The organism is Acetobacter okinawensis, assembly GCF_002153655.1.
Lineage (GTDB): Bacteria > Pseudomonadota > Alphaproteobacteria > Acetobacterales > Acetobacteraceae > Acetobacter > Acetobacter okinawensis_A.
This window is the reverse complement of the sequence record NZ_JOPJ01000003.1, coordinates 1-57045: the sequence shown is the minus strand read 5'-3', so window position 1 is coordinate 57045 and position 57045 is coordinate 1. Positions and strand designations below refer to the sequence as shown.

Sequence of the window (57045 nt, the reverse complement as noted above, 5' to 3'; positions counted from 1 at the left end):
CCGATCTGGGACATTGCCGTGCAGACCGAGGGCAAGGCCCGCCTGCGCATGGCCGCCTATGCCAATCTGGTCACGGACCCCGATGTCAAGGACGCCATCTCGCGCAATGCGTGGGAAGAAAACCGGCACAAGGAAGTGCTGTCCAAGATGGTGGCGGCCTACAACATTCCCATGGCCCCCGAGCCCCCGTATGTTGAGCCAAAAGACGTTGAGTGGGCGTATCTGGTCACCGGGTTTTCGGAATGTGTGGACAGTTTTTTTGCTTTTGGCATGTTCGAACTGGCCAAGCGTTCGGGCTACTTCCCCGAAGCGCTGACAGACACGTTCGAGCCGATCATGCAGGAAGAATGCCGCCACATCCTGCTGTTTGCCAACTGGCTGGCATGGTACCGCGCGGTCATGCCGTGGTGGCGCCGCCCGTTCTTTGAGGCCAAGGTATGGGCTGTCTGGGGCTTTTTGGCCTACGAACGCATGAGCCTTGCCCGCACGGTGGATGACAGCGGGCAGGTCCACACGCAGGATAACAACTTTACCGTGACCGGCACCAAGGAAGTGACCAACATCCAGATCACCCTGCCCGAGTTCATGGACCTGTGCCTGGAAGAGGACGACCGGCGTTTTGCCGGGTATGACCCCCGTCTGCTCCGTCCGACCACAACCCCCGCCATTGCCCGCGTTATCCGCGATGTGGGGCGTGCGTGGGAGTTTGCTTCTGGCATTTTCAAAGCCAATGCCAAAAAGGCTGCCTGAGTTTTTTGGCAGTTGTGCATGCGCTGGCAGCCTGCCCCGATCTGGGGCAGGCTGTTTTTGTTTGGAGCGGTATGTGCGGCTTCATGCAGGCCGGGGTGTAAAACACGGCGCATGCTCCTTACCTAATACGCATGCTGTGCGGCCCAGACCGGCTTGGGACGCACGGTTTTGGTACAGATGATCAGGAACAGGGTAGTGTCATGACCGAGTATTCTCCCCCACGGGTATGGGTCTGGAACAAGGGTAATGGGGGTGCGTTTGCCAGCACCAACCGTCCGGTGGCTGGCCCCACGCATGAGCAGGCGCTGCCAGTCGGCAAACATCCGCTGCAACTTTATTCTCTGGCGACCCCGAACGGCGTCAAGGTTACGACCATGCTGGAGGAACTGCTGGCGCTGGGCCACAAGGGGGCGGAATACGATGCGTGGCTGATCCGTATTGGGGAGGGGGATCAGTTTGGCAGCGGGTTTGTGCAGATCAACCCGAATTCAAAAATTCCGGCTATGGTGGACCAGAGCGGGGAACACCCGGTCCGGGTGTTTGAATCCGGCTCCATTCTGCTCTATCTGGCCGAAAAATTTGGGGCGTTCCTGCCTGCCGATCATCAGGGCCGTACCGAGTGCCTGAACTGGCTGTTCTGGCAAATGGGTAGCGCACCCTATGTGGGTGGCGGGTTTGGGCATTTTTACGCCTATGCCCCCCACAAGATAGAATATGCGATCGACCGTTTTGCCATGGAGACCAAGCGGCAGCTTGATGTGCTCAACCGCAGGCTGGCCCAGAGCGCATATATTGCGGGCGATGACTATACCATTGCCGATATGGCCATTTTGCCGTGGTATGGCTGGCTGGTGGAAGGCTGGCTGTATAATGCGGCAGAGTTTTTGAGCGTGCAGGACTACCCGCATGTGCAACGCTGGGCAACCGAACTGCTTGCCCGCCCCGCCGTGCAGCGCGGGCGCATGGTCAACCGCACTTTTGGCGACCCCGCCAGCCAGTTGCATGAGCGCCACGATGCCAGCGATTTTGCAACCAGAACAGAAGACCGCCTGAACGCCACAAAGCCCTGAAGAATGGCCACACGGCAGGCCCGCTCCAGTAAGGGCTCTGCCTGCCGCGCAGGGTTTGCTGTTTACCCTCTGTTTATGGTGCGGGTGTCTGCCCGCGCCATAATGTGGGGCTGGTCAGGATTTTTTTACAAATTCGGACTTCAGGTTCATTGCACCAATGCCGCTGATCTTGCAGGCAATGTTGTGTCCGTCCGAGCCATCAACCAGTTTGATGTTCTTGACCTTGGTGCCACTTTTGACCACCAGCGATGACCCTTTGACCTTAAGGTCCTTGGTTACGGTAATGGTGTCACCATCAGCCAGCACATTGCCGTTGGCATCGTGGATAACGCCGGTGTCCCCCGCATCCGTCTCCGCGCTGGTGGAGAGTTCGTTCCATTCATGCGCACATTCGGGGCAGACCCACAGCCCACCGTCCTGATAAATATGCTCACACCCGCATTGCGGACAGTTGTGTTGGTCGCTCATGTGCATCCCCCCGTGTTACAATCGGGGGCAACCTAATACATGCGCCGGCCAATAGAAATAGCGGCAGCGCAGTGCATTAGTTCAGCGTGGCTTATGCGGTGGAGGCGTTTGTGGCCTGTGCCACCGGTTTGCGATGGGCGCGTACACACAGCAGCACGCTGAACACGACACAGCCAAAAGCCACGGCCTGTGTGCCTGTAGGCATGCGCTGCTCCCATATAAACCCGTAGCAGAGCGAGAATAGGGTTTCGAACAGGATCATCTGCCCGACCAGTGTCAGCGGGAGGAGCTGGTTCATCCTGTTCCACAACGCATTGCCCGCAATGGAGGCCAGCAGGGCCACCCCGGCGCTGACCAGTGCAAAATTGCTCCATTGCGCCAGCCCGTGGGTTGTGGGGTCCAGCAGCAGGGCAAGGGGGAGCAGGGCCAGATTCTGCGCACCTGTTGCAAGCCCGGTCAGCAGGTTCCAGTCATGGGCGGAAAAATGGCGCTGGCGCACAAGGGCGCGGCTGTTGCCCACGGCATACAGCGTCCATGACCCAAGGGCGGCTACGGCACAGAGCAGCCCAAAAAAAGGCGCGCGTGCGACGGAGTGCGTGTGCATGGCCTGCCAGCCAATACAGATTGCCCCCGCCACACAAAGTGTGATGGAAGGCAGCAGCTGGCGCAGGGGCAGCGCGTCCTTGTCGCGGCTGCCAACCAGCGTGACCAGCACGGGCAAAAACCCGATGACAAGAGTAGTGGTGGTTATGCCCCCGTTTTTGACCGCGCTGGAGAGCAGAACATAGTAAGCCGTATTCCCCGCAAAGGAGAGCCAGTTAAGGGTCCACCACGTGCGGAGTGGCACGGTGTGGCTTAAAACCCGCCAGCGTGGGGCAACCATGGCGGCAGCAAACAGGCCATACAGGACGTAGCGGCCACAGGCCATTTCCAGCGGTGTAAAACTGCGGATGAGCTCGGGCGCCAAAAAGACCAGCCCCCACAGAGCACCGGCCCCCATGCCACAGGCAATACCTTTACCAAGGTTATGGTGCTCGGCCGGATGGTGCATGGTTTATGCCGCCTTAATCGGAATGATGGGGCCCGCTGTTCTACCGGGTGGGCAAAACCCGAAGGCGGAACTGCGGGGGGAGTGTATGTGTATGCCTCTTAGCCACAAGTGCAGGTCCAGCGCAATTTGGTATGTCGGTGGGTGCTTGGTGCACAGGTGGTTGTGATGCCACGCACCTATAAAAGCCGTTTTGGATCAGGCGTTCCCAAAACGTCTGTAACGGAACGGAGGGGGTGTTTGCGGGCGGCTGGCAATGGCCTGCGTGACCTGCTGGTGGTCGGGGGATTTATGGCACACCGGGTCGGCAGCGCTGGCGTTGCCTGCAAGGGCCAGCGCCTGACAGCGGCAGCCCCCCCAGTCCTCCTCCTTGAAGGCGCAGGACTGGCAGGGTTCGGGCATCCACTGTGTGCCACGGAAGAGGGTAAAAATGGGAGCTTCCTCCCATATGGCGGCCAGTCCTGCATCGCGCACATTGGGGAAGGTGATGTTGGGTATGGTTTCCGCCGCATGGCAGGGCAGAACTTTGCCGGTGGGGGTGACGTTTAAAAAACGCTGGCCCCACCCGCCCATGCAGGGTTTGGGTCGGTCCTCATAATAATCGGGGGTTACAAAATCTATGCTCATGCGCCCCGCAAGCCTTGTGCGTGCAGCGTTAACGGCCTCGGTCGTGGCGTCAATCTGGGCGCGGTCGGGCAGGAGTGCATCGCGGTTGAGCAGGCCCCAGCCATAATACTGGGTATGCGCAATTTCCACCCGCCTTGCCCCCAGTTGCTCGGCCAGTTCCAGCATGGCGGGTACCCGCTCTGCATTCTGGCGGTGGATAACAAAGTTGAGTGTCAGCGGCAGGCCTTCGTCCGTAATCAGACGGGCGGCTTCCAGCTTTTTGGCATGGGCGCCAGCCATGTTGGCAATACGGTCTGCTGTTGTGGCCTGCGCGTCTTGGAAGGAGAGCTGGATATGGTCCAGACCCGCATCAGCCAGTGCGCGCAGGCTATCGGGGCGGATAAGCACGCCTGACGTAATGAGGTTGGAATACAGGCCCGCCTTGGCCGCATGGCGTACAAGCTCGGGCAGGTCGGGGCGGGCCATTGGCTCCCCGCCGGAAAAATGCACCTGTAGCACGCCCATCTGCGCGGCCTCGTCCAGCACGCGCTGCCATTCCGCCGTACCCAGTTCCTGCGTTCTGGGGTCGAGCATAAGCGGGTTGGAGCAGTAGGGGCATTGCAGGGGGCAGCGGTGGGTTAGCTCCGCCAGCAGGCTCATGGGGGGTGGTGGGGCGGTCATGCGTGCAGCAGAACCTGCTTTTCGGCCAGTTCGGCCACCATGGCCAGCACGTCCTGCGCAATAACGGGGCGGGGCGCGTCAAACTTCTGTGCCAGCAGGTCTATGACTGCGCCAAGCGTGCGTGTGCCATCCACCAGTTGCAGAATTTCTGCTGCTACCGGGTCGGCATGGAAGGCGCGTTCGGGGGCCTGAATAAACCACATCTCGCGCACGCGGTCGTATTGCAGGCGCGTGCCACGCGCAAAGCGTGGCACGGTGGTCTCGGTTATGCTGTGGGCCGGAGCCCCGGTCATGCCTGCGTGTCCGGGCGGAATGCGCCGGGGGGAATGCGAGCAGGCACCACATAGGCGTAATCCAGCGCATCCAGCATGGACCACAGCACGTTACATTTGAACTTCAGCGCGTCGAGCACGGCTTTCTGCTGTTCCGCCGTGCGGGCGTGTTCGCGCACATAGGCTAGTGCAAAGGCGGAATCCTGCGGGGCCTGCGTCAGCCGGGGTTTGAAGTAGGCAAGTGTTTCCTCGGTCACAAAGTCATAGTTGCCGAGCATGCCCGCCACACGTTCGCTGATGATGGTGGGGGAGAAAAGCTCCGTCAGGGAGGAGGCTATGGCCTCCAGAATGGAGCGTTCGCGTACGAACTGTACATAGGCCTCCACGGCAAAGCGTGTGCCCGGTAGCAACCCGTCGAGTGATTGCACATACGCGCGGTCCAGCCCCAGCCCATCGGTCAGCTTGAGCCAGCGGGCCACGCCCCCCGTGCCGGGCTGTGTGCCGTCATGGTCCTCCAGCCTGCGCCGCCATTCACGCCGCAGTTCCGTGGTGGGCAGGCGGGCCAGCAGGGAGGCATCTTTTGCGGGAATGCTGGCCTGATAATAGTAGCGGTTCAGCGCCCATGCCTGCACCTGCCCCTTGTTGAGCTTGCCGTCATGCAGGGCGCGGTGGAAGGGGTGCAGGTTGTGGTAACGCTCCGCCCCAATGGCGCGCAGGGCGGCTTCCAGCGCATCGGGGGTGAGAATACGGTCTGTCATAGTCTTACCTTCATGCCATCAAAGGCCACGTCCCAGCCTGCGGCTTCGGCCTGTTTGCGCTCGGGGCTGTCTGCGAGCAGAACGGGGTTGGAATTGTTGATGTGGATGAGAATCTTGCGTTTGACATCCATCCCGGCAAAGGCGGCAAAGGTGCCATCGGGCTGGTCAGCCAGAGACATATGGCCCATGCGGTGGCCGGTTTTGCTGCCAAGGCCTGCGCGCACCATTTCATCATCAGTCCACAGGGTGCCGTCAAAGAACACGGCGTCCGCACCGTTTATGCGCGTGCGCAGGGCGTCTGTCATCATGGCGCAACCGGGAATGAACAGGGCGTGGGACGTGCCATCGGTTATGTCCAGCCCGATTGTCTCACCATTATTCATGATCTCGGCCGGGTTTTCGGTTTTTTCGGCATAGAGTGGCACCTTGCCGGGGACCGAAAACGGGGTAATGCAAAAGCCCGGTGGTTCAAGGGCTATCGGGCGGTCCAGCATCATGGGCAGGCGCGGCACAAGAGTGCGGTCGAGCGCGGTAAATATGGGGTTGGCGTCCAGCTGGTCCAGCACGGCTTGGGTTGCATACAGCCCAAACGCCTGCCGCTCACGCAGGGTCAGCAGGCCGGTAATGGCGTCAATTTCGCCACTGGTCAGCACAACTCCGGCAATGGGGGTGGAGCGCAGGCCGGTGCGGGGGTGCAGGTCGGGGGTCTGGTTGATCTGGGTCCGCAGGTCGGGGGAGGCATTGAGCACATACCATGATGTGCCATCCCCGCTGACAGCAATGGAGGCCTGTGTGCGGGCAGGGGCTGCGGGGTCGCCCGCGCGGGCGCGGCGGCAGGCGGGGGCGTTGGAGTTCCATTGCGGAAAACCGCCACCGGCGGCAGCGCCAAGGACAACAATATCAAGCATAAGAGGCTTTCTGAACAAAAAAGCCGTCAGGGGGCAAGCCGGTTAGGCACAACCCACCTGACGGCTGAGGAGGGGGAGCCCTCCCTTATTTTTTTTGACCGCAGACATAGCTGTTGATTTCTGCGCCCAACGGGATTTCCGTCACTTTTGGTGCGTTCCAGGCCATGATGTGCCTCCTTGGCATTGGGTGTGGTGTGCACAAAACGCAGCCACACATCGCAAGAACATGCGGTGCGTCAGAGCGGGGGTCAGTGTGATGAAAAATAACAAACGTGCAAGGGTTTGCGCCTGCATAAGGGGGTTGTGCACGGCTTTCTCACGGGAGTGTGATTGACCGCCCCCTTCAGGGCTGGTGCAGGTGTTTCATTCTGAAACACATTGAACGGTCGGGTGCAGGTCCAGCCGCATGGCGCAGCGGGTGGTGGCGTCAAAGCCATGCGCCACCTCCTGTTCCAGTATATGGCTCAGCCGTGCATCCAGCGCATTGGCGGGTACAACGTAAAACCCGGCGGAGGCATAAAACCGCGCGTTCCACGGCACGGCCCGAAAGGTTGTAAGCGTGACGTGGCGCATACCCCGCTCCTGTGCCGCTTGGCACGCGCTACGCAGCAGGCGGCGGCCCAGCCCGTGGCCCTGTGCAGCCTGTGCGACCGACATTTCCTGTATATGCAGTGTCTGCCCGCAAGGGGTGGCGCTTAAAAAGCCGCGTAACTGGCCCGTTGCCTCTACCCCGACCCAGCAGGTCTGTGTTGCAACGCAGTTCTGGTGGGCGGTTGCGGGCATGGTTGCGCTCCCGACCAGCCATGCCAGCTCCGGTATGTTGGCAAAAGCTCGTGCCGCGTCCTGCTCCAGTGCGGGCAGGTGGGCACACTCCGCCAGAGTGGCAAGGCGGACTGTGCAGGAGCGTGGCCCTGCTGCATGGCGGGCTTGCGTGTGGGGCGTAAACCCCGCGCCGTTGGTCCGCTCAGGCAGGGGAAGGCGCGCCATCGGCAAGGGTGACAATGAGCGGCACATGGTCGGACGGGCGCTCCTTGGCGCGTTCGTCCCTGTCTGGTTGTGCTGTTTGCAGGCGTTCGGCCACGCGGGGGGAGAGGAGCATGTGGTCGATCCGCAACCCGCTGTCACGCGGCCATGCCCCGGCCTGATAATCCCAGAAGGTGTAGGCCGCCCCGCTGGGGTGGAGGGCGCGCAGCGCGTCGGTCAGGCCCAGCCAGCGCAGACGCCGCCATGCGGCCCGGCTTTGTGGGCGCACCAGCGCATCATCCGGGCCAAGAGCGCCGGGGGCGCAGTCCTCGGCTGTGGGGCAGATGTTATAGTCCCCCGCCAGCACAAAGTCCGTATCCTGCCCCAAAAACGCCTGAGCGCGCGTAGTGAGCGCGGACAGAAACTCCAGCTTGGTGGCATATCCCTGCTCCGCACCGGAGTTGCCGTTGGGCAGGTACAGGTTGCCCAGCACCAGCCCTTGGGTCTGCACCTCCACATAGCGTGCGGCGGGGTCGGTAAAGCCGGGCAGGTGCTCGGTGGTGACCGTAAAGTCCCCGCGCACCAGAGTGGCAACCCCGTTATACGACTTCTGCCCGACCACGGCGCAGCCGTAGCCAGCCTGCTCAAACGCGGCGGTGGGGAACAGATGCGCCTCGCACTTGATTTCCTGCATCATCAGCACATCGGGCTGTTCGCGCGCCAGCCAGTCCAGCACCAGGTCCTGCCGCAGGCGAACCGAGTTTACGTTCCATGTTGCGAGCTTCATGCGAGGGAAAAGCTCGTGCCGCAACCGCAGGAGGAGGCCGCATTGGGGTTGGAAACACCAAAATGCGCGCCCATCAGCTTGTCCTCAAACGTCAGCTCCGCACCGGCCAGCAGGTCAAGGCTTGTGGGGTCCACCACCACAAGGGCGCCGTTTTTTTCTATCCGCACGTCATCGGCGGCCAGTCCGTCCGGGGGCGTGAGGATGAACTGATACTGGAATCCGTTGCACCCTCCGGCTTCTACCGCCACGCGCAGGGCCACGGGGGCTTCCTGCGCACTGGTAGCGCTGGCCTGCTTTTTGGCAACCACGCTGGCAATGCGGCTGGCCGCAGAATCGGAGACGGAAAAAATGGGAGCTGGCTGTGTCATGCTCCATAGATAATCCGCCCACGCGCCGGTTTGAAGGGGAAAGACACCTCCAATGGTCAACTTTCCTCCAATAGCCTAGGATCGGGGGGCATGGTCCGTGGGCATTGTGCCGCCCGGACCTGCCAGGAGGTGCATAATGCCGCAGGCCACACAACGCGATGAGCTGATGCCCTATGCCGTACAACCTGCCGAAGGACGGGGCAGGCGGCTGCATGTAGAGCCCGAATCCCTGACCCGCTCCCCCTGGCAGCGTGACCGGGACCGTGTTGTCCATTCCTCGGGCTTCAGGCGCTTGCAGTATAAAACGCAGGTGTTCATCAACCACGAGGGCGATTTTTTTCGCACACGGCTGACCCATTCGCTTGAGGTCGCACAGGTGGCCCGCTCCATGGCCCGCTACCTGCGGCTGGATGAGGACCTGACCGAGGCCGTTGCACTGGCGCATGACCTTGGCCACACCCCCTTTGGCCATGCGGGGGAGGACGCCCTTGCCAAACACATGTTGCCCCATGGCGGGTTTGACCACAACGCACAGGCCCTGCGGCAGGTCATGCTGCTGGAGCGGCGTTACCTTGCGTTTGATGGGCTGAACCTGACGTGGGAGACGCTGGAAGGGCTGGCCAAGCACAATGGCCCCGTGCGCAGGCCCTCTGCCCGTCTGGCGGAGCTGGATGCGCTGTTCCCGCTGGATCTGGGGGGCTATGCCTCGGCCGAGGCGCAGGTGGCCGCCCTGGCGGATGATATTGCCTACCACGGACATGATCTGGACGATGGCGTAAAATCCGGCCTGCTTGCGCTGGATGATCTGGTGGACGTGCCACTGGTGGGGCAGGCACTGGCCGAGGCCCGCGCACTGGCAGCAGACCTGCCGCGCTCCGATACCCGGACCCCCCAGCGCATCCGGCACGAAATGGTGCGCCGCGTCATTCATGCGCTGGTCAGCGATGTGCTGGTCTGCACCCGCGCACGGCTGGCCGATCTGGCGCCACGCAGTGTGGAGGACATCCGCGCAGCCAATGCCCCGGTTGTGGCCTTTGGCGAGGCTATGGAGGAAGCAAACAAGGGGATCCGCAAGTTCCTGTTCGCAAAGCTGTACAGGCACTGGAAGGTCAACCGGATGACCCATAAGGCCCGGCGGGTTACGGGGGAGCTGTTCACCACACTTACGGAGTCGCCCAACCTGCTGCCAGCCGAGTGGCAGCAGCGCGCAGGGGGCAAAGATGAGGGGGCCGTACACCGCACCGTGGCGGATTACGTGGCTTCCATGACCGATCGCTACGCCATGGAAGAACATAGGCGGTTGACGGACCTGTCCGTTGCAGGCTGATAAACGCGTTTGCTGCACCAATTACGGGGTTGAGTTGTCCATGTCCGAGTGTGTTTTCCAACGTTACCGTCATCATGTTCTGGCCATTGTGCGTGAACTGTTGCCCGACGTGGCGGAGGAAACGCTGGCCCGTGTGGAACTGACCCCCACGCGTGACCCGGCGCACGGGGATATGGCTACAAACGCGGCCCTGCTGCTGGCCAAGGCCGCACGCCGCAAACCGGCAGATATTGCAGCCGATCTTGTAGCCGCCCTGCTCAAGGTGGACGGCGTAGCCGCCGTAGCCGCAGCCGGGCCGGGGTTTGTCAACATTACCCTGCACCCCGGCGTGCTGCGCGCCGTGCTGCCTGTGGTGCTGGGTGCGGGCGAGGTCTATGGCCAGTCGCAGGTCGGGCGCGGTGTGCGGGTGAATGTGGAATACGTGTCCGCCAACCCCACAGGCCCCATGCATGTCGGCCATTGCCGTGGCGCCGTGGTGGGTGATGCGCTGGCCAACCTTATGGCCAAGGCCGGGTTTGACGTCACCAAGGAATTCTACATCAACGACGCGGGTAATCAGGTCAAGGCGCTGGCATGGGCGGCTTACTGGCGTTATCTGCAGGTGCTGGGCACCACCATGGCGCAGGATGATTTTTCGGCCCTTGCCCCCGGTGGCCTGCAATATCAGGGTGAATACCTTATTCCCGTAGGGGAGGCACTGGCCGCCGAATTCGGCAACAAGCTGGCCGAGGTGGATGTGGACGGCACCCCCCGCCCGGCCCCCGAGGCAACATGGCTGGAGACCGTGCGTGGCTTTGCCGTGGCGCACATGCTGAGCGCCATAAAGGAAGACCTCGCAGCCCTTGGTGTGCACCATGATGTGTTTTCGTCCGAGGCGGATGTGCTGGCCCGTGGCGTGACCGATGCCGCCATAGACCAGCTTGCCAAGGCGGACCTGCTGTACAACGGCGTGCTGGAGCCCCCCAAAGGCAAACTGCCGGACGACTGGGAGGAGCGCGAGCAGCTCCTGTTCCGCTCCACAGGCTTTGGGGATGACGTGGACCGCCCGCTGCGCAAGTCCGATGGCACGAACACCTACTTTGCCAACGACATTGGCTACCACATGGACAAGGTGGCCCGTGGCGCGCAGGTCATGATTGATGTGTGGGGCGCTGACCACGGCGGCTACGTCAAGCGCATGAAGGCCGCAGTCAAGGCCCTTACGGGGGATACCGTGCCGCTGGAAGTGCTGCTGTGCCAGATCGTGCATATCCTGCGCGACGGCCAGCCGGTCAAAATGTCCAAGCGTGCGGGTACATTTGTCACCCTGCGTGACCTGATTGATGAGGTCGGGCGTGACGCGGTGCGCTTTACCATGCTCACCCGCAAGAGCGATGCCCAGATGGAGTTTGATCTGGACCTTGTTGTGGCCCAGCAGCGCGACAACCCCGTGTTTTACGTGCAGTACGCCCACGCCCGCTGCCGCTCCGTGCTGCGCAGTGCAGCGGAGGAGGGCGCTTACGGCGCCGTGGATGATGCAGCCCTTGCCACCGCCACGCTGGACAGCCTGACTTCGGATGCGGAAATGGCTCTGGTGCGCCGTCTGGCCGAGTGGCCACGTATGGTGGAAGCCGCAGCCCTTGCGCGTGAGCCGCACCGCGTTGCGTTCTATCTGGCCGAACTGGCGGGGGATTTTCATGCCCTGTGGAACCGTGGGCGTGATGATGCGTCCCTGAGATTCTTGCAGTCGGGTGCGGTGGAGGCCACACGTGCGCGTCTGGCTCTTGTCGCGGCTACGGCGGCAGTTATCCGCTCCGGCCTTGCGGTCATGGGTGTGGACCCGGTGGAGGAAATGCGCTGATGAATACTGATGAAGACCGGCAGGGCACCACACAGGGCTCCACCGTAGAAGAGCGGATCAGCCGCGCGCGTGAGCGCATGAGCATGGATTATGATGACAAACCCGCCCCCCGCTCCACGGTGGGGAGCCGGATGGCAGGCGGCAACAGGCTGACAGAGCTGATGACCGGCTTTTTGGGGAGCGAGTCCGGCACGCGGCGGCTGGCCTATGGCGCTGCCGGGCTGGGCGGGCTGCTGGTGCTGGGCATTGGCGGCTGGGCGGTGCTCGGGCACCACCAGAGCGGTATTCCCGTTATGGGGCCGCCCCCGGTTGCCATGCGCACCAAACCGGTTGATCCGGGCGGTATGCAGCTGGATACGCTGGCCCTGCCCGATGCGGATGCAACCCAGCAGGGTCACCCTGTGCCCGCGCCGGAAAAACCAAACCCCGCTGCTTTGGCCGCGCAGTATGGTGGGCAGCCCGCCGCAGCACCCGGTGCTGCGGCCCCCAATGCGGCAAGCCCTGCGGCTCCCGCCCCAGCAGGGGCGGAGGGCAGTGCTGCTCCGGCCGCTGCGGCTAATGCGACCCCAACGCCAGAACCGGCCCCCGTGCCCGATGTCGCTGCCCAGTCTGGTGGGGCGGCACTCAAACCTGTGCCCACCACGCCCCTGCCTGCGCAGGGTACGGCCACGCCAGCCGAGCCAGCCCCCGAACCGTTGAAGGAAGCCCCCCCCCCCACGGATGAGGTCTCCGATGGGGAGGAGGAAGCAGCCCCCCGGCCCGCAGCCAAAAAAGCGGCTCCGGCGGTGCGTGGCGCTACTGGCAAGTATCAGGTCCAGCTTGCGGCCTTGCAGACAGAAGCTGATGCCCAGAAGGAATGGACACGGCTGAAGACCCGCTACCCCACCCTGTTTGGTGATGTGACGCCAGCTTTTGTCCGTACCGAGCAGAACAACGCCACGTTCTACCGCCTGCGCGTGCAGGGTTTTGGCGCGGTTGCGGATGCCAAGGACTTCTGCTCCTCCGTGCGTGAGCGCGGCATGGCCTGCATGGTGGTGCGCCCCTAGCGCACAGCCCGGCAAAACGCGTGATGCAAGCCAAGACAGCAGACCCCGCGGGGCAGGGGGCGCAACCAGCCCCCACACCCGCAGACCAGCCCGCCTCCGCTCAGGCGGAGGCGGCGCACGACCACGTCCCGCGTGTGCCGCTGTTGCGGCTGGAGGGGTTTGAAGGGCCAATGGACCTTCTGCTCGACCTTGCGCGGGCACAAAAGGTCGATCTGGCGCGTATTTCCATCCTGCAACTGGTGGAGCAGTATCTGGCGGTGGTCGAGCGCGCCCGCCGTGTTCGGCTGGAGCTGGCGGCGGACTGGCTGGTTATGGCGGCATGGCTGGCGTGGCTCAAATCCCGCCTGCTGCTCCCCCCTGATGATGAACTGGCCATGGAGGGGGAGGAAGCCGCCGAGCTGTTGCAAGAGCGGCTGATGGAGCTGGCCTGCATGGGCGAGCTTGCCCGCTGGCTGGAGGCACGGCCCCGCCTTGGGCGTGATGTGTTTGCCCGTGGCCTGCCAGAAAATCTGGTGGAGGTGGACCGCTCGGGGCTGGCGCTGGATATGCCCCAACTCCTGCGGGCCTACCTTGCCGCCATTCGCCGCACGGCGCGCAGGCGCATTTACGCCCCCCGCACCATAAGATTCTGGACCGTGCAGGACGCGCTGAGCAGACTGACACGCCTGCTGGGCCAGACCCCACCGGGCTGGAGCACGCTGGACGCCTTCCTCCCCGAAAGCCTGCCCGAACAGATGGAGGGCGAGGATGCCCTGCGCCAGCGCCGCGCCGCCATGGCGGGCACCCTGATCGCAGGGCTGGAGCTGGCCAAAACCGGGCGGCTGGAACTGCGGCAGGACGAAACCTTCGGCCAGATCATGCTCCGCCCGCATGAGCAGACGCAGGATGATGCGCTGTCGCCCGAGGAAGGGGAGGACACCCCCCCACAGGACCGCACGACCCAACAGACCGGAGAAGAGAGGCAGGACGCATGACCGCCACCCCCGCACCCATACCCGTACCGGACGAGGCGGTAAGACTGGCCGAAGCCCTGATTTTTGCCTCGACCGAGCCGGTCAGCCCCCGCCGCCTTGCAGACCTGCTGGAGGACCGGCAGATCATGCCTACGGGGGAGGAGGACCTGGGCGCGTTTGTGGCGGCGGTTCTGGCCGCACTGGTGTGCCGCTACGAGGGGCGCGGCGTGTTCCCCGTTGAGGTGGCCGGGGGCTGGCAGTTCCGCACGGCCCCTGATCTGGCACCTATGCTGACCCGCGTGCTGGAGCGGCCAAGGCGGCTCCCCCGCGCGGTGATGGAAACACTGGCCATTATTGCCTACCACCAGCCCTGTACCCGTGTGGAAATAGAGGAAATTCGCGGCGTAAGCCTTGGCCAGACCGTGCTTGATACCCTGATCGAGGCCGGGCTGATTGCCCCACGTGGGCGCAAGGAGGTGCCGGGCAGGCCGGTCCTGTGGGGGACCACGCCCGATTTTTTACGCCATTTTGGCCTGCGCAGCCTCTCCGACATGCCGCGCCGCGAAGAGCTTATGACCGACCTCCCCCAGAACGGGGCCGAGATGGGGGCGACCCAGTCGGCCATCGCTTTTCAGGCCGGGGCAGAAGAGCCGGATGCGCCGGAGGGGCAAAGCCCCCCCGACCCGCAGGCAGATGGGCCGGATGCACAGGTTGCGGTTCCCGCTCCCGATGGTCCGTGATAGAGATGCACGCCCCGCCTGTGTTGCCCGATTATGGTGCAGGCTGCATGGAGCGGGCGTGAACGGGGCTGTTTATGTTTGATTTTGCATGGTCGGAATTCGCCCTGATCGGCGCTGTGGCTCTTGTTGTTATTGGCCCCAAGGACCTGCCCGTGGCCATTCGCGGGTTGGCCAAAGGCATAAAAAAAGCAAGGGCACTGGCCAGCGAGTTCCAGTCCCACCTAGATGAGGTGGTGCGCGAGGCAGACCTGTCGGACGTGCACGAGCAGGTGCGGGACCTCAAAAACCTGAACGTGCGCGGCCGGATCATGAAGGCGCTGGACAGTGATGGCAGCCTGAACAGGGCCGTAACCGCTCCACCGCTGAACGAACGCTCCATACCCTCCGGCCCCAGAGCGCTGGACGCCATGCCCCGTTCGGCCAGTCCGGCCCCCGCCAGCACCACATCGGCAGCCCCGCCCCAGAACAGCGCGGACTATGCCGCCGGGCATTTGGGTAGCTACGGCTCCGCCCCGGTATGGGAGGAGAGCACATGGGAGCGGCAGGTGGACCATGCCCCCCCCGAACTGCCCCCCCTTATTGTGCGGCGCATCCTGCGTGAGCAGGACCGGCTGCACCCACCGGCTATTGTACCCCCTGTGCGGGTTATGCATGCAGGCCGCAGTGTGGCCCCCGGTGTGCTGCCGCCTGTTCCGCCTGCAACGGGCCTGCCCGCCACCGCGCGTGCAGATGTGCAGGAGCCGGAACAGACACCACCAGCACAGAACGCAACAGGCAGCACGGCAGCGGACCAGCAGGCATGAGCGATAACGGACCCTATCAGACGGAAGACCCCATCCACGACCAGCCCATGCCGCTGCTGGAGCATCTGCTGGAACTACGCCGCCGCCTGCTGTGGTCAGGGGCTGCGTTTATTGTGTGCTTTGGCCTGTGCTACCATTATGCGGGCGATATTTACCTGTTTCTGGCCCGCCCTCTGGGCGAGATCATGCGCCAGCGCGGCGAGCAGCCACACCTGATTTACACCGCACTGTACGAGGCGTTTTTTACGTACATCCGCGTGGCGTTGTTCGGGGCGGCTTTTCTGTCTTTTCCCATTGTGGCCATACAGGCGTGGATGTTTATTGCGCCGGGGCTTTACCGGTCGGAAAAACGGGCCTTTGCGCCGTTTCTGATTGCAACGCCTGTGCTGTTTGTGGCCGGGGCGGCGCTGGCCTATTACTTTATTTTTCCCGTGGCATGGCGGTTTTTTGTCTCGTTCCAGACGCCGGGTGCGGGGGGCGATCAGGTACAGATCGAGCTTCAAGCCAAGGTGTCGGAATATCTGTCTCTGGTCATGAAGATGATCATGGCCTTTGGCATAGCCTTTGAGCTGCCTGTGGTGCTGAGCCTGCTGGCGCGTGTGGGCATTGTGACCTCCGCCATGCTGCGCAAGTTCCGCCGCTACGCCATTGTGGGGGCGTTTGTGCTGGGGGCTATTTTTATGCCGCCCGACCCCATTACCCAGTTCGGTCTGGCGGTACCCCTTGTGCTGCTTTACGAAATTTCCATTCTGTGCGCCCGCGTGATCGAGCCCAAAAGGCCAGCAGCGTCCGAGCCCAATACCAACCCCGAGCAGGAGGTTCCCTGATCCATGCATGACATCCGCGCCCTAAGAGCCGACCCCACCGCGTTTGATGCGGATCTGGCCCGCCGGGGGCTGCCCCCTGTCTCTGCGCAACTGCTCGCATGGGACGAGGAAAAGCGTCAGGCCCAGACCCTGTTGCAGGACAAGCAGACCCGCAGCAAAACCCTTGCGCGTGAGATAGGGACACTCAAACGCTCAGGGGGTGATACCGCGGTGCTGGAAGCCGAGGGCGCCAGCCTGCGCGCGGATATGGAAGGGCTGAAGGAGCAGGTGGATGCGCTGGGCGGGCAGGCCACGGCCCTGCTGGCAACCCTGCCCAACCGGCTGGACCCCACAGTGCCAGATGGTGCGGACGAGAGCGCCAATGTGGTGGTGCATACGTGGGGCACCCAGCCCAGCTTTACCTTTGCCCCCAAACAGCATTTTGAGCTGGGTGAGGCGCTGGGGCAGATGGATTTTGCCACGGCGGCCAAACTGTCCGGCTCGCGGTTTGTGGTGCTGCGCGGCGGTGTGGCCCGGCTGGCGCGTGCTTTGGGGCAGTTCATGCTCGACCTGCATGGCAACGACCATGGCTATGTGGAAACACAGGTGCCTGTTCTGGTGAATGATGATGCCATGTACGGCACGGACAAGCTGCCCAAGTTTGCCGACCAGTCGTTCAGAACCGAGGATGGGCGCTGGCTTGTGCCTACAGCCGAGGTGCCGCTGACTGCCTCTGTGGCGGGGGACATTGTGGACGGCGCAGTTCTGCCCCTGCGTATGACCGCGCTCAGTCAGTGCTTCCGTAGCGAGGCCGGGGCATCCGGGCGGGACGTGCGGGGCATGTTGCGCCAGCACCAGTTTGAAAAAGTGGAAATGGTGAGTGTGACCACCCCCGAAGAGAGCGAGGCCGAGCACGAACGCATGACCCGTTGTGCCGAGGTGGTGCTGGAAAAACTGAACATTCCGTACCGCCGTATGCTGCTGTGTGCGGGGGATACAGGCTTTGGTGCTGCCAAGACGTTTGATCTGGAGGCATGGCTGCCGGGGCAGGATGCATGGCGCGAAATTTCGTCATGCTCCAACACGCGGGACTTTCAGGCCCGCCGCATGAACGCCCGTTACCGGGCGCAGGCCGGGGGAGCACCGGCTTTTGTGCACACCCTCAACGGCTCAGGCCTTGCCGTGGGGCGGACCCTGATCGCGGTGATGGAAAACTACCAGACCGAGGAGGGGACTATTGTCGTCCCCGATGTGCTGCGCCCCTATATGAGTGGTCTTGGCGTTATTGCGTAACGGTGCACGCATGGCTCCCTGCCGTGCCTGCTTTTTATGGCAGGGGGTAAGCGCATGATCCACAAGCCGTTGCTGCTGCTGGGCGTTGCTATTGTGGCGGAGGTTATTGGCACGGCCTGTCTTGCGGCATCGCAGGGGTTTGCACGCTGGCTGCCTGCGGCCATCAGCCTGCTGGCTTATGGGTGTGCCTTTTACTTTTTGTCCATCCCGCTGCGCACCATGCCCGCAGGTGTGGTGTATGCCCTGTGGTCGGGGGTTGGCATTGTGCTGATCTGCCTGATCGGGGCGGTGTTTTTAAAACAGACGCTGGATGCCCCGGCCATTGCGGGCATTGCCCTTATTCTGGCCGGGGTGTTGGTTATCAAGCTGTTCTCAACCACCACCCATTAAAGGGTGGCAGCCCCCGCTCCCTGCCGTGTCAGGGTTTGGGGGTTATGGTGCTGAGCACCAGAGCCGGTGTAAGAATCTGGGGGAGTATGACCGCATCACCGTGTGCGGGTACAAACAGATAGAACGGTACCCCATCGCGCCCGTGGGCGTGCAAAAAAGCGGTTATTGTGGGGTCGCGCCGGGTCCAGTCACCCCGTAGCAGGGTTACGCCGTAGCGGGCCATGGCGGCCTGCGTGGTCTGGGTGTTGAGTGCGACCCGTTCGTTTACCAGACAGGTAATGCACCACGCGGCTGTCATATCCACAAACACGGGTTTGCCCGCCGCGTGCAGGGCGTTCAGGCGCGCAGGCGAGAACGCCTCGACCCCGGCAGGCAGGGGAGCGGTTGTGTCCGCGCGTGCGCCACCTTGCTGTTGCAGAATGGGCAGTAACGCCATGGCTCCCAGCAACCCGAGCAGTGCGACGCCATACAGGGCCGTGCAGCCCCGGCTATGGCCTGCACGGAGCTGGCGCTTTTGGGCAATGCCATAAACCCATGCGGCAAATGCCAGACAGACCATGCCCGCGCACAGCAGCAGCGTGGTTGTGGCCCCCCCTTCCACCGTGGCGACCCAGAGCAGCCACACGCAGGTGCCCAGAAGGGGAAAAGCCAGAAACTGGCGTAAATAATCCATCCATGCCCCCGGGCGTGGCAGGCGGCTGGCCAGTGCGGGGCTAAAGGCAAGCAGCACGTAAGGGGCCGCCAGCCCTATGCCAAGAGCAGCAAAAACCACCAGCCCGCCCAGAGGAGGGCCAGCCAGTGCGCCAGCAATGGCCACCCCCATAAACGGTGCCGTGCAGGGGGAGGCCACAGCTACTGCCAGAAGGCCGGTGAGCACATCATGCGCAAGCCCGTGCCTGCGGGGGGTGGATGCCGCCATGGCAGGGGGCAGAAAAGCAAAAACATCCAGCAGGTTCAGCGCCATGGCAAAAAGCAGCCATGTCATCATGCCCACAAACACGGTGGACTGGAACTGGAACCCCCAGCCCGTGGCGCTGCCACCAAGGCGTAGGCCCATGACCAGTGCACCAAGGGCCGTAAACCCGACAAGTACGCCCGCAGCATAGGCCAGCGCACTGTGCTTTTGGTGCCTGCGCTCACTTTGGCCCATGCGGGCCACGGCCAGCGCCTTCATGGCCAGTATGGGAAAAACGCAGGGCATCAGGTTCAGCACCAGCCCGCCCAGCAGGCCCAGAATAATCAGGTGTAGCAGATCAGCCGTAGCACTGGCGCCAGAGGTTATGGCGCTACCTTGCATGGTGTTTGCGCCCGGATCAGCCGCTTTGTCAGCCCCTATAGTCCCGCCCTGTGTTGCACCGCTCGGAGCGGAGGGTCCGTTTAATGCTGTGTGCGATACTTCGCTCTGTGCCGTGGTGGGGGCGTGGAGCGGGCCGTCTGGTTGTGGCGTGGCCTGTATGCTGAGTGCCCGTTCGCTCCCGCTGGCGCTGCGCAGGACCAGAATACCCGCGAGTGGTCTGGTGCTGGCAAAGCCGGAGGTCGGGGGCAGGCGCAGGGACATGCCTGTTGCATCAAACTCCAGTTTCTGGGGTTCGGCTTCGGCAATCTGCCCGCGCTCGGTGGGCATGAACCATGCCTCCGCTACGGACTGGCTGGTCAGTTCGGGGGCCTGCACATGCAGCACTGCCGGGGGGCTTAAGGTGACCGGGTAGGGGGAGGGCTGGGGGGTATTGCGTGCCGCCTGTACAAACAGGTCTGCCTGTGCGGAGGCTAGAGGTGCGCCGGTAGGCAGTGTCAGGCTGAAGGTCGCGTCCTCGGGGATGCAGGACTGCTCGCACACAAGCCAGCTTGCCTGTGCGCTCAGGGTTGTCAGCCTGTGTGCATCCTCTGGCGTGCCGGGGCGCAGTTGCAGTGTAAGTGGCAGCACAACATCGCCCGTGTAGGCGTAGGACATAAGGGAGGCATCCCTTATGCGCTGTGGCGTGGGCCATGTAATGGTCTGGGCATGTCCTTGCAATGCGCCCGATGCGGTTACGCTTATGGTGGCAGGGTCACCTGCATCTCCGGGGTTGATCCAGTAGGTATGCCAACCGGGCTTGAGTTGCAGGCGCAGGGCCACATGCAGGGGTGTGCCTGCGCTGGCGGTGCTGGTGTCCGTAATCAGGCTGGCTGTGCTGTAGGGGCTGACCACGGGGGCACTTTCCGCCGCCTGTGCAACGTGCGGTTGCATGCCCGCGCAGGCCAGCAGCCCTGCTGTTAACCCGGCCAGCAGCCCGCGTGCGTGCTTGGCCCGCAGCGCGCTGGCGGCAGTCCATCTGGTGGCACGCAGGCCTGTGGGGCCGGAGGGGCAGGGGGTAGAGCGGGCTGGGCGGCGCATCAACGTCAGCTTTCAACACAGGTACGGGCTTGGGGTGGCAGCATACGCAAAGCCCGCGTGTGTGGGAAATGGATCGTGCGGCACAGTCCGTTTTAATGCCCCGAGTCGGCCTGAGCTCCGGGCTGGAGCACAAACAGGCGCGAGCAGTAGGGGCAGACTGTCTGGTGGTCGCCAATTTTAAGCCATACGCGTGGGTGGCCCAACTGGCCCAGACCGCCGTCGCAGGCAATTTTGCGCTGGTCCACCACAATGGTTTCCACATGGCCCAGACGCGGGCGCGGTATGGGGTTTGCCGGTTGAATAAGCATGGTTGGTGGCCTTGTATCAGGGTGGCGCGCCCGGATGTGGCGCAAAGTCTGGGTAGATGATACGCATTCTGACCGTGATTGTGCAGCAGGCATCTTTTCCCATAAGCGTGAGCAGGAGCCGCACCCGCCGGTGGTGTGCGGCAGCAGTGCTGCTTGTTGGCATGCTGCCCCTGCTTGGGGGGTGTGCGGGTTCAACACCCGAGCCCGCACCTGTGCCTCCCGCGCGCTATGCCGCCGCAGCCCGCCTTGTGCCGCCAGACAGGGTGTTCAGCCTGAGCGATGGTGCGGCCATGCCTGCGCGTGTCTGGCCTGCCCACGGGCGGGAGCAGGCTCTGGTGCTGGCCCTGCACGGCTTTAATGACAGCCGGGACGCATGGGAGTATTCCGCCCCCGCTCTGGCGGGGCAGGGGGTGACCCTTGTAGCGCCAGACATACGGGGGTTTGGTGGTGCGCCCATGCGCGGTGGCTGGGCTGGCACGCCCCGACTGCTGGCCGACGTGCGTGAGGAGGTCGCCCTGCTCAGGCAGGAGTACCCCGGTGTTCCCCTCTACCTTATGGGTGAGAGCATGGGGGGCGCTGTGCTTATGCTGCTTATGTCCATGCCTGATGCACCGGATGTTGCGGGGACCATCCTGCTCGCGCCCGCCGTGTGGAACCTTGGGGTGGGGGCGGATATTCCGCTGGATATACTGGCAACACTGTTCCCCCACAGTCTGGTCAGCGGGCGTGAACTGCCCGTGCATGTGGTGGCGAGTGATAACCCCGCAGCGCTTATCCGCCTGTATTATAACCCGCTGACCCTGCGCCAGACACGGCTGGAGGCCCTGCGTGGGCTGGTGCTGCTCATGCGCAAAGCCGCGCGTGCAGCCCCGCACCTGCGTGGCCCGGTTCTGTGCCTTTATGGCGATAGGGACCAGCTTGTACCGCCACAGGCTATGGCACAGGTCTGGCGGACCTTGCCCCCCGGCACCCGGCTGGACCTTGTTACGGGTGGGCACCATCTGTTGCTGCGTGACCTGCGTGGTGCTCTGGCGTTAAGGGATATTGCAAGCTGGATCAGCCAGCCCGGGCAGTTTGTGCCATCGGGGGGCGATGTGGCATCTGCTGTCTGGCTGGCGCAGGGGAGTGGCCAGTCTGGTCCGGGCCGGTACGCCCCGGCATGGTTCCTGCCCGCCCGGCTGGATGGCGTTGTGCCACCCTGAGCGGCACCTGCAAGATAAAGGCTTGGCAATCCCCCCCGCTTTAGGTTAGGAGAAGGGCCAACGGACCCGTAGCTCAGCTGGATAGAGCGTTGCCCTCCGAAGGCAAAGGTCACGCGTTCGAATCGCGTCGGGTCCACCATCCTCCAGTAAAAACTGCTGTTTGTTGCCGTTTATGCGGCGTTGTGCTGCATATCCACGTGCGCACGTGTGCTGCTGCACGTCCTCGCCCAGCTTTTTTTTGCATTCCCGCTCGGGCCGGGTGGATTGCATTTTGTAATGTCCAGCCCCATACCGCCGCCGTGGAGAACGCAAGAATGACAGATCATCAAGATTTTGCCCTGTGGCTGGCGCGGGAAAAAAGAATGCTGGCCGACGCCGGGTACCAGGAGACACAAAGCGCATTCGCAGCACTCAAGGCCCGTCTGGGCGTGGGTCTTGTGCTGTCCGTCATGTTTGCGGCGGTGTCTTTGGTTGGGGCTTTTTCCCAGCGTGAATATTCCCCGATCTGTGCGTTTCTGGCTCTTGGGTTTGGCGTTGCTGGCGGGTTATGCGCTGCGGGTCTGTATTCCTCGACTCTGATCTCCAAAAATTTCGGGCCGGAGCGGGTCGATGGCATTCTGTCCGATGTGCCGCAGCGCGATGAGGAACATGCAAGCCTGTGGCTGGCCTATACCGTATCCTTCATCACGGCGGAAAACGGGCGCACTCTGGCCCGGCATACACGCTGGTTTAGGGCGGCCTGTGTGGCGCTGGCGCTCACACCGCTGCTTGCGTCCGTGCTGGCCGTGGCCTGCGGGGTCTGGATGGCGCTGTAACGTCTGGTGTTTTTTTCCGCCCTGTTTGCGCGGTGCTGACACAGGCTGTTTATTTTTGGCCATTCATGCCAGATTATGCGCGGTATTGAAGATGGCTGTTTACAGGCGATGGATAAAGGGCGCGGCAGTAGTGATGAAGCATAGACTTTTGGTTGTGGCATCCTGTCTTTTGCTCGCCGTTCTTGCGTTGCCTTTGGTGTCCGCCGGAGCGCAGGCTGCGTCCTCGCCGCGTTCGCCCTATTCTGCCAGCGATGGTGAGAGCACGCTGTGCGTGTCCGGCCCGGTATATATTATTGATGTGCATGTGGTCGTGACCATAAACGGTGTGGATCGCACGATCAGCTCGGCCTCCTCGGAAGTATGTTCGGTCAACCCGGCCAATTTTTCCGACGTGGTGGTGCAGGGGCCACCCCCGCAGGCTGGCGCCCCGCTTGAAGTCAGCAAAAAAGTAGGGGTGGAAGGCACAATTCGCCTGAATGGTCGCACCGCCGTGCTGGAGACCAATGTTTATCTGCCCACCAAAGGGGGCAACTCCGCCCAGTGCGCCAACGGCCAGCCCGGAGATGGCAGTGTTCCGTGCAAAAGCACCTCTCTTGGGGTGAACCTTGCAAAAACATGGATTTTCTCACGCAATACATGGCGTGACTTTTACGTAGGCCCCGATGATAACGGAGACCCGGTCAAGGTGCTCGTCCGCCTGTCCGATGGTCCAGTCAACTAGCACTGCCAGCCGAGTGGCCCGTCCCATGGCCCGGACAGCACGGGAGCAGACATGACCGACCACCCCCCTGTTCTGGTCTGGTTCCGTGACGACCTGCGTCTGGCAGACAATCTGGCACTAAGCCGTGCCGTGCAAAGTGGGCAGCCCCTGCTGTGCGTGGTGGTGCGCTCCACTGCGCAGACGTGTGCCAGTGCTCTTGACTGGTGGCGGATGCAGGGTGTGCAGGCACTGGACCATGCGCTACGTGCCCGTGGTGGCCAGTTGCATGTTTTTGCCGCGCAGGAAGAGCGGTTCCTGCCAGAACTGGTCCGCCAGAGCGGGTGCACGCAGGTGTTCTGGAACCGCCGTTACGACCCGGCAGGCAAGACCACGGATACCCAGCTCAAGGCGCAGCTCAGGCAGATGGGGGTTACAGTCCACAGCACGCCAGGCAGCCTGCTGCATGAGCCATGGACAGTGCGGAGCAAGGCCGGGCAGGCTTTTCAGGTTTTTGGGGCGTTCTGGCGTGCGGCCAGCAGCATGGCCCATTACCCGGCCCCCCTGCCTGCGCCCACGGGCATGGTGTTTGCCCCCTGCGCGGCTTTTCCCGACCAGCGGGTGGCGCTGGAGTATGCACTGGGCAGGCTGCCCGCATGGGCCAGAGCCATGCAGCCCCACCATGTTTTTTCGGAACAGGATGCGCATGCGTGCTTGCAGGACTTTATAGCCCACGCCCTGCAAACCTATGCGCAGGAGCGCGATTTTCCGGACCGGGATGCAACGTCCGACCTGTCCCCCTTCCTGCGCACGGGGCAGATAACGCCGGGGCAGATATGGCACGCGGTTAGCGCGCAGGGGGCGATGGAAGGGGCCAGCAAGTTCCTGTCCGAGATCGGGTGGCGGGAGTTTGCGTGGTCGCTGCTATGGGAACACCCGGACCTGAGCACGCGCAACCTCAAGGCCGAGTTTGATACCATGCCATGGCGGGTGGACCCCAAAGGGCTGGCCCGGTGGCAGCAGGGGCGTACGGGCTACCCGCTGGTTGATGCGGGCATGCGCCAGCTTTGGCAGACGGGGCTGATGCATAACCGTGTGCGCATGGTGGTGGCGTCTTTTCTGGTCAAGCACCTGCTGATCGACTGGCGCGAGGGCGAGCGCTGGTTTGCCCATACGCTGGTGGATTATGACCCGGCCAGCAACCCCATGAACTGGCAGTGGAATGCCGGGACGGGGGTCGAATCCGCGCCATTCTTCAGGATCATGAACCCGATCCTGCAATCACAGAAGTTCGACCCGGATGGGGCGTATATCCGCACATGGGTGCCAGAGCTTGCAGGCCTGTCGGGCACGGATATCCATACCCCTTGGCAGGCAAGCCTTTTGCAGCCGACTGGCTACCCCAGCCCCATGGTGGAGCATACGGTGGCCCGCGCGCGCGCACTGGCAGCATGGAAAGCGCAAAAAGACAGCGCCTGAAAAAACAGGCATGGGCACTGTTTTTTTGACCAGATACGCAAAGAAAACGATTTTTTTGACGGGTATCAAGGCCAAAGCCTCTGGTTTGCGTTTGTAATCACGGAACAGAACAAACCATGGAGCAAAAACATGTCTCGCGTTGCAGGAAAAGTGGCCATTGTTACAGGGGCTGCCAATGGTATTGGCAAAGCCACGGCAGTTCTGCTGGCCAAAGAAGGGGCCAAGGTGGTCGTGGCCGATTTGCAGGAAGAGGCCGGGCATAACACGGTCGCCGAGATCAAGGCGGCTGGTGGAGAGGCTGTGTTTGTCAAACTCAATGTGACGCAGGAGGCGGAGTGGCAGAATGCCATAGCCACAGCCGAGCAGACCTTTGGCAAGCTTGACGTTGCGGTCAACAATGCCGGTATTGCCTATAATGGCACGGTGGAAAGCACGAGCCTGGAAGACTGGCAGCGTGTGCAGTCCATTAACCTCAACAGTGTGTTCCTTGGCACCAAATATGCTGTTGAAGCGATGAAGAAGGTGGGCAGCGGCTCCATTATCAACCTGTCCTCCATTGAGGGGCTGGTGGGTGACCCGACATTGGCAGCCTATAACGCCAGCAAGGGCGGGGTACGCCTGTTTACCAAGTCTGCGGCGCTGCACTGTGCCAAATCGGGCTACAAAATTCGGGTTAACTCGGTGCATCCGGGCTACATCTGGACCCCCATGGTGCAGGGTCTGACCAAGGATGCAGCAGAGGCACGGCAAAAGCTGGTGGACCTGCACCCGCTGGGCCATCTGGGGGAACCTGATGATATTGCCTACGGTATTCTGTATCTGGCATCTGATGAATCCAAGTTCATGACGGGAAGTGAACTTGTGATTGATGGTGGTTACACCGCGCAGTAATCGTGCCTTTGCGTCCCTCGGCATAGGTTACGCCGGGGGATACAAAAAAGCCTCCCGCATGGTTGTGCGGGAGGCTTTTTTGCTGTTTGGCTCCGGCGTGGTGCCGGAGCGGCTTTGCCCGTGGGCTTATGGCAGCGGGTGTGCGGCGTTGAGCGTGTTGCGCTCTTCCAGAATCTGGCCCGGCTGCATGGGGGTTGCGCGTGCGGTTTTAACGTCACTCGCTGTAAAGGTGGGGGCCGAGGCATCACCCGACAGGGTGGAGACATAGGTCAGCAGGGCGGCAAGGTCATCATCGGACATGGCGGCCATGGAGGGCATGTACCCCATGTAAGATGCCCCGCCAGCCTTGAGGCTGCCCGCCAGACCGTTGAGCAGCACGTGCATGACGTAGGTTTTGCCCTCGGGGGTGGCGGCAATCAGGTTCACGCGGCCTTTAAGCGGAGGGAACTGCCCGGGTACGCCGCTGCCGGTGCTCTGGTGGCACATGGCGCAGTGTGTCGCAAACAGTTGCGCACCATCGGCTGCGGCGTGTGCATTGCCTGCCAGGCCGGAAAGGCCCACAGTTGCCGCCAATGCAGCCAGAATGGTTTTTTTCATGAACAGCTCCTGCTTAGATCGTTCGGTTGTGCAACAATTATACACGGCTTTGGCATTACCTCAACTCCCCCCGCACACCGTGCTGTCAGATGGCGGAATGAGGATAGAGTTGCCGTCAGGCTGGCTTCCTGTCATTCAGGCGTCATGACAAAAGACAAGGACTTTGAGATCTTTCTGGCCACTGTGCCGGGGCTGGAATCCGTGCTGTGCGCAGAGGTGCGGCTCAAGGGCTTCTGCCAGCCTGTGGCCGTGCCGGGTGGGGTGGTCATTCGCGGGGGCTGGCCAGAGGTCTGGCGCGCCAATTTGTGGGTGCGTGGCACCAGCCGGGTTCTTGCGCGTATTGCGTCCTTCCCCGTAGTGCATCTGTCCCAGCTTGATAAAAGTGCGGGGCGTGTGCCGTGGCAGACCATCCTGCGCCCCGATATTGCCTTCCGGGTGGAGGCAAGCTGCACCGCCTCGCGCGTGTACCACGCTGGTGCTGCCGCCGAGCGTATTGGCAAGGCCATTACCCGGACACTGGGTGCGACACAGGCCGAGGATGCTCCCGTGCTGGTCCGTGCGCGTATTGAGCAGAATATCTGCACGCTCAGCGTGGATACATCGGGCGAACTGCTGCACAGGCGTGGCTACAAGCAGGCGATCAACCGCGCCCCCCTGCGTGAGACAATGGCTGCCCTGTTCCTGCGCCAGTGCGGCTATAACGGGCAGGAGCCTGTGCTCGACCCCATGTGTGGTTCGGGTACATTTGTTATCGAGGCGGCAGAAATAGCAGCCCGCCTTAACCCCGGTCGTGCCCGCCAGTTTGCGTTTGAACTGCTGGCCACGTTTGATGCGCAGGCATGGCAGACCATGCGTGCGGTCAAAAGTGCACGCACCCCCGCCTTCCATTTTTATGGCAGCGACCGTGATGCAGGGGCCATAACCATGAGCCGCGCCAATGCCGAGCGTGCAGGCGTGCAGGATTATGCAACCTTTACACAGGCGACCATCAGCACCCTACGGCCCCCACCGGGGCCTGCGGGGCTGGTTATTGCCAACCCGCCCTATGGCACACGCATAGGGGACAAGCAGAGCCTGCTCCCCCTGTACCGTGCGTTGGGGCAGACCTTGCTGACCCATTTTGCTGGCTGGCGGGTGGGGATTGTCACCACCGAGGCCAGGCTTGCCCACGCAACCGGCCTGCCGTTTTTGCCCCCACAGGCCCCCGTACCCCACGGCGGGCTGCGTGTCAGCCTCTACCAGACGGCGCCACTGCCCGAGGCTTGAGTGGGGGCTGTGCCGCATGCCGCAGGTAGGGCGGCATGACGGACATGCCCCTATCCCCCTTTATTTCACCCGGTCTGCTTTATAAGAGAAGGGCAGACCAGCAGGTATGTTCAGGTGGGGGTGCCAAGGCAATGAGCGTGACATGGGGTGACTTTCAGGCGGTTGTGCAGCTTTCCGCCGGGCTCAATGTGGCCATTCTCAGCTTTGTGGACATCAGCCTGCCCGCCATCAAGGAGCGGCGGCGGGTGTTTGCCAAAGCCCGGCAGGAACTCGATATCCATCGCAAGAACCCGCACAAGCGCACCGATGTGGAAATAAAGGAACATAAGGACGCGGTGGATGATGTGGACCGCAAGCTGTTTGACCTGTGGCGGGAGACATCAGCCTTTGAAAGTGTCGAGGACTCCTTGCTCAAATCCACCGGCGTACTGGGTTTTTTTGGTGCTGTGCTGAGCATTGGCCTGCTGTGGTATTCCGCCATGCATTATGATGCACCGATCCTGTTTACGGGGGAGTTGCTGACCGTCATCTCCTTTGGCTCGCTGCTGGGGGCGTTTTTGATCAACTACTTTACCGCCTCCAAGGCGTCCCAGTATGCCAAGCGGTGCAATGACCTGCGCACCCATATGCGCCTGCATCTGTAGTGCGCCCCTGCCGCAACACCTGCGGCAGGGGCTTTATGGCTGTGCCAGAGAGCTGGGCTAGAACTTCAGCAGCACGCTGGCTTTGACGCCGCTTTCCACAGACTGGTTGCCATACTGCCCCAGATACGACAGCCCGATTTTGATCCGCTCGCTCAGTCTGGCTGTCAGCCCTGCATCAATCACCGCTGAATCAACCGAGAGCGGAACCCCGGCAATATCCATGGACCCGCTGCCACCTGCGGCAAACAGGGTGTGGGCGGTTGGCGTGCTCAGCCCAAAGGCATGCCGGTATGCGAGTGACGCATGTGGGATCAACAGCATTTTTCCCGCATGCAGGGTGGAGGACGCCTTGATACCGAAGGTGGAGAAGGTCACCCCCGTATCCATGCTGCGGCCCTGAAGGGCTGCAGCGCCTCCATGTTCATGGTAGCCATTGGTGTGCAGGTTTACATACGCCACATTGGCAAAAGGTTCTGCCAGACCATAGCGTGTATGGAGCCGGTAGCCCACCTCGCCAAAGCCTTGCGCCGTCCCTGCCAGATAGTTGCTGGAGAGGCGGTCCGCATAGCCGGGAAAAGCAACATTGCGCTGCATGCTCAGCATATTCCACGTATAGGCCGCACCCAGCTTCAGGTTGAATGCTCCCCAGTGCGTGCCTGCGTAACCGCCGATGCTCACATTGTTGCCATGACCCGATGAGCCGCGCCCGCTGTTGATGTCAAACATGGAGCGGCCATAGCTGAGCAATGCGCCAATACGCCACGCACCATCCATGAACGGGGCGTCCACCCCCATAATAAAGCCGGTGGTGGAGTGGTGCATGGATGCGGCATTGCCGTCCCCCCCATTATGGCCAAGGCTGCCATAGGCCTGCCCCCACAGCACGGCCTGCCCGGCAAGGCAGCCTTCATCCTTGCGCCCGGTTTTAAGGGATGCAGTGTGCAAGGTGGCATCAACATGCCCATTGCCGCACTCGGCTGTATCCAGCCGGTCCATGGCGGCTTGCCGGACAAACAGACTGTCCTGAATGAGCGCCGTGCGGGCGGAGGCATGCACTTCGCCCGAGAGGGCGTTCATACCCCGGCGTGCCTCTTCAGGTGTCAGCAACTCGGCTGCCTGCACCATGGCGTTGTCTGCGGGCATGTGGTCGAGTGCTTGTGCCGCCTCGTGCTCATTGCGGCTGTTGGCAACGCTTACAAAGCGCACGGCGTTGCGCGCAAGCAGCACGTCCAGATCATTGCCGTTGTAAAACAGGGAAGGGGAGATAAAGGTGTAAAGACTGGTCAGGTTGGTCTGCAATGCGTAGCTTTTCTGGGTAAAGCCGCTGCCGGTTGTGAGCAGGGTGTAATAATCATTCAGCTTGAACCGGGTGGAGGGCGCGACATTCAGCACTACGTTGCCAGACAGGGCTGCACTGTCCGTAACCGTAACAGTGCCAGACTGGAGCTGCTGGTATTGTACGCCCTGCAAGGTCATGGTCTTGCCCGAGAGCTGGCTCCCCCCACTTAGGGCAAGGGTGGAGTTGCTGTCCGCCTGCAACGTGCCCTGCACGGTCATGTTCCCCTGCACTCCCTGCGGGGCAAGGGTCCCCCCCTGTGTGATAACCGTATTGCCAACCGTGCCTGTGCCACTCAGCACTCCGCCATTCTGCACTGTTGTGGTGCGGGATGAGGCAATGGAGCCATCCACCTCCAGAGTTCCTTGTGTCACTGTGGTGTCACCCGTGTAGGTGTTGGTGCCACTTAGCACCGTGGTGCCAGCGCCGTTCTGCTCAAGCCCCCCTGTGCCTGCAATGTTCTGGGCAAGCGTGAATGTGCCGCTGTGATTGATGGCCAGCCTGCCATTGTTCTGTATGGCCGTGCCTGCGGCAAGCGCGCCGGTGGTGCCGCCATTGCCCAGTTGCAGAACACCGCCAGCAATGGTGGTGCCGCCCGTATAGGTCTGATCTTTTGTAATAATCAGTGTACCCATATCGCTTTTTACAAGCGTGGTTCCGCCGGAGACTGATTTGTCGTTCAGCACAGTATCCAGTATTGCGGTAATGGACGCGCCTGCCGTGGTGCCATCCCCCACGCGTACGGTGGTGGTGCTGTTTGCTGCGTACAGGTTGTCCCCGGTTATGGTGTAGATTTTTCCATCATTATTGGCAAACTGCATGCCGCTTGTAATGACGTTGGACTGCTGGCCATTGAGCGTGTCCTGCACGGTTACGGTTCCGGCATTGCCTGCATAGACAACAAAGTTGTTATTGGCCCATGCTCCGTTTGTGGTGCCTGTCTTGTCGGTCCAGTTCAGCCCCTTCGGGTCCGTGTTCCATGTGCCTGAGCCACCATCAACGGTGGAGTTGCTGCGGTTGCTTGTCTTTCCCCCGTCCCAGAAGGTCAGGCTGTTATAATCTACAATCAGGTTGATCTGGTGGGCTATGGATGTCTGTAGGGAGACAGTGCCACCCGTGGCCACATTGGTTGTGCCAAGGGTCTGGTCTGCAACGCCGGATAACGTGCCTCCATATGTGTACAGGCGGTAAAGCCCGGCATCGAGGTGGCCTTTAGACACGCTTGGTCCGTCCGGGTTGGCGGTAATGTTGAGTGTGCCGCCAAGGGTCAGGTCCCCTCCTACAGCCATAAGGGAGTTATAAGCCCCGCCTGAAGCATTGGTCTGCCCCATATAGAACTGCTGGGATGATCCCTGTGCCAGTGCCAGACTATTGGTAATGCTCAGCGTTCCCACTCGGGTTGAGACATCCCCCGGGGTCAGTGTGCCCCCTTGTGCAATTGTTGTTGCACCACCCAATGTGCCCGTGCCGGACAGATTGCCCGTATTGCCAACCAGCACATGACCGTCTGCGGTGCTCTGGTCGCCATTTACGACCAGTGTGCCCCCATCGACTTCGGTTGTGCCGGTGTAGCTGTTGGCACCATTGAAGACCTGCTGCCCCGCTGCCGCGATTGTAACACCGCCGGAACCGGAGAGTATGCCCGAATAGGTGTTGTCGGTGGATGCCAGAGCCAACTGGCCATTGAGTGTGCCATTGGCCGTGCCGCTCAGGGCGCCAAGGCTTGCACCATTTGCCGTGACAGAAAAACTGCCGCCATTTGCAGCCAGTATGCCGTTTATGGTGTTCCCGTCCAGTGTCAGTGTTCCTGCTGTGTTGGTCACATTACCTGAAATTTTATTGTTTTTTCCTAATGTCATAATCCCGGCATTGGTCGCACTTGCTGCACTGCCGCCGGTCATGGTCAGTGTGCCATTGGCATCGTTGGCAACGGCCCCAAGCACGGTGCTGCTGGAAAGGGTGGCTGTACCACTTTTATTTTCTATACTGCCAACCTGTGATCCATCCTGAATGGTCATAACCCCGGTGTTGCTCAGCGCACCCGAAATGGTGCCTGAATCCATGTTCAGAACAGTTGAGTTGGTGAAATTTCCTGAAACTTTAGCATTTGTATTGATGATGAAGGTGCCGGCATTGTTCACCTGCCTCTGTATTTCTGAAGAATCTGTCAGGTTGAATGTTGCGCCGGAGGTGTTTGTCACATCCTGTTTTATGGTGGATGCGCCACTCATGTTGATGGTGCCGGAGTTGATGACCCCCAGATTCAGCACGGCATTTTTGAATATTTTAATAGTGCCCTGCTTGGTGTTGACTGTCAGTCCGCCAATTGTGCCGTTTACGACAAGACCACCCGTATTGATGATGTTCCCCCTTACCTTGGCCCCGCTGGCAATAAGGCTTGGATGGGAGGCATTGGAGGTGTTGGAGAGTGCGCCTGCCAATGACCCCGTAAGAATAAGCTGCCCATTGCTACTGACGCTGGTGTTGCCAGTATAGGTATTGGCCCCAGAGATGGTTTGTGTTCCACTGACGATGGAAATTGCCCCGTTCCCGGACATGCTGCCAGAATATACAGCATTATTGGCGCGGTTGATCAGTAACGTACTTTTAAGTGTCCCATTGGCCGAGCCGGACAGGGCGTTAATGTTGCCCGCAATAACAGTGAACGTGCCACCCACCGCATTCAACGTGCCAAAAATATTGGAGTACTGCCCAGACAGGGTGAGCGTGCCGCTATGGTTGGTCACATTGCCCTGCACCATGCCCATGCCAGTCAGCTCTAATGTACCATAGTTATCAATGCTGCCGGCTATGGTGGCACTTGTTGTCAGGTTGCCTGTGCTCTGGTTGGTTACGTTGCCAATCACCATGCCTGAGTTCAGGTTTGCAGTTCCTGCGTTGTCAAAATTACTATTGGATGTTCCGTTGTTATTTGTAAAAGATGCTCCCTGCTCATTGGTAACACCCTGTATATTGAACCCCGAAACATTGATTGTGCCATAATTGACAATATTTCCAGCGGTGCTGGATGAGCCAGTAATTGTGCCAGATGTTGCGTTGTTTATGTCGGAAATCATGCCTTTTGTACTGGAAAACTGACCAGAATTATTCAGCGTGTTCAGTGACCCGGCGTTACTGAAAATACTGTTGTTGGTTGTTGTACCCGTAACAGTCCCGCTAGAGGTGACCGTAACCGTGCCATTGTTGGTAAGGTCTGAATTCTGGCTGCCGGAAATCTCATAGGTCTGGCCACTGTTTACGGTGTATCCCGCTGAACTGCCTGATGCAAAAGACGGGATAGAGACCAGGAGCGAGCTTGTAAAAAGATAAAATTTAAGACCATTGTATCTCGTTTTCTGGAGAACCATCACCAAATCTTCCAGCATAATGCTGTCTCCTGAAGCGCATGTGGCTATAAAGTCTCAGGAGCGATGGTTAACGATAATTCATTAACAATATTATAATTATTTTTGCGGATTTACTTGATAATATTTTCCTAACCCATAATAAATACAAAGTATATTCTTATTGTGTTGGATTTTTATTTACATAATGGGTATTTTTGTGTGGTTTTTACTAACTTGGATCAGATGTTCCGGTAAAAACTGGCGCAGAGGGGCATGCATAGCCCGTGCAGGCAGGTCAGGCGGAGGGGGGCTGACAAAACACGCAGGCAAAACAGGGCAGTCATATTGCTGCAAGGATGCAAGAATACATGCCGCGAACACGTAATGGTGTACAGCCGAGTGGGGTGCACTGTAAGCGCATCATGCCTACCAGTGGCAAACAGCATTATTGTATTTTAAGAGGGAGCATTTGGGGGAATGCGAGAATGGTGCCCAAGACCGGGATCGAACCAGTGACACTGCGATTTTCAGTCGCATGCTCTACCAACTGAGCTACTTGGGCACCGCAAGCCTTGCGGCGTGAGAGAGGATTTATCTCAGCTGGCTTCCGAGATCAAGTCATGTTTTGTCATTTATTTCAGCTTTTTCGCTTTCCGCGTCGGGGAGCTGTTCACCCGGAATGCGGTAGGTGCCACCAAACCAGCGCCCAAGGTCCACATCCGCACAGCGGCGGGAGCAAAAGGGGCGATAGGCTGTGGCGGAAGGCTGCCCGCAAATCGGGCATTTGGCTGAGTGGGTCATTGTTAATCCTGAACCGTCCATGTCAAATCGGGCAGGGCGGGGTCCATGTGCAGGCTCAGGGGCCTGCCAAGCTGGCGTGCGCATTCGGCCACGGCTTCGGGGTCCTGCTCCAGTGCGCGCATAAGGCCCGCCCCACCGCACAGGCGGCGTGTATGGGGGGCATGGGCCAGAATGTGCCGTAGTGCCCGCAGTGCGCGCCCATGCGGGCTGTTCAGCAGTTCTGGTAGGGAGGGATAAATCCGTGCGCGCACAATTTCTATCAACCCCAGAGCCGTTACGCCCAGGCAGCGGGGGTTGAGTGGGTCAGGCTTGAGCGCTTCGGTTACAGGCTCCAGCAGGGCCTGACGTTTGCGTGTTGCCAGCCCCGCCGGATCAATAAGAATAGCGCCAGACAGGTTGCGCAGGCGGATCTGGCGCATGAGTGCGGGCAGCGCATCGCGGTTGGCGGCAAATTGTGCGGTTTGTTTGGGCCTGCCCGTTTGTGCGGGGGGGGCGTCCATGTCAATCGCAATCAGGGCCGGGGTGGGGGTAATGGTTGCTTCCATCCCGCCGGGCAGGTGCACCACGGGCTCCTCAAGAGCATCGCAGGCGGCAGCTATGGCATCGGGGTAGGGGGTAAAGCCGGGCTCACGCCGCTCACGGAGGGAAGGGGGGATGTGGGCTGCCGCTGCCGGGCTGTCCGCTACCAGCGTTGCGGTGGGCCATAAGGCGGCAAGTCGTGCCAGCGGTGTGGGGCCGGGGGTTATAAGCCCCCTTTGCTCCGAGCCGACATCTGCCGCCAGCAGGCGCAGGCGTACGCCTTTGCCCCCCTGTGCTGCACGGCTGACTTCTACCGTAATGCTCTGCCCCTCGGTCAGCTTGGGCGCACCATTTTGTAAGGGCAGAAAGCCGCTCAGGTTGGGAGCAAGTGCCACAAAAGCCCCCCCCATGCCGGGGGTAAGGGCTTCTATGCGGGCATGGAAGATGCTGCCCACCATATCGGGGGCAGCAGGGCGCCAGAGCGCAAAATCCAGCAAGCTATCGTTTTTGGTAACCGCAATGCGCATTTCGCCCGGAAATGTGGCAATGCGCAGGAACAGGCTCACGCTAGCCAGCCACCGGGTTGCCCACGCAGGAGCTGCGCTGTCTCAAACAATGGCAGGCCAATCACGGCTGAGGCGCTTCCAGACAGCGCGCGGATAAAACCAGCAGCATGGCCCTGAAGGGCGTACCCGCCAGCCTTGCCAGACCAGTCACCCGCGTCCAGCAGGGCGTCAATCTGGTAAGGTGTTAGGCGGGAGAAGGTGACAGCCGTTTCCACCAGCCGTGCGCCATATCGCCCAGACACCCAACTGGCGGTCGGGGCCACCACAACGGATGTCAGCACCGTATGCCGCCGACCAGACAGGCGCTCAAGGCAGAAGCGCGCTGTATCCCGGTCCTCTGCTTTGGGCAGAATGCGGCGGCCAAGGGCCACAACGGTATCTGCTGCCAGCACAAGGGCGGGTTCGCCAAGCGTGCTGGCGACTGTTCTGGCTTTTTCGGCTGCCATGCGCTGGGCGTAAACCCGTGGCACCTCGCCTTTGGCCGGTGTTTCATCAATATTGGCAGGCAGAACACGGTCGGGCGTAAGCCCGATCTGTTCCAGCAGCGCAATACGGCGGGGGGAGGCAGATGCCAGAACCAGAAGGGGGGCCACGTTCTGCCCCGCCTGTGTCTGGCAGGAGAGTGTCATGCTTACTTGAAGCGGAAGGTGATACGACCCTTGGACAGGTCATAGGGGGTCATTTCCACATTCACCCGGTCACCTGCCAGAACGCGAATACGGTTCTTGCGCATCTTGCCACTGGTATGGGCGAGAATAACGTGTTCGTTGTCCAGCTTTACGCGGAACATGGCATTAGGCAGCAGTTCGGTTACTGTGCCGCTAAATTCGATCATGTCTTCTTTAGACATTGCATCCTTCGTGTATGTTAAAACTGACGGAAGTTCTGGTCAGCAGGTATGGTTGAGGGGCGCTTGGCGGTCAAGCGTTAGGTGTTTGCTCGGCCAGGGCATCCAGCCGGGCAGAAACGCTAAGGGCGTGGGCTTGCAGCCCTTCGGCATGGGCCAGAGCCACGGCGGAAGGACCAATTCGGCGCAGGGCGTCCGGCCCGCCGGACAGGAATGTCGTGCGCTTCATAAAGTCGTAAACAGACAAGCCGGAGGCAAAGCGCGCGGTGCGCGATGTGGGCAGGACATGGTTTGGCCCCCCCACGTAATCCCCCACCGCTTCGGGGCAGAAACGGCCCAGAAACGCCGCTCCCGCGTGCCGGACATGCACAAAAAGGGCCTCTGGGTCATCCACCATCAGTTCCAGATGTTCGGGTGCCAGACGGTTGGCCAGTTCCACAGCCTCAAGCAGATCACGGGTAATGAGCACAGCCCCATTGCGCGCCCAGCTTGCACTGGCAATGGCGGTGCGGGTCAGGACTTTCAGCTCCGCGTCCACTGCTGCAATGACCCTGTCGGCAAAGGTGGCGTCGGGGGTAATCAGTGTGGCCTGTGCCAGTTCGTCATGCTCGGCTTGGGCCAGCAGGTCGAGTGCGATCACGCGCGGGTCGGAGCCCGAATCGGCAATGACCACCACATCGGACGGGCCTGCAATGCTATCAATCCCCACATGCCCAAAGACCTGCCGTTTGGCTTCGGCCACATAGGCGTTGCCGGGGCCGACAATACGGTCAACGGGCTGGATGCTCTGCGTACCATAGGCCATGGCACCTACAGCCTGCGCACCCCCTACGCGGTAGATTTCGGTTACGCCTGCGCGGTCGGCGGCGGCCAGCACCAGCGGGTTGATCACACCATCGGGCGTGGGCACGCACATGGCCAGCCGCCCAACCCCGGCTACTTTGGCGGGAATGGCGTTCATAAGCACGGAGGACGGATAAGCCGCCTTGCCACCGGGAACATACAGGCCAACGGCGTCCAGCGGAATCCAGCGCATGCCAAGGGTCATGCCCGCGTCATCAGTGTAGCGCATGTCTGCGGGGAGTTGCTTTTGGTGGAAGCTCTCAATCCGCCGGGCAGCAACGTCCAGTGCGTCCAGCAGTTCGGGGCTGACCTGCGCCTTGGCCTTGGCCACTTCTTCAGCGGTAAAGGCCAGTTTTTCCGGTGTTACGGGCAGGCGGTCAAAGCGTTCGGTCAGGGCGCACAGGGCGGCATCGCCCTCCTTGCGCACGGAGGCCAGAATGTTGGCTACGGGGCCGGTGACTTCCTGCCCCTGTTCTTCCCGGTTGGTCAGCAGCGCGCTGAAGGCGCTTTCAAAACCGGCATCGCGCGTATCAAGCCGTTTCATGGAGTCTGGTCTGCCTTACACATTATTTTGCGGCGGGCGCGCTTTGCGCAAGCGCCGTGCGGAAGCGTGAGAGAATGCCGTCAATCTGGTCGGGGCGGGTTTTGAGCGCCGTGCGGTTGATAATCAGGCGGCTGGAAACCTGAGCAATGGTTTCCACCTCCTTCAATCCGTTTGCGCGCAGGGTGGAGCCTGTGTCTACCAGATCCACAATCAGGCGTGACAGGCCGAGCATGGGTGCTAGTTCCATGGCGCCGTGCAGGTGCACAATGGTGGCGTTAATACCGCGCGCGGCAAAAAAGCGGCGGGTAATGGCAGGGTATTTGGTGGCGACCCGCACCTCTGACCAGCGCGACCATTCCTGTGGGTCATGCGGCAGGTGGGCTGGCTGGGCCACCGCAATGCGGCATGAGCCAATGCCCAGATCAAGGGGGGCATAAATTTCGGGGTAGTCAAATTCCATCAGAACGTCAGAGCCGCAAATGCCAACCTGCGCACCGCCAGCAGCCACAAAGGTGGCAACGTCAAACGAGCGGACACGTACAATGTCCACGCGGGGGTCTTCGGTGGAAAAACGCAGCTTGCGGCTGCTGTCGCCCAGACAGTCGGCGGAAGGGGCCATGCCCGTACCCGCCATAAGAGGGGTGACAGCCTTGAGAATACGGCCCTTGGGCAGGGCCAGAACCATTTGTCCATTATGGCCCGCACCAAGCGCGTTGGCGGTCTGGGGGTCTGTAAGGGACTGGTTCATGTAAACTCCGGCAGGCAGGGCGTTGGAATGCGGCCTGCTCTCCTAGCACAAGGTCGCCGGGAAGAAAAACCGGCAGCCTGTTGTCCGGGTGGAAGAAATGCCTCCACCCGGACAGTCAGGGTAGGTTTTAGCGCTTCCACCACCCCGTACGACGGCGGGTTGTTGGCGGGCTATCCTCAATCACGATCGGCTGCACCAGCGGCTCTGCCTTTTCCTGCGCGGGGGCCGGTGTGGCGTCTGCAGCAGGTGCCGCTTCTGTGCTGGCTTTGCGGGTCGTGCGGCGGCGGGTGGGCTTTTTGGGCGCATCCTGCTCCGCATCCGGTGTTGCGGTGGTGTCGGCTGTCGCTTCTGCCGTAGCCGCTGCTGCCTTGCTGCGCGGTGCGCGGCGACGGGCAGGTTTTTTGGGCGCGGCCTGTGTTGCCTCACCCGCTACGGTTTCTGCCTCACCCGCTTCCGGCGCATCAGCCGCCGGGGCGTCTACGCTGGCGGTAGCCGTTTTGGCGGCTGCCGGTTTGCGTGTGGCGCGGCGGCGTGTGGGCTTGGCGGGTGGTGCGGCCTGCGCCTCGGGCTGTTCGTCCGGCACCTGTGGGGCCGGAGCGGGAGTTGCAGGCTCGGCCACCACAGCCGGGCGGGCAGGTTCTTTGGCTGCGGGGGCAGGGGCGGGCTTGGCCTGCGCACTGTTTTCCAGCAGTTCAAAAATATCCGGTCCGTCACCAAACGGGTTGGCGGGGGTTGGCCCGGTCCAGACCGCACGCTGCGGACGGGGGGCTGGCCCTTCGGCAATGGCAACGCGCTGCTCCTGTGCCGAGTCGGAAGGCTGGCGCTGTACGCGTGAGTGGCGTGTACGGCGGCGGCCCGGGACAAGGTGCCCGTCCGTACCCTGTGGGGCGGCAGGTGCAGTTGGGGCTGCTTCTTCCGCCACGCGGGTGTTTTCGGGCTCGTCTGCGTCTTCACCACCGGTGTCGGCTACGGCTTGGGTCCCGTTCTGGCCCTGTGCGTTGCCATTACCACCCCCACGGCGGCGGCGGCGGCGACGGCGGCGGCGTGGTTCCTCATCCCCCGTAGCGGTTTCCGCCGTTTCGGGCAGGGCAGTGGGTGCGGCGTTTGCGGGGGCTGGCAGAGCGGCAACCGGAGTGGGGTCCGCATCCACGTTTTCGACCGGCGGCAACTGCTGCTGCGCTGTATGCGCCGGACGGGCATGGGCGTGGGCACGCCGTTCGATGCGGATTTCCGGCGCAGGCAGTGTGTTGTCGGGGGAGAACAGCACTTCCATCTGGTGGCGCTGTTCGATGTTGGCCAGCCAGTCACGCTTGTTGTTGAGAATGTAGAACGCAATCTCTGCTGCAACATGCACGGTAATGGCGGAGGCCCGGCGGCGTGCGCCTTCCTCTTCCACCGAGCGCAGGACGTGCAGGGCCGAGCTTTCCACGCTGCGGGTCATGCCGGTGCCATTGCAGTGCGGGCAGACCGTAAAGGCTGCTTCCGCCACCGAGGGGCGGAGCCGCTGGCGTGACATTTCCAGCAGGCCGAAATGCGAGATGGAGCCGATCTGGATACGGGCGCGGTCATGGCGCAGCGCGTCCTTGAGGCGGCGTTCGATTGTGGCGTTGTGGCGGCGGGATTCCATGTCAATAAAGTCAATGACAATCAACCCGGCCAGATCGCGCAGGCGCAGCTGGCGTGCCACTTCGTCCGCAGCTTCCTGATTGGTGCGGAAGGCGGTTTCTTCAATATTACGCTGGCTGGTGGCCTTGCCGGAGTTCACGTCAATAGCGACCAGTGCTTCGGTCTGGTTGATGACCAGATACCCACCCGAGCGCAGAGACACCACGGGGGAGAACATGGCGTCCAGATGCCCTTCCACGTTGTAATGGGTAAAGAGCGGCTGGTGCTCCTTGCTCCACAGGCGCACTTTTTCGGCATGCTGAGGCATGAGCATGCGCATGAAGTCGCGCGCGGCTTTCCACCCGCTCTCACCATCCACCACGATCTCGCTCACATCACGCGTGTACACATCGCGGATGGCGCGTTTGACCAGACTGGCTTCCTCGTAAATCAGAGCCGGGGCCATGGACTGGAGCGTATGTTCGCGAATGTCGTCCCACAGATGGAGCAGGTATTCGCAGTCACGCGTAATTTCGGGGCCGGGGCGCTGGGCACCTGCGGTGCGCACGATCATGGCCATGCCGCGCGGCAGGTTCAGGCTGCTGACAATATCACGTAGGCGGCGGCGGTCGGCAACGGAGGTAATCTTGCGGGACACGCCACCGCCACGCAGTGCGTTGGGCATGAGCACGCAGTAACGGCCAGCCAGCGAGACGTAAGTGGTCAGCGCCGCACCCTTGTTGCCGCGTTCTTCCTTGACCACCTGCACCAGCAGGACCTGACGGCGGCGGATAACTTCCTGAATACGGTAATTGCGCAAGAAGCGGGCAATGCGCTTCTGTATCAGCGCTTCTTCACCCGTGTCGGTCTCACCACTGACGTATTCCGGTGCGTCCTGCCGTTCCTCACCGTCTTCACGCGTGTCGGCATCGGCGGCGGCGCGTGTGTCTTCCGCTTCGCTGTCCGTATCGTGCTCGGCTGCATCGTCCTCATCGGAGTCAGCGGCGGCATCGTCCATCAGGGTTTCTTCTTCGGCCTGAAGGGCGAGCAGTTTTTCGCGGTCGGCAACCGGAATCTGGTAATAATCCGGGTGAATTTCGCTAAAGGCAAGAAAGCCGTGCCGGTTGCCGCCGTATTCAACAAAGGCGGCCTGCAGGCTGGGTTCTACGCGAATAACGCGGGCGAGGTAGATATTGCCTTTGAGCTGCTTTTTTGCAGCAGATTCAACATCATAATCTTCGAGTCTATTTCCGTCCATCACAACAACACGCGTTTCTTCTGCGTGTGTTGCGTCGATCAGCATCCGCTTTGACATAAAAAGAAAAACTCCGGTGCGTTGGTGGCCAGCCTGCGCGGTGCTTTTGCCAACATGGCGCAGCACGGAGCAGGGGCGCTTCCAGCGGGTATAAACAGGCGTGAACTGGAAAACCGAAGGTGCCTGCAAAGCCCGCTGGCAGCCGCGCGCCAGTACCCCGCAGGCATGCCTGTGCCTGTGGTCTGGCGGAGATACTCAGGGCGATGGGGCGAGCTATGGTCGTTTATCCTTCGGTCGTCGCTTTGCGCGGTCCCCGGTCGCATGGTGCTGGCGGATAATGCCGCGCAGACACAACGCCCGGAAGACAGCAGGCAGAGTGCACGGCAGGTACACTAATGCCCAGATGCCATGCACATTAAGCATGACCCAAATGCCGCCAGACTGCAAGCTCTTCGTAATAAAGGCTTGGGGCTGCAAAAGGGTGGTTATTTTTTTGCCATTTTTCGGGCACATTGTCGGGCTTGCAACCTCAAGGATGAAGGCGCGCTCTAATGGCACCGCACAGGCCACACCTGCTGCTCTCCCCCTCTTCCAGCCTGTCTGTGCCGCGCAGGACTTTTCTCGGTCATGTTGCGGGGGGTGTTGCTGGCGGTGCGGTTCTGGCGGGGGCGGCGCTGCCTGCTCTGGCGCGGGCAGGGCATGGGGGCGTGTTGCATGCCCCTGCCGTGGTCGGGCGTGCGGCACCATCCAAGCCGCTGGTCATGCTGGACCCGGGGCACGGAGGCAAGGACCCCGGTGCCATCGGTTTTTCCGGTACATATGAAAAGCATGTGGCCGAGGCGGCGGCGCAGGAACTTTCGCGCCAGTTGCTGGCCACGGGGCGTTACCGTGTGGCGCTGACGCGGGCGAGCGATCATTTTATCCCCCTTGATAGCCGGGTGGATATGGCCCAGCAGCATGGGGCGGCACTCTTTATTTCCATGCATGCGGATGCGCTGCACAATGCAAGTGTGCGTGGGGCCAGTGTATACACCCATGCGCACGGTGCATCCGATAGCCAGACAGCCGATTTGGCACGTACGGAAAACAGCGCGGACCGTTTTGGCGGGCCTATGGTGCATGGTGCATCGCCCGAGGTGCAGCAGATTTTGGCCAGTCTGGTTACGGAGGAAACCCGCAAGGGGTCCTCCCACATGGCGCAGGCCGTGGTTTCGGCCTTTCAGTCCCGTGTGCAGCTTTTGACCCATCCGCACCGCCATGCCGCGTTTGCGGTTCTCAAATCTGCCCAGATTCCCTCTGTTCTGGTGGAAATGGGGTTCATGTCCAACAGGCTGGATGAGGCCGCACTGCGGCAGGCGGGGCACAGGGCCATGGTGGCGGGGGCTATGTGTAATGCCGTAAACCGTTATTTTGCCTCTGCCGGGGCTGGTCTGGCGGGGTAAGCTTGTGCTCGCGTGGTATTGGTCGGTAACGCCGTGTGGCGCAACATTATGGTGCGCCGCCTGAGGCGTTGTGCTGAGCGTGGGATTTGCATGAAAGCAGGGGGTAGAAAAGCAGAAGCCCCCTTGCGGGGGCTACTATGCTTACCAATTCTCAGAGAGAATTTGGTGCCCAGAAGAAGACTCGAACTTCCACAACCTTTCGGTCACAGGTACCTGAAACCTGCGCGTCTACCAATTCCGCCATCTGGGCTCAAATGGCAACCCGGAGTGTTCCGGGCTGGTGAAGAGGCATTTACCCCGCACACATGTTAGCGTCAACAGGTAAAATGATTTTTTTTGACGAATTTGTGTCAGCCCCCGCTCTGGCGTGCTGGGGGCGAATGCCACACAGTGGGGTATTGGCATAGGCGCATGGCGTTAAAGCAGAGGGAATACGGGCATGAATGGGAACAGAACTGCGGCGGTGCTGGGCGGTAACGGTTTTGTCGGCCAGTATGTTGTGCAGTGTCTGGCGCGGGCCGGGTACACGGTCCGTGTGGCCAGCAGGCGGCCCGACCGGGGGGCTTTGCTACGCCCCATGGGGCGTGTGGGGCAGGTGGCCCCTTTTTACGCATCCGTGCTTGATGAGAGTACGGTGGCTTGCGTGGTGCGTGGTGCCGATGTGGTGGTTAATCTTGCGGCTATCCTGTCTTCCTCCTCTGCGCAGAGCCTGCATGCGGTCAATGTAGATGGGGCAGGGCGTGTGGCGCGGCTGGCGGCGGAGGCTGGGGTGGCACGTTACGTGCATATGTCCGCCCTTGGTGTGTCGGAGCATGCGCCATCCGCCTATGGGCGCAGCCGGGCGGCGGGCGAGGCGCTGGTGCGGCAGTACCGCCCCGATGCCTCCATTGTGCGCCCCTCGGTTATTTTTGGGCCGGAGGACAGGTTCTTTAACCTGTTTGGTGCGCTGGCGCGCTATCTGCCGTTTATGCCGGTTTACGGGGCAACCACGCGCGTGCAGCCCGTTTATGTGGGGGATGTGGCGCAGGTTGTGGCGCAGGTGGCGGATACGCCCGAACTCTCGGGGCGTGTATGGCAGCTTGGCGGGCCTGACGTTATGACCATGCAGGATATTGCGACCTTTGTCTTGCGCCAGACGCAGCGCGACAGGCCGGTGGTGCGTGTACCCATGGCGCTGGCCCGTTTGCAGGCGGCGGTGCTGGAGCGTTTGCCGGGTAAGGTTCTTACGCGGGACCAGTTGCTTATGCTTGCGCAGGATAATGTTGTGCCCCCCACGGAATCGGGGTTTGAGGTGCTGGGGCTTGTGCCGCGCAGCGTGCAGGCCTGTGTGCCGTTTTATCTGGAGCGTTACAGGGTTGGCGGTGGCCGCTCTGGGGTTTTTGTTCCACAACGGTAGGTTGGAGCAAAAAAGGTCCGGAATGAGACGCTTTAAATTGTAAAAAATGCGTATTTTGAGGTCATTCCGGACTTAAATTTAAAATAGGTAAGCAATGCTGTCTTTTTATCCTGAACGATAACAGGCACGTTCCCTCCTGCTTGATTTTAGGGGGCGAGGTTTGTCTGCCGCGCCCTTTGTAGCCGGGGATGGCGTATGACAACCAAGATGCTGAAATTTGTCTCCGTTCCGCAAAAGCAGCCACAAAAACGCACGGCGGCTGAGCGGCGGACGGATTTTGACGAAATTTACAATGACTTCAAACCCGAGCAGGCGACCGAGCAGGCCAGCCGCTGCTCGCAGTGTGGTGTGCCGTTCTGCTCCGTGCACTGCCCGTTGGGGAACAACATCCCCGACTGGCTGATGCTCACGGCGCAGGGGCGGCTGGAGGAAGCCTATGGCGTGTCCTCCGCCACAAACACCTTCCCCGAAATCTGTGGCCGCATCTGCCCGCAGGATCGCCTGTGCGAAGGGAGCTGCGTGATCGAGCCGGGGTTTGAGAGCGTCACCATTGGTGCGGTTGAACGCTTTGTAACCGATACGGCGTTTGAGAACGGCTGGGTCAAGCCGGTTGCCCCCGTGCGTGAGCGCTCCGAATCCGTGGGTATTGTGGGGGCTGGCCCCGCCGGGCTTGCGGCTGCCGACCAGCTACGCGCGCAGGGCTATCAGGTCCATGTGTATGACCGGTATGACCGCGTGGGCGGGCTGCTGGTTTACGGTATTCCCGGCTTCAAGCTTGAAAAGCATATTGTCGCACGCAGGCACGAACTGCTGGTGGACGGTGGGGTTGTGTTCCACCTTGGTCAGGGCATTGGCTCTGGCGCGGGCGAGTTGTCCTTTGCCGAGCTGCGTGGGCGGCATAATGCGGTGCTGATTGCAACCGGCGTGTACAAATCCCGCGCAATTGGCGGCCCCGGTGCCGGCCTTGCAGGGATTGAGAAGGCGCTGGACTACCTGACGGCCTCCAACCGCCGCTCTTTGGGCGATGTGTTGCCTGAAGACGCGCAGGCGCTGGATGCAGCAGGTAAAAATGTGGTGGTGCTCGGCGGTGGCGATACAGCCATGGACTGCGTGCGCACGGCCATTCGTCAGGGTGCCAAATCCGTACGCTGCCTCTACCGCCGTGACCGCGCGAACATGCCCGGCTCCACGCGGGAGGTAAAAAATGCGGAGGAGGAAGGCGTGCAGTTTGAATGGCTGGCCGCCCCTGAGGCATTCCTTGGTGACACACACGTCACAGGCGTGCGCGCATCCCGCATGAAGCTGGGCCTGCCCGATGCCTCGGGCCGCCAGTCGGTCGAACCGCTGGAAGGGTCTTCCTTTACGCTTGAGGCCGATCTGGTGATCGCAGCCCTCGGCTTTGACCCCGAACCCCTGCCGCAGTTGTGGGATGAGCCCGCACTCGCGGCCTCGCGCTGGGGAACGCTCAAGGTGGACCAGAAGAGCTTCATGACCTCGCTGCCCGGTGTGTTTGCAGCAGGGGATATTGTACGTGGGGCCAGTCTGGTCGTGTGGGCGATCAAGGACGGGCGGGAAGCTGCCCAGAGCATCCATGAGTGGATCAGGGCCGATGCAACGGCTCGTACGGCGGAGCAGGGATAATGGATATGGAACAGTTTTCGCACACTGTTTCCGCTGAAAGCGGTGAAGAGTTTCTCAAGGCATGGGACGCCAACGTGCAAGCCCTCGACGGGCTGTATGACCCGGCGGATGAGCGCGATTCCTGCGGTGTGGGCCTTGTGGCGGCCCTCGATGGCAAGCGCCGCCGCGAGGTGGTGGAGGCTGGCATTGCAGCCCTGAAGGCCATCTGGCACCGTGGTGCGGTTGATGCTGACGGCAAAACAGGCGATGGCGCGGGTATTCATGTGGAAATTCCGCAGGAATTTTTTGCCGACGCCATTACCAGCACGGGTGACCGCCCCAGCGATGGCCCCATTGCTGTGGGGCAGGTGTTCCTGCCCAAGACCGATTTTGTGGCGCAGGAACAGTGCCGCCAGATTATCGAAACCCAGATTCTGGCCTTTGGCTATGGCATTTACGGCTGGCGGCAGGTGCCGATCGACACCTCCTGCATTGGGGAAAAAGCCAATGCCACCCGCCCCGAAATCGAGCAGATTCTCATCCGCAACCTGCCGGGTAAAACGGAGGAGGCATTTGAGCGCGATCTGTACGTTATCCGCCGCCGGATAGAAAAAGCCGCCATTGCAGCGCAGGTGGACCTGTATATCTGCTCGCTGTCATGCCGCTCGCTTATCTATAAGGGTATGTTCCTTGCCGAGCATCTGACCGAGTTCTACCCAGACCTGCTGGACGAGCGCTTTGTCAGCCGCTTTGCCATTTACCACCAGCGCTATTCGACCAACACCTTCCCCACATGGAAGCTGGCGCAGCCGTTCCGTCGCCTTGCCCATAATGGTGAGATCAACACCATCTCGGGCAACATCAACTGGATGAAAAGCCACGAAACGCGCCTGTCCCACCCCGACCTTGACCCGTGGATGGCCGACATCAAGCCGCTGGTGCAGGCTGGTGGGTCGGATACGGCCACGCTGGACAACGTGTTTGAACTGCTGACCTTTGCCGGGCGCGATGCCCCGTCGGCCAAGGCGCTGATGATCCCGGCCAGTGTCGGCGGCAATGCGGCCATGAAGCCCGCCCACCGCGACATGTTCACCTACTGCAATGCGGTGATGGAACCGTGGGATGGCCCCGCAGCCCTGTGTGCGACCGATGGCCGCTGGGTTGTGGCTGGTCTGGACCGCTCCGGTCTGCGCCCGCTGCGTTACACTGTGACCACCGACAACCTGCTGATTGTTGGCTCCGAAACCGGCATGGTCCGCGTGCCAGAAAACGCCATTGTCAGCCGTGGCCGCCTTGGCCCGGGTGAGATGATTGGCGTGGACCTGGACGAAGCCAGACTGTACGGTAACAGCGCGCTGTTGGATGTGCTGTCCTCCCGTCAGGATTTTTCGGACTGGATCAAGCGGACCCAGAAGATCGGCCACCTTGTCCGCTCGGATGTGACCGAGCCGGTCTATTACAAGGGGGATGAACTGCGCCGCCGCCAGCTGGCTGTTGGCACCACACTCGAAGAGCTGGAAACCCTGCTCCACCCGATGGTGGAAGACGCGAGCGAGGCCATTGGCTCCATGGGGGATGACACGCCTCTGGCTGTGCTGTCTCCGCGTTATCGTGGCCTGTCGCACTACTTCCGCCAGATGTTCAGCCAGGTGACCAACCCGCCCATCGACAGCCTGCGTGAAGCGGGGGTGATGAGCCTTGCCACACGGCTTGGCAACCTTGGCAACATTCTGGACCAGTCGGCCGAGCAGTGCGACATGCTGCAACTGCCCAGCCCTGTGCTGACATCGGGCGAGTACGAGGCCCTGCGTGGCTTCTGCGGTGCATCTGCCAGCGTCATCGACTGCACCTTCCCCGCAGCGGATGGTGAGGCTGGCCTGCGTGAGGCCATTGCCCGCATCCGCCGTGAGGCGGAGGAAAGTGTGCGGGGCGGCTGTACCCATGTGTTCCTCACGGATGAGGCCCAGTCCCCCGACCGCGCTTCCATCCCCATGATTCTGGCTACGGGGGCTGTGCATACCCATCTGGTCCGCACGTCCCTGCGTACGTTCACCTCGCTTAACGTGCGTACGTCCACAGCACTGGATGTGCATGCCATTGCCGTAACCATTGGTGTGGGCGCCACAACGGTTAACCCGTATCTGGCGCAGGAAAGCATTGCTGACCGCCACCGCCGTGGCCTGTTTGGCAGCCGCAGCCTGCGTGAGTGCATGGAGCGTTACCGCAAGGCGGTGGACAAGGGTCTGCTTAAGATCATGTCCAAAATGGGTATTTCCATTGTGGCGTCTTACCGTGGTGGCTGCAATTTTGAGGCAGTGGGCCTGTCGCGCGCCCTGACGGCGGAATTCTTCCCCGGTATGCCCTCGCGCATTTCCGGTATTGGTCTGTCGGGCATTGCACGCAATGCGCTGAGCTTCCACGAGCAGGCATGGGGTTCGGCCTCGGCCCTGACCCTGCCTGTGGGCGGGCTGTACAAGCTGCGCCGCAGTGGGGAGCAGCACGCATTTGATGGCGGGCTGATCCATATGCTCCAGACCGCCGTGGCCACAGACAGCTTTACCATCTACCAGCGCTATGCCGATGCGGTGCGCGCCCAGCCCCCCGTGGCGCTGCGCGACCTGCTCGACTTCCGTGATGGGCGTACGCCTATTCCGGTGGAAGAGGTGGAAAGCATTACGCAGCTGCGCAAACGCCTGATTTCCCCCGCTATTTCGCTCGGCGCACTCAGCCCCGAAGCGCATGAAACGCTCTCCATCGCCATGAACCGGATTGGCGCCAAGTCCGATTCCGGGGAAGGGGGGGAAGACCCGGCACGCGCAAAGCCGCGCCCCAATGGGGATAACGCGTCTTCGGCCATCAAGCAGGTGGCATCGGGCCGCTTCGGGGTGACCGCGCAGTACCTCAATGACTGCCGTGAGCTGGAAATCAAGGTGGCTCAGGGTGCCAAGCCGGGTGAGGGCGGGCAGTTGCCCGGCTTCAAGGTGACCGAGCTGATTGCCAAGCTGCGCCATGCCACACCGGGGGTCACGCTGATCTCGCCCCCGCCGCACCACGATATTTACTCCATCGAGGATCTGGCCCAGCTTATTTACGACCTCAAGCAGATCAACCCGGATGCCAGCGTGACCGTCAAACTGGTCGCACGTTCGGGCATTGGCACCATTGCCGCTGGGGTGGCCAAGGCCAAGGCCGACGCCATTCTCATTTCCGGCCATTCGGGTGGTACGGGGGCAAGCCCGGTCAGCTCCATTAAATACGCGGGTCTGCCGTGGGAGCTGGGGCTGGCGGAAACGCATCAGGTGCTCATGCTCAACCGCTTGCGCCACCGTGTGCGCCTGCGCGCCGATGGTGGCATCAAAACCGGGCGTGACGTGGTGATTGCCGCCATGCTGGGTGCGGAAGAGTTTGGCATTGGCACGGCCAGCCTTGTGGCCATGGGCTGCATTATGGTGCGCCAGTGCCACTCCAACACCTGCCCGGTTGGCGTGTGCTCGCAGGACCCGGCCATGCGCGCCAAGTTTGAAGGCACGCCCGAGAAGGTGATCAACCTGTTCTCGTTCATTGCGGAGGATGTGCGCAACATTCTGGCCTCCCTTGGCTTCCGCACGCTTAACGAGGTTATTGGCCGTACGGACCTGCTGCGTCAGGTCTCACGCGGGGCAGATTATCTGGACGATCTGGACCTGAACTCCCTGCTCTCGCAGGCGGATCCGGGGCCGTATGCGCGCTACTGCACGCTGGAGGGCCGGAACGAGGTGCCCGACACGCTGGATGCGCAGATGATCAACGATGCCCGCCCGCTGTTCGACCATGGCGAGAAAATGCAGCTGCACTACAATGTGCAGAACACCCAGCGCGCCATTGGCACGCGCATTTCCTCGCTGATCGTGCGCCAGTTCGGCATGAAAACACTGGCACCCGGCCACCTGACCGTGCGCCTGCGTGGGTCTGCCGGGCAATCCCTTGGTGCGTTTGCCGTGCAGGGGCTCAAGCTGGAAGTGCTGGGTGACGCCAACGACTACGTGGGCAAGGGCCTGTCGGGGGCGACCATTACGGTTCGTCCTTCTCCCTCCTCCACGCTGGTGTCCAACCAGAACGCCATTATTGGCAACACCGTGCTGTATGGTGCCACAGCGGGTGAGCTGTATGCGGCAGGGCAGGCGGGCGAGCGCTTTGCCGTGCGTAACTCGGGTGCCACAGCGGTGATTGAGGGCTGCGGCTCCAACTGTTGTGAATACATGACCGGCGGCACCGTTGTGGTGCTGGGGGAAGTGGGCGACAACTTTGGCGCAGGCTTTACCGGCGGCATGGCCTTTGTGCTGGACAGCAACGGGGGCTTTACCAAGCGGATCAACCCCGAGGCTCTTTTGTGGTCGCGTGTGAGCGACCCCAAATGGGCGGAAAAACTGCGCGCTCTGGTCGAGCGGCATGTGGAGGAAACAGGCTCGGCCTATGCCTCCATGCTGCTGCATAAGTGGGACGAGGTTCTGCCCCAGTTCTGGCAGATTGTGCCCAAGGACTATGCCAAAATCATCGGCTTTAGTGTGGACGGCGCGGAGCAGGCCATATCGGCCTGAGCCAGCCAGCCTTTAGTCGCTGTGAACAGACAGAACGGGCGGGGGCTTATGGCTCCCGCCCGTTTTGCCGTTCTGGTGCTTTGTCTTTGCATGCAAGGGCTCTCGCCTCTGGTGGATTTGCGCGGTAGAGTGAGGGCATGGAACATACCGCGCATTTTTCCCGTTCGCTGTCACTTCCGCTCATGGCGGCGGAAGCCGGACCTGCCTCCTCCTCCGCCCAAGGGGCCAGCACCCTGCCGCGCTGGGACCTCTCGGCCCTGTACGCGGGTATGGATGACCCGGCACTACAGGCCGATCTTGCAGCGGCCACCGCTGCGGCCAAGAGCTTTGCCCGCCTCTACCAAGGTAAGCTGGGCAGCCTGAGTGGCGCGCAACTGGCGCAGGCCCTGAGCGAATTTGAAGAGATAGAGGAAAAACTGGGCCGTGCTGGCTCCTATGCCTCTTTGCTGTTTGCTGCGGATTCGTCCGATGCGGCCATCAGCCGCTTCAGCCAGTCCATTAACGAACGGCTGACCGATATTTCCACCGACCTTCTGTTCTTCGGGCTGGAACTCAACCGGCTGGAGGAGGCCGACCTTCAGACCAAGGTGCAGGACCCGGCCCTTGCCCGCTGGCAGCCGTACCTGCGTGACGTACGCATGTACCGCCCCCACCAGCTTGGCGATGACGTGGAAAAGGTACTGCTGGAAAAATCGGTCACCGGTGCGCAGGCATGGTGCCGCCTGTTTGATGAGACCATAGCCGCCCTGCGGGTCACGGTGGATGGGCAGACCATGCCGGTGGGCGATGCGCTCAACCGCCTGTCCGATACGGACCGCGCCGTGCGTGAGCGGGCAGGCAAGGCGGTAGGGGCGGTGTTTGAGGGCAATGTCCGCCTGTTTGCACTCATTACCAACACGCTGGCCAAGGATAAATCCATCTCCGATGGGCTGCGGCATTTTGCCCGCCCGACCTCTTCGCGCAATCTGTCCAACATGGTGGAGGACGAGGTGGTGGATGCGCTGGTCTCCGCCGTGCGTACGGACTACCCGCGCCTGTCCCACCGCTATTACAGCCTCAAAGCCAAATGGATGGGGCTGGACAAGCTGGAACACTGGGACCGTAACGCCCCCCTGCCAGGGTGTGAGGACCGCCAGATTCCGTGGACCGAGGCCAAATCCATTGTGCAAAAGGCGTATGACGGGTTTGACCCGCGCATGGGCAAGGTTATCAACACCTTCCTGACCAGCCCGTGGATTGATGTGCCGCCTGCACCGGGCAAATCCCCCGGTGCGTTTGCACACCCCACCGTGCCATCGGCCCACCCCTATATCCTGCTCAACTACCACGGCCGCATCCGTGATGTGATGACACTGGCGCACGAGCTTGGCCACGGCGTGCATCAGGTGCTGGCGGCAAAGCAGGGTTATCTTATGTCCGATACGCCCCTCACACTGGCTGAGACCGCCAGTGTGTTTGGCGAGATGCTGACCTTCCAGTCCCTGCTGGACGGGGAAAAAGACCCCACCCGCCGCCGTCTGCTGCTGGCTGGCAAGGTGGAGGACATGCTCAACACCGTGGTGCGCCAGATTGCGTTCTACGAGTTTGAGACCCGCGTGCATGACGAGCGCAAAAAGGGCGAGCTCCTGCCAGAGCAGATTGGCGCAATCTGGCGTGCGGTGCAGACCGAGAGCCTTGGCCCGGCCTTTAACTTTACACCCGAATACGATGTGTTCTGGGCGTATATTCCCCACTTCATCCATTCACCCTTCTATGTATACGCCTACGCATTCGGGGATTGTCTGGTCAACGCGCTGTACAAGGTGTTCAGCGAAGGGGCTCCGGGGTTTCAGGACAAATACATCACCATGCTTCAGGCAGGGGGGACGCTGCGGCATAAGGAATTGCTGGCCCCGTTCGGGCTGGATGCATCGGACCCCGGTTTCTGGCGCAAGGGGCTGGACGTGATTTCCGGCTTTATTGACCAGCTGGAGCAGGACTGAGCATGGCGCGCGATCTGGATAACTCCGGCATGTTCGGGGAGTTGCGGCGTATGGTGCAGACCACCGGCACGGTGGGGGGCATTGCCGCACGTCTGGCCGGGCATAAAATGGGCATCCGCTCGGGTGGTGCAACCCATGCGGAGGACCTTAAGTCCGTTCTGGGCGGGCTTAAAGGCCCGTTGATGAAGGCTGCCCAGCTTCTGGCCACCATTCCCGGCGCTCTGCCCGAAGAATATGCGGAGGAACTGGCCCAGCTCCAGTCCAACGCGCCACCCATGGGCTGGAACTTTGTGCGCCGCCGTATGACAGCGGAGCTGGGGGCGGGGTGGGAGAAGAACTTCCGCGCCTTTGGCAAGGAGGCCGCTGCTGCGGCAAGCCTTGGGCAGGTGCATCAGGCTATTCTGGCCGATGGCCGCAAGGTGGCCTGCAAGCTCCAGTACCCGGACATGAACTCGGCAGTGGAGGCGGACCTCAAGCAGTTCCGCATGGCCATTGGGGTGTACCACAAGCTCGACAACGCCATCCGTCAGGATGATGTGGTGGAGGAACTGGCCGAACGCCTGCGTGAGGAGCTGGACTACCGGCGCGAGGCCGCGAATATGCGGCTCTACCACAATATTGTGCAGGGCTGCCCGGATGTAACGGTGCCACTCCCCGTGGACGCGCTGAGCACGCGCCGCCTGCTGACAATGGAATGGGTGGCGGGCCAGAACCTGAATACCGCCATCAAGGCCGGGTTAAGCGAAGAGCAGAAAAAAAAGATCGCCCGTGCCCTGTTCCGTGGCTGGTATGTGCCGCTCTACCAGTACGGTGTGGTGCATGGCGACCCGCATATGGGCAATTTTACCCTGCGTGAGGATGGCGGGCTGAATCTGCTGGACTTTGGGGCGATCCGTATTTTTCGGCCCTCGTTCATTCAGGGGAACATCGATCTGTACAACGCCCTGCGCACAAAGGACGAGGACCTGGCCGCCCATGCGTATGAGGCATGGGGCTTCCGCGACCTGTCGCGCGAGAAGGTGCGTGTGCTGAACGAATGGGCCAGCCTGCTCTACGCTCCGCTGATGGACGACCGCGAGCGCTATATTCAGGAAGAGAACACCCCTGAACATGGGCGCGAGGTGTTGAGCCGCGTGCATGAAGGGCTGCAAAAAACGGGGGGTGTGCGCCTGCCGCGCGAATTTGTGCTGGTGGACCGCTCCGCCATTGGTCTTGGCTCGGTCTTTATGCGGCTCAAGGTCAAGATGAACTGGAGCGAACTGTTCCACGAGATTGTGGAAGGGTTTGACGTGCAGGCCCTGACCGAACGGCAGAATGCCGCCATCAGGGAAGCCCGCTTTCCGCCGGATGCTCCTCCGGCCACCTGAGCGGGCGGGCTGCGCCTTTGGGCGCAGGCCCCACGCCCACGTTTGCGGTGTTTAGTACGCCTGATAGGTCGCGCGTTTGAGGTGGAGCTGGTTGTATTCAAGCTGGCCGGGGCTGAGCTGGAAGCCCACCTCAAACCGATAATCGGAATCAACATTGCGGGGAGGGATCGGCAGGTCGATCGTGATGACCTTGCTGGTTGTATCAAAAGTCGCAAGGTTGGCGGGGAATGTGACCGTGTGGCGGAAGATGTGCTTGTTCACAATCCGGTCCCCGTGCAGCACGGCAATAAACCACGGTATGTTCAGTTTTTCTGTGCTGGAGGCGGGGCCGCGTTCTACCGTAATGTGGAGTGCGACTCGGGTTTTCAGGTCCTTGGGGCCACCGGCCGAGCACTCGCCCTCCAGCTTGACAATGCTGGCCCGCGCTATCAGATCACCAAAACTGGTGCCCTTTCCGTTGTAAAGGTAATAGTCCGCCGCTTCGGACGGAATATGTGTCACGGGGCAGGCGGGCGCAAATTCGGTTGAGGTGGTTTCCCCCCCTCCGCACCCTGTCAGCGCCGTTATCAGGCCCATGGCCAGTGCGCCAGAAGCGGTTACGCGGGGGAGCAGGCTGCGCAGGCGGGTAAAAACATAAGGCATGGAGGAATCCGGCATTGATGGGGTGGAGGAACAAAAATGGGTGACGCACCAACCCGTTACACCCCTGCGGGCGTGTGTTTCACGTCTTGAATGCTGCAAAACGGGTTGCATCACATGCGTCCTTTGCGTAGGCCACAACTGCCACGGCCTTTACCGGGTTTCGGGCGTAGCCTGTTTTCAATATGCTTCTTCATAGCCAGTTTTCTTCTATACAGCCCGCTGCAACTTTGGGGAACACCATGCCCGATCAAACTGACACCCACACGACCACCCAGAGCACGGACGCCCGGCATGGCCGCTCGCTCAAGGTCCTTCTGGCTGGCCCGCGCGGCTTTTGCGCCGGGGTGGACCGCGCCATCCGCGTTGTGGAGGAGGCCATCCGCCGCTACGGCGCGCCGGTTTACGTCCGGCACGAGATTGTTCACAACCGCACCGTTGTAGAGGAACTGGAGGCACAGGGTGCCATTTTTGTGGAGGAACTTGATGAGGTCCCCGCAGATGGTCATGTTGTTTTTTCCGCCCACGGTGTGCCCAAAACCGTGCCAGCCGAGGCCGAGCGCCGCAACCTGCTGTACCTGGATGCCACATGCCCGCTGGTCTCCAAGGTCCACCGCGAGGCCGAGCGCCATTATGCAGCAGGTGGCCCGGACAGCCGCCATATTCTGATGATCGGCCATGCCGGTCACCCTGAGGTCGTCGGGACCATGGGCCAGCTCCCCGCCGGAGCCGTAACCCTGATTAACGATGCGGACGAAGCCCGCAGCGTGCAGCCCGCTGACCCCTCCATGCTGGCGTTTATCACCCAGACCACGCTCTCTGTTGATGATACGGCAGAAATTGTGGACATCCTGCGTGAGCGCTTCCCCCTGATTGAAGGGCCCAAGCGGGAGGATATCTGCTACGCCACCACCAACCGGCAGGAAGCGGTCAAGACCATTGCTCCCGAGTGCGATCTGGTGATTGTGATTGGCTCGCCCAACTCCTCCAACTCCCAGCGCCTGCGCGAAGTGGCCGAGCGCTCCGGTGCGGCCCGCGCCCTGCTGGTCCCCCGGCTGGACGCGCTGGACTGGTCGGTGCTGGACGGTGTGGGCACGCTGGGCATTACAGCCGGTGCCTCTGCCCCGGAAGCGCTGGTGCAGGAAATGCTGGCCGAAATGGCCAAGCGTTACACCCTGTGCATTGAAGAACGGATTGTGAAGGAAGAAAACGTCACATTCCGCCTTCCCGCACCGTTGGGCTAAAGGTGGTTCATGGCCGTTTATACGGACGTTAGCGACGAGGCGCTGCAGGAGTTTCTGGCAGATTTTGCCATTGGCTCCCTTGTGGCGTTCCGTGGCATTGCCGAAGGGGTTGAGAACAGCAACTTCCAGCTTCGTACAACGGAGGGGGACTATATCCTCACCCTGTACGAAAAGCGGGTGAATGCGCGTGAGCTCCCTTGGTTTTTGGGCCTTATGCAGCACCTCGCGCGCGAGGGGGTGACCTGCCCGCAGCCTGTGGCTGACAGGCAGGGCATTACGCTCAAAACCCTTGCAGGCCGTCCTGCGGCCATTACCACCTTTTTGCCCGGTGTGTGGCCCCGTACCGTGCGGCTTGAGCATTGCCGCCCCCTTGGGCGCGCTCTGGCCCAGCTGCATGCGGCAGGTCGCTCCTACGCGCCAGAGCGCCCCAATGCGCTGGGGCCACAGGCATGGGCGCCCTTGCTGCAAAGCTGCGCCAATGGGGCGGATGCGGTGCAGCCGGGTTTACAGGCGGAGCTGGAACAGGCTCTTGCCCACATTGTGCCCGCATGGCCGGGACATGGGCAGAACGCCCCCCTGCCGCGTGGGCAGATCCATGCCGATCTGTTCCCCGATAATGTGTTTTTTCTCCACAACACCCTGTCGGGCCTGATCGACTTTTACTTTGCCTGCACGGATTATCTGGCCTTTGACGTGGCCATCTGCCTGAACGCATGGTGCTTCCAGCCCGATGGTGCGTTCAACGTCACCTTCGCCCGGCAGCTGTTGCTAGGGTACGAGGATGTGCGCGTGCTTGAGGATGTGGAGCGTGCGGCCATGCCGGTTCTGGCGCAGGGGGCGGCCATGCGCTTTTTGCTCACCCGGCTGTATGACTGGATCAACACCCCGGCCGATGCGCTGGTAACACCCAAAAATCCGCTGGATTACCTCCGGCGGCTACGGTTCCATCTGGCAACGCAAAGTGTGGGTGGTTATGGACTCTGAGACGTCATCCGCAGGGGCGGAAAACCGGATGCAGGTTGAAATCTGGACCGATGGGGGGTGCAAGCCCAACCCCGGTCCGGGTGGCTGGGGTGTGCTGCTGCGCTGCAAAGGCGTTGAGCGCGAGCTTTCTGGCGGGGAGCTTGCCACGACCAACAACCGCATGGAGCTGACTGCTGCTGCCGAAGCGCTGGAAGCGCTGAAAAAACCCTGCACCGTAAACCTGCATACTGATAGCGAATATGTGCGTAACGGCATTACGCGCTGGCATACAGGCTGGGTGCGCCGCAACTGGCGCAATGCCGCGGGTGACCCGGTGGCCAATATGGATTTGTGGCGTCGCCTGCTGGATGCCGCCAAGCCGCATGATGTCTCTTGGCATTGGGTTAAAGGGCATTCCGGTGTGCCGGAGAATGAGCAGGTAGACCAGTTGGCGACTGAAGCGCGTATACGCATGGAAGAGCAGAAAGCGGGCGCGTAACAGCGCCTGCCTGCATATTTTCACATTGTTAAGTCTCTGTTTTGTAAACCGTGCGGGGCATGTTCCCCCCACGCGCAGCCGCCTGTGGACGCCCTGCCACAGGAATGAGGCGTATGACACGCCCCCCGCTGATGCGGCCCTTATTGCTCCATGTCTGACTGGTAGAGGTCGATGTAGTCCTGTGGGTCGCCGGGTTTGGCATTTTTGGGCTGGCCGATGACCCGCACATAAATTCTGGTGGACGGTGTGCCCCCGTTCATGAGCACGCTGCGGGCGGCAAGCCCACGGGCCAGTGCCATGCGGCGGGGAAGGGAGATATCATCCGCCGCACCCGAGCTATAGGCGTTTACCAGTACGCGCACATGCGGCTTGTAAGCAAGATTCTGCCCAAATGCCAGAATGGCCTGATGTGTCTCGGGGTTCAGGTCGGCTGAGCCGGGGGCAAATGTCAGGCGGATACCGCTGGGAATGGGGGTGACAACGCCCTTTGCCTGCACCTGCACCGTGGGCTGTGGCGGAATGGGGAAGGGGTGAATCTCCACATCCGATGGTGCGGGGGTCAGTTGTGGCAGGGGCGGTGGCGCATTGGGTATGGTGGCTTCCGGTGGTGGCCGGGTTGGTGTGGCGGCGGCGGGCGCACCCGGAACTGCATTGGCCCCTTGACCCTGTGCGGGAGCGGCCCCACCCGCAGGAGCAGGAGCAGGAGCAGGAGCAGGAGCAGGAGCAGGAGCAGGAGCAGGAGCAGGAGCAGGAGC

The 57045-nt window shown here is 61.5% G+C and carries 51 protein-coding genes and 3 tRNA genes (1 of these 54 only partly in view); 29 read left to right on the top strand and 25 right to left on the bottom strand.

Annotation, left to right across the window (positions count from 1 at the left end):
* Together HK26_RS01990 and yghU are read left to right on the top strand one after the other, a co-directional pair.
* Window positions 1-750, top strand: partial view of a ferritin family protein gene (locus HK26_RS01990; RefSeq protein ID WP_025828075.1) — the 3' portion only. 264 nt of this gene lie to the left of the window's left edge; 750 of the gene's 1014 nt are visible here — the last part of the coding sequence; its start codon lies beyond the left edge, outside the window; the stop codon is at window positions 748-750.
* A gap of 200 nt (window positions 751-950) precedes the next feature.
* A complete protein-coding gene (gene yghU, locus HK26_RS01985) occupies window positions 951-1820 on the top strand; it encodes a glutathione-dependent disulfide-bond oxidoreductase (RefSeq protein ID WP_086638294.1) in 870 nt (289 codons plus the stop codon).
* A gap of 114 nt (window positions 1821-1934) precedes the next feature.
* Here yghU and HK26_RS01980 read toward each other — a convergent pair whose 3' ends face one another.
* The 10 genes from HK26_RS01980 to HK26_RS01935 form a co-directional block, all read right to left on the bottom strand.
* On the bottom strand, window positions 1935-2288 hold the full coding sequence (locus HK26_RS01980; protein ID WP_086638257.1) for a zinc ribbon domain-containing protein YjdM: 354 nt from the start codon (window positions 2286-2288) through the stop codon (window positions 1935-1937).
* Window positions 2289-2379: 91 nt separating this feature from the next.
* Window positions 2380-3339, bottom strand: coding sequence for a DMT family transporter (locus tag HK26_RS01975; RefSeq protein ID WP_086638256.1), 960 nt, complete (start codon window positions 3337-3339; stop codon window positions 2380-2382).
* Between the two features lie 195 nt (window positions 3340-3534).
* Complete coding sequence (gene pqqE, locus HK26_RS01970; protein WP_086638255.1) at window positions 3535-4623, bottom strand: pyrroloquinoline quinone biosynthesis protein PqqE; 1089 nt, start codon at window positions 4621-4623, stop codon at window positions 3535-3537.
* Window positions 4620-4916, bottom strand: a complete 297-nt coding sequence (pqqD, locus tag HK26_RS01965; RefSeq protein WP_086638254.1) for a pyrroloquinoline quinone biosynthesis peptide chaperone PqqD — start codon at window positions 4914-4916, stop codon at window positions 4620-4622. Before pqqD ends, pqqE begins: the two co-directional genes overlap by 4 nt.
* Window positions 4913-5653 carry a pyrroloquinoline-quinone synthase PqqC gene (pqqC, locus tag HK26_RS01960; protein ID WP_086638253.1) on the bottom strand — a complete coding sequence of 247 codons (741 nt, stop codon included), beginning with the start codon at window positions 5651-5653 and terminating at the stop codon, window positions 4913-4915. Before pqqC ends, pqqD begins: the two co-directional genes overlap by 4 nt.
* On the bottom strand, window positions 5650-6561 hold the full coding sequence (gene pqqB / locus HK26_RS01955; protein ID WP_086638252.1) for a pyrroloquinoline quinone biosynthesis protein PqqB: 912 nt from the start codon (window positions 6559-6561) through the stop codon (window positions 5650-5652). The genes pqqC and pqqB overlap by 4 nt, the downstream gene beginning before the upstream one ends.
* Before the next feature lie 85 nt (window positions 6562-6646).
* The gene (pqqA, locus tag HK26_RS01950; RefSeq protein ID WP_035370857.1) at window positions 6647-6727 is read right to left on the bottom strand and encodes a pyrroloquinoline quinone precursor peptide PqqA; all 81 of its coding nucleotides are present in this window, start codon (window positions 6725-6727) and stop codon (window positions 6647-6649) included.
* Window positions 6728-6924: 197 nt separating this feature from the next.
* Entirely contained in the window at window positions 6925-7548 is a 624-nt protein-coding gene (locus HK26_RS01945; protein WP_086638251.1) for a GNAT family N-acetyltransferase, read from the bottom strand.
* Complete coding sequence (locus HK26_RS01940; protein WP_086638250.1) at window positions 7526-8311, bottom strand: exodeoxyribonuclease III; 786 nt, start codon at window positions 8309-8311, stop codon at window positions 7526-7528. The genes HK26_RS01945 and HK26_RS01940 overlap by 23 nt, the downstream gene beginning before the upstream one ends.
* Complete coding sequence (locus HK26_RS01935) at window positions 8308-8679, bottom strand: HesB/IscA family protein (protein ID WP_086638249.1); 372 nt, start codon at window positions 8677-8679, stop codon at window positions 8308-8310. The genes HK26_RS01940 and HK26_RS01935 overlap by 4 nt, the downstream gene beginning before the upstream one ends.
* Window positions 8680-8815: 136 nt before the next feature.
* Here HK26_RS01935 and HK26_RS01930 point away from each other — a divergent pair, with 136 nt between their 5' ends.
* The 9 genes from HK26_RS01930 (at window position 8816) to HK26_RS01890 (ending at window position 17877) form a co-directional block, all read left to right on the top strand.
* Window positions 8816-10006: a deoxyguanosinetriphosphate triphosphohydrolase gene (locus HK26_RS01930; protein ID WP_086638248.1), complete on the top strand. Its 1191-nt coding sequence runs from the start codon at window positions 8816-8818 to the stop codon at window positions 10004-10006.
* Window positions 10007-10046: 40 nt separating this feature from the next.
* Window positions 10047-11846: an arginine--tRNA ligase gene (argS, locus tag HK26_RS01925; protein WP_086638293.1), complete on the top strand. Its 1800-nt coding sequence runs from the start codon at window positions 10047-10049 to the stop codon at window positions 11844-11846.
* Window positions 11846-12892 (top strand): SPOR domain-containing protein, encoded by a 1047-nt coding sequence (locus HK26_RS01920; RefSeq protein WP_086638247.1) that lies wholly within the window; start codon window positions 11846-11848, stop codon window positions 12890-12892. Before argS ends, HK26_RS01920 begins: the two co-directional genes overlap by 1 nt.
* A 23-nt stretch (window positions 12893-12915) precedes the next feature.
* Entirely contained in the window at window positions 12916-13866 is a 951-nt protein-coding gene (locus HK26_RS01915) for a segregation and condensation protein A (RefSeq protein ID WP_086638246.1), read from the top strand.
* Entirely contained in the window at window positions 13863-14585 is a 723-nt protein-coding gene (gene scpB / locus HK26_RS01910) for an SMC-Scp complex subunit ScpB (RefSeq protein WP_086638245.1), read from the top strand. Before HK26_RS01915 ends, scpB begins: the two co-directional genes overlap by 4 nt.
* Before the next feature lie 74 nt (window positions 14586-14659).
* Window positions 14660-15388: a Sec-independent protein translocase protein TatB gene (gene tatB, locus HK26_RS01905; protein WP_086638244.1), complete on the top strand. Its 729-nt coding sequence runs from the start codon at window positions 14660-14662 to the stop codon at window positions 15386-15388.
* The gene (tatC, locus tag HK26_RS01900; protein ID WP_257640816.1) at window positions 15385-16215 is read left to right on the top strand and encodes a twin-arginine translocase subunit TatC; all 831 of its coding nucleotides are present in this window, start codon (window positions 15385-15387) and stop codon (window positions 16213-16215) included. Before tatB ends, tatC begins: the two co-directional genes overlap by 4 nt.
* A gap of 3 nt (window positions 16216-16218) precedes the next feature.
* The gene (gene serS / locus HK26_RS01895; protein ID WP_086638243.1) at window positions 16219-17487 is read left to right on the top strand and encodes a serine--tRNA ligase; all 1269 of its coding nucleotides are present in this window, start codon (window positions 16219-16221) and stop codon (window positions 17485-17487) included.
* Window positions 17488-17541: 54 nt separating this feature from the next.
* A complete protein-coding gene (locus HK26_RS01890) occupies window positions 17542-17877 on the top strand; it encodes a DMT family transporter (protein WP_025828320.1) in 336 nt (111 codons plus the stop codon).
* Between the two features lie 28 nt (window positions 17878-17905).
* On the opposite strand, the gene HK26_RS01885 is transcribed toward HK26_RS01890, so the two are convergent.
* Both HK26_RS01885 and HK26_RS01880 read right to left on the bottom strand, forming a co-directional pair.
* Window positions 17906-20251: a protein-disulfide reductase DsbD family protein gene (locus tag HK26_RS01885; protein WP_257640815.1), complete on the bottom strand. Its 2346-nt coding sequence runs from the start codon at window positions 20249-20251 to the stop codon at window positions 17906-17908.
* A 92-nt stretch (window positions 20252-20343) separates the two neighbouring features.
* Entirely contained in the window at window positions 20344-20559 is a 216-nt protein-coding gene (locus HK26_RS01880; RefSeq protein ID WP_025828323.1) for a zinc-finger domain-containing protein, read from the bottom strand.
* A 56-nt stretch (window positions 20560-20615) separates the two neighbouring features.
* Between HK26_RS01880 and HK26_RS01875 the strand changes: the two genes are divergently transcribed.
* The 6 genes from HK26_RS01875 (at window position 20616) to HK26_RS01850 (ending at window position 25643) form a co-directional block, all read left to right on the top strand.
* Entirely contained in the window at window positions 20616-21761 is a 1146-nt protein-coding gene (locus HK26_RS01875) for an alpha/beta fold hydrolase (protein ID WP_086638242.1), read from the top strand.
* 62 nt (window positions 21762-21823) lie between these two features.
* Window positions 21824-21900: transfer RNA gene (locus tag HK26_RS01870), tRNA-Arg, on the top strand.
* 175 nt (window positions 21901-22075) lie between these two features.
* On the top strand, window positions 22076-22576 hold the full coding sequence (locus HK26_RS01865; RefSeq protein ID WP_086638241.1) for a hypothetical protein: 501 nt from the start codon (window positions 22076-22078) through the stop codon (window positions 22574-22576).
* Window positions 22577-22709: 133 nt separating this feature from the next.
* Window positions 22710-23297: a hypothetical protein gene (locus HK26_RS01860; RefSeq protein WP_086638240.1), complete on the top strand. Its 588-nt coding sequence runs from the start codon at window positions 22710-22712 to the stop codon at window positions 23295-23297.
* Window positions 23298-23348: 51 nt separating this feature from the next.
* Window positions 23349-24752: a cryptochrome/photolyase family protein gene (locus HK26_RS01855; RefSeq protein ID WP_086638239.1), complete on the top strand. Its 1404-nt coding sequence runs from the start codon at window positions 23349-23351 to the stop codon at window positions 24750-24752.
* 129 nt (window positions 24753-24881) lie between these two features.
* Window positions 24882-25643, top strand: a complete 762-nt coding sequence (locus HK26_RS01850) for an SDR family oxidoreductase (RefSeq protein WP_086638238.1) — start codon at window positions 24882-24884, stop codon at window positions 25641-25643.
* Between the two features lie 126 nt (window positions 25644-25769).
* Here HK26_RS01850 and HK26_RS01845 read toward each other — a convergent pair whose 3' ends face one another.
* A complete protein-coding gene (locus tag HK26_RS01845) occupies window positions 25770-26240 on the bottom strand; it encodes a c-type cytochrome (protein ID WP_086638237.1) in 471 nt (156 codons plus the stop codon).
* 144 nt (window positions 26241-26384) lie between these two features.
* On the opposite strand from HK26_RS01845, the gene HK26_RS01840 reads away from it, so the two are divergent.
* Together HK26_RS01840 and HK26_RS01835 are read left to right on the top strand one after the other, a co-directional pair.
* Window positions 26385-27506 (top strand): THUMP domain-containing class I SAM-dependent RNA methyltransferase, encoded by a 1122-nt coding sequence (locus tag HK26_RS01840; protein WP_086638236.1) that lies wholly within the window; start codon window positions 26385-26387, stop codon window positions 27504-27506.
* Between the two features lie 131 nt (window positions 27507-27637).
* Complete coding sequence (locus tag HK26_RS01835) at window positions 27638-28150, top strand: hypothetical protein (protein WP_086638290.1); 513 nt, start codon at window positions 27638-27640, stop codon at window positions 28148-28150.
* Between the two features lie 57 nt (window positions 28151-28207).
* Here HK26_RS01835 and HK26_RS01830 read toward each other — a convergent pair whose 3' ends face one another.
* From HK26_RS01830 to HK26_RS01790, 9 genes are all read right to left on the bottom strand, one after another.
* Window positions 28208-32563, bottom strand: coding sequence for an autotransporter domain-containing protein (locus HK26_RS01830; protein ID WP_180539267.1), 4356 nt, complete (start codon window positions 32561-32563; stop codon window positions 28208-28210).
* Between the two features lie 756 nt (window positions 32564-33319).
* Window positions 33320-33395: transfer RNA gene (locus tag HK26_RS01825), tRNA-Phe, on the bottom strand.
* A gap of 56 nt (window positions 33396-33451) precedes the next feature.
* Window positions 33452-33634, bottom strand: coding sequence for a DNA gyrase inhibitor YacG (locus HK26_RS01820; protein ID WP_086638234.1), 183 nt, complete (start codon window positions 33632-33634; stop codon window positions 33452-33454).
* Between the two features lie 2 nt (window positions 33635-33636).
* Complete coding sequence (locus HK26_RS01815) at window positions 33637-34719, bottom strand: ribonuclease E/G (RefSeq protein ID WP_086638233.1); 1083 nt, start codon at window positions 34717-34719, stop codon at window positions 33637-33639.
* Window positions 34716-35348, bottom strand: coding sequence for a Maf family protein (locus HK26_RS01810; protein WP_086638232.1), 633 nt, complete (start codon window positions 35346-35348; stop codon window positions 34716-34718). The genes HK26_RS01815 and HK26_RS01810 overlap by 4 nt, the downstream gene beginning before the upstream one ends.
* 2 nt (window positions 35349-35350) lie before the next feature.
* The gene (infA, locus tag HK26_RS01805; protein ID WP_003623225.1) at window positions 35351-35569 is read right to left on the bottom strand and encodes a translation initiation factor IF-1; all 219 of its coding nucleotides are present in this window, start codon (window positions 35567-35569) and stop codon (window positions 35351-35353) included.
* 70 nt (window positions 35570-35639) lie between these two features.
* Window positions 35640-36953 carry a histidinol dehydrogenase gene (gene hisD / locus HK26_RS01800; RefSeq protein ID WP_086638231.1) on the bottom strand — a complete coding sequence of 438 codons (1314 nt, stop codon included), beginning with the start codon at window positions 36951-36953 and terminating at the stop codon, window positions 35640-35642.
* A 22-nt stretch (window positions 36954-36975) separates the two neighbouring features.
* Window positions 36976-37701: an ATP phosphoribosyltransferase gene (gene hisG, locus HK26_RS01795; protein WP_086638230.1), complete on the bottom strand. Its 726-nt coding sequence runs from the start codon at window positions 37699-37701 to the stop codon at window positions 36976-36978.
* A gap of 127 nt (window positions 37702-37828) precedes the next feature.
* Window positions 37829-40621 carry an Rne/Rng family ribonuclease gene (locus HK26_RS01790; RefSeq protein ID WP_257640814.1) on the bottom strand — a complete coding sequence of 931 codons (2793 nt, stop codon included), beginning with the start codon at window positions 40619-40621 and terminating at the stop codon, window positions 37829-37831.
* A gap of 24 nt (window positions 40622-40645) precedes the next feature.
* Here HK26_RS01790 and HK26_RS13830 point away from each other — a divergent pair, with 24 nt between their 5' ends.
* Window positions 40646-40957, top strand: a complete 312-nt coding sequence (locus HK26_RS13830) for a hypothetical protein (RefSeq protein WP_148299099.1) — start codon at window positions 40646-40648, stop codon at window positions 40955-40957.
* 155 nt (window positions 40958-41112) lie between these two features.
* Window positions 41113-42003, top strand: a complete 891-nt coding sequence (locus tag HK26_RS01785; protein ID WP_086638228.1) for an N-acetylmuramoyl-L-alanine amidase family protein — start codon at window positions 41113-41115, stop codon at window positions 42001-42003.
* Between the two features lie 163 nt (window positions 42004-42166).
* On the opposite strand, the gene HK26_RS01780 is transcribed toward HK26_RS01785, so the two are convergent.
* Window positions 42167-42253, bottom strand: a tRNA-Leu gene (locus HK26_RS01780).
* A gap of 189 nt (window positions 42254-42442) precedes the next feature.
* On the opposite strand from HK26_RS01780, the gene HK26_RS01775 reads away from it, so the two are divergent.
* The 5 genes from HK26_RS01775 (at window position 42443) to HK26_RS01755 (ending at window position 52945) form a co-directional block, all read left to right on the top strand.
* Window positions 42443-43399 carry a complex I NDUFA9 subunit family protein gene (locus HK26_RS01775; protein ID WP_086638227.1) on the top strand — a complete coding sequence of 319 codons (957 nt, stop codon included), beginning with the start codon at window positions 42443-42445 and terminating at the stop codon, window positions 43397-43399.
* A 195-nt stretch (window positions 43400-43594) separates the two neighbouring features.
* A complete protein-coding gene (locus tag HK26_RS01770) occupies window positions 43595-45040 on the top strand; it encodes an NAD(P)-dependent oxidoreductase (RefSeq protein ID WP_086638226.1) in 1446 nt (481 codons plus the stop codon).
* Window positions 45040-49596 (top strand): glutamate synthase large subunit, encoded by a 4557-nt coding sequence (gene gltB / locus HK26_RS01765; protein WP_086638225.1) that lies wholly within the window; start codon window positions 45040-45042, stop codon window positions 49594-49596. Before HK26_RS01770 ends, gltB begins: the two co-directional genes overlap by 1 nt.
* A gap of 137 nt (window positions 49597-49733) precedes the next feature.
* Window positions 49734-51578, top strand: a complete 1845-nt coding sequence (locus HK26_RS01760) for a M3 family oligoendopeptidase (protein ID WP_086638224.1) — start codon at window positions 49734-49736, stop codon at window positions 51576-51578.
* A gap of 2 nt (window positions 51579-51580) precedes the next feature.
* Window positions 51581-52945 carry an ABC1 kinase family protein gene (locus tag HK26_RS01755; protein ID WP_086638223.1) on the top strand — a complete coding sequence of 455 codons (1365 nt, stop codon included), beginning with the start codon at window positions 51581-51583 and terminating at the stop codon, window positions 52943-52945.
* A 51-nt stretch (window positions 52946-52996) separates the two neighbouring features.
* On the opposite strand, the gene HK26_RS01750 is transcribed toward HK26_RS01755, so the two are convergent.
* On the bottom strand, window positions 52997-53587 hold the full coding sequence (locus tag HK26_RS01750; protein WP_257640813.1) for a hypothetical protein: 591 nt from the start codon (window positions 53585-53587) through the stop codon (window positions 52997-52999).
* 239 nt (window positions 53588-53826) lie between these two features.
* On the opposite strand from HK26_RS01750, the gene ispH reads away from it, so the two are divergent.
* Genes ispH through rnhA form a run of 3 tightly spaced genes read left to right on the top strand, consistent with a single transcriptional unit; the run spans window position 53827 to window position 56290 of the window.
* Complete coding sequence (gene ispH, locus HK26_RS01745) at window positions 53827-54828, top strand: 4-hydroxy-3-methylbut-2-enyl diphosphate reductase (RefSeq protein ID WP_086638221.1); 1002 nt, start codon at window positions 53827-53829, stop codon at window positions 54826-54828.
* Window positions 54829-54837: 9 nt separating this feature from the next.
* Entirely contained in the window at window positions 54838-55812 is a 975-nt protein-coding gene (locus tag HK26_RS01740; protein WP_086638220.1) for a homoserine kinase, read from the top strand.
* Window positions 55802-56290, top strand: coding sequence for a ribonuclease HI (gene rnhA, locus HK26_RS01735; RefSeq protein ID WP_086638219.1), 489 nt, complete (start codon window positions 55802-55804; stop codon window positions 56288-56290). Before HK26_RS01740 ends, rnhA begins: the two co-directional genes overlap by 11 nt.
* A 140-nt stretch (window positions 56291-56430) precedes the next feature.
* Here the strand turns inward: rnhA and HK26_RS01730 are convergent.
* Window positions 56431-57045 (bottom strand): OmpA family protein (locus tag HK26_RS01730; protein WP_180539257.1); only part of this gene is annotated, 615 nt, incomplete at its 5' end.

Bases quoted from the DNA above. Each gene is read 5' to 3' on its own strand.
- yghU (WP_086638294.1), top strand. From the start codon at position 951: ATGACCGAGTATTCTCCCCCACGGGTATGGGTCTGGAACAAGGGTAAT.
- HK26_RS01980 (WP_086638257.1), bottom strand. From the start codon at position 2,288: ATGAGCGACCAACACAACTGTCCGCAATGCGGGTGTGAGCATATTTAT.
- HK26_RS01975 (WP_086638256.1), bottom strand. From the start codon at position 3,339: ATGCACCATCCGGCCGAGCACCATAACCTTGGTAAAGGTATTGCCTGT.
- pqqE (WP_086638255.1), bottom strand. From the start codon at position 4,623: ATGACCGCCCCACCACCCCCCATGAGCCTGCTGGCGGAGCTAACCCAC.
- pqqD (WP_086638254.1), bottom strand. From the start codon at position 4,916: ATGACCGGGGCTCCGGCCCACAGCATAACCGAGACCACCGTGCCACGC.
- pqqC (WP_086638253.1), bottom strand. From the start codon at position 5,653: ATGACAGACCGTATTCTCACCCCCGATGCGCTGGAAGCCGCCCTGCGC.
- pqqB (WP_086638252.1), bottom strand. From the start codon at position 6,561: ATGCTTGATATTGTTGTCCTTGGCGCTGCCGCCGGTGGCGGTTTTCCG.
- pqqA (WP_035370857.1), bottom strand. From the start codon at position 6,727: ATGGCCTGGAACGCACCAAAAGTGACGGAAATCCCGTTGGGCGCAGAA.
- HK26_RS01945 (WP_086638251.1), bottom strand. From the start codon at position 7,548: ATGGCGCGCCTTCCCCTGCCTGAGCGGACCAACGGCGCGGGGTTTACG.
- HK26_RS01940 (WP_086638250.1), bottom strand. From the start codon at position 8,311: ATGAAGCTCGCAACATGGAACGTAAACTCGGTTCGCCTGCGGCAGGAC.
- HK26_RS01935 (WP_086638249.1), bottom strand. From the start codon at position 8,679: ATGACACAGCCAGCTCCCATTTTTTCCGTCTCCGATTCTGCGGCCAGC.
- HK26_RS01930 (WP_086638248.1), top strand. From the start codon at position 8,816: ATGCCGCAGGCCACACAACGCGATGAGCTGATGCCCTATGCCGTACAA.
- argS (WP_086638293.1), top strand. From the start codon at position 10,047: ATGTCCGAGTGTGTTTTCCAACGTTACCGTCATCATGTTCTGGCCATT.
- HK26_RS01920 (WP_086638247.1), top strand. From the start codon at position 11,846: ATGAATACTGATGAAGACCGGCAGGGCACCACACAGGGCTCCACCGTA.
- HK26_RS01915 (WP_086638246.1), top strand. From the start codon at position 12,916: ATGCAAGCCAAGACAGCAGACCCCGCGGGGCAGGGGGCGCAACCAGCC.
- scpB (WP_086638245.1), top strand. From the start codon at position 13,863: ATGACCGCCACCCCCGCACCCATACCCGTACCGGACGAGGCGGTAAGA.
- tatB (WP_086638244.1), top strand. From the start codon at position 14,660: ATGTTTGATTTTGCATGGTCGGAATTCGCCCTGATCGGCGCTGTGGCT.
- tatC (WP_257640816.1), top strand. From the start codon at position 15,385: ATGAGCGATAACGGACCCTATCAGACGGAAGACCCCATCCACGACCAG.
- serS (WP_086638243.1), top strand. From the start codon at position 16,219: ATGCATGACATCCGCGCCCTAAGAGCCGACCCCACCGCGTTTGATGCG.
- HK26_RS01890 (WP_025828320.1), top strand. From the start codon at position 17,542: ATGATCCACAAGCCGTTGCTGCTGCTGGGCGTTGCTATTGTGGCGGAG.
- HK26_RS01885 (WP_257640815.1), bottom strand. From the start codon at position 20,251: ATGCGCCGCCCAGCCCGCTCTACCCCCTGCCCCTCCGGCCCCACAGGC.
- HK26_RS01880 (WP_025828323.1), bottom strand. From the start codon at position 20,559: ATGCTTATTCAACCGGCAAACCCCATACCGCGCCCGCGTCTGGGCCAT.
- HK26_RS01875 (WP_086638242.1), top strand. From the start codon at position 20,616: ATGATACGCATTCTGACCGTGATTGTGCAGCAGGCATCTTTTCCCATA.
- HK26_RS01865 (WP_086638241.1), top strand. From the start codon at position 22,076: ATGACAGATCATCAAGATTTTGCCCTGTGGCTGGCGCGGGAAAAAAGA.
- HK26_RS01860 (WP_086638240.1), top strand. From the start codon at position 22,710: ATGAAGCATAGACTTTTGGTTGTGGCATCCTGTCTTTTGCTCGCCGTT.
- HK26_RS01855 (WP_086638239.1), top strand. From the start codon at position 23,349: ATGACCGACCACCCCCCTGTTCTGGTCTGGTTCCGTGACGACCTGCGT.
- HK26_RS01850 (WP_086638238.1), top strand. From the start codon at position 24,882: ATGTCTCGCGTTGCAGGAAAAGTGGCCATTGTTACAGGGGCTGCCAAT.
- HK26_RS01845 (WP_086638237.1), bottom strand. From the start codon at position 26,240: ATGAAAAAAACCATTCTGGCTGCATTGGCGGCAACTGTGGGCCTTTCC.
- HK26_RS01840 (WP_086638236.1), top strand. From the start codon at position 26,385: ATGACAAAAGACAAGGACTTTGAGATCTTTCTGGCCACTGTGCCGGGG.
- HK26_RS01835 (WP_086638290.1), top strand. From the start codon at position 27,638: ATGAGCGTGACATGGGGTGACTTTCAGGCGGTTGTGCAGCTTTCCGCC.
- HK26_RS01830 (WP_180539267.1), bottom strand. From the start codon at position 32,563: ATGATTTCCGACATAAACAACGCAACATCTGGCACAATTACTGGCTCA.
- HK26_RS01820 (WP_086638234.1), bottom strand. From the start codon at position 33,634: ATGACCCACTCAGCCAAATGCCCGATTTGCGGGCAGCCTTCCGCCACA.
- HK26_RS01810 (WP_086638232.1), bottom strand. From the start codon at position 35,348: ATGACACTCTCCTGCCAGACACAGGCGGGGCAGAACGTGGCCCCCCTT.
- infA (WP_003623225.1), bottom strand. From the start codon at position 35,569: ATGTCTAAAGAAGACATGATCGAATTTAGCGGCACAGTAACCGAACTG.
- hisD (WP_086638231.1), bottom strand. From the start codon at position 36,953: ATGAAACGGCTTGATACGCGCGATGCCGGTTTTGAAAGCGCCTTCAGC.
- hisG (WP_086638230.1), bottom strand. From the start codon at position 37,701: ATGAACCAGTCCCTTACAGACCCCCAGACCGCCAACGCGCTTGGTGCG.
- HK26_RS01790 (WP_257640814.1), bottom strand. From the start codon at position 40,621: ATGTCAAAGCGGATGCTGATCGACGCAACACACGCAGAAGAAACGCGT.
- HK26_RS01785 (WP_086638228.1), top strand. From the start codon at position 41,113: ATGGCACCGCACAGGCCACACCTGCTGCTCTCCCCCTCTTCCAGCCTG.
- HK26_RS01775 (WP_086638227.1), top strand. From the start codon at position 42,443: ATGAATGGGAACAGAACTGCGGCGGTGCTGGGCGGTAACGGTTTTGTC.
- HK26_RS01770 (WP_086638226.1), top strand. From the start codon at position 43,595: ATGACAACCAAGATGCTGAAATTTGTCTCCGTTCCGCAAAAGCAGCCA.
- gltB (WP_086638225.1), top strand. From the start codon at position 45,040: ATGGATATGGAACAGTTTTCGCACACTGTTTCCGCTGAAAGCGGTGAA.
- HK26_RS01760 (WP_086638224.1), top strand. From the start codon at position 49,734: ATGGAACATACCGCGCATTTTTCCCGTTCGCTGTCACTTCCGCTCATG.
- HK26_RS01755 (WP_086638223.1), top strand. From the start codon at position 51,581: ATGGCGCGCGATCTGGATAACTCCGGCATGTTCGGGGAGTTGCGGCGT.
- HK26_RS01750 (WP_257640813.1), bottom strand. From the start codon at position 53,587: ATGCCTTATGTTTTTACCCGCCTGCGCAGCCTGCTCCCCCGCGTAACC.
- ispH (WP_086638221.1), top strand. From the start codon at position 53,827: ATGCCCGATCAAACTGACACCCACACGACCACCCAGAGCACGGACGCC.
- HK26_RS01740 (WP_086638220.1), top strand. From the start codon at position 54,838: ATGGCCGTTTATACGGACGTTAGCGACGAGGCGCTGCAGGAGTTTCTG.
- rnhA (WP_086638219.1), top strand. From the start codon at position 55,802: ATGGACTCTGAGACGTCATCCGCAGGGGCGGAAAACCGGATGCAGGTT.